The sequence below is a fragment of the Citreicoccus inhibens genome (assembly GCF_019039035.1).
GTDB classification, from domain to species: domain Bacteria; phylum Myxococcota; class Myxococcia; order Myxococcales; family Myxococcaceae; genus Citreicoccus; species Citreicoccus inhibens.
On the sequence record NZ_JAHNZT010000042.1, the window covers coordinates 1 to 56,152 of the forward strand.

54 protein-coding genes and 1 pseudogene (1 of these 55 cut by a window edge) are annotated in these 56,152 nt (G+C 70.2%); 17 read left to right on the forward strand and 38 right to left on the reverse strand.

Annotation, left to right across the window (positions count from 1 at the left end; all coding sequences use genetic code 11):
* The 10 genes and pseudogenes from KRR26_RS31660 to ccmA form a co-directional block, all read right to left on the reverse strand.
* Positions 1-350, reverse strand: a pseudogene (locus tag KRR26_RS31660) (tetratricopeptide repeat protein); the annotation flags it as partial.
* A gap of 3 nt (positions 351-353) precedes the next feature.
* Entirely contained in the window at positions 354-860 is a 507-nt protein-coding gene (locus tag KRR26_RS31665; RefSeq protein ID WP_217081625.1) for a cytochrome c-type biogenesis protein, read from the reverse strand.
* 373 nt (positions 861-1,233) lie between these two features.
* A complete protein-coding gene (locus tag KRR26_RS31670; protein WP_217081626.1) occupies positions 1,234-2,412 on the reverse strand; it encodes a zinc ribbon domain-containing protein in 1,179 nt (392 codons plus the stop codon).
* Between the two features lie 159 nt (positions 2,413-2,571).
* Complete coding sequence (locus KRR26_RS31675) at positions 2,572-3,126, reverse strand: TlpA family protein disulfide reductase (RefSeq protein WP_120210221.1); 555 nt, start codon at positions 3,124-3,126, stop codon at positions 2,572-2,574.
* Complete coding sequence (locus KRR26_RS31680) at positions 3,123-5,147, reverse strand: heme lyase CcmF/NrfE family subunit (RefSeq protein WP_120210222.1); 2,025 nt, start codon at positions 5,145-5,147, stop codon at positions 3,123-3,125. The genes KRR26_RS31675 and KRR26_RS31680 overlap by 4 nt, the downstream gene beginning before the upstream one ends.
* On the reverse strand, positions 5,144-5,629 hold the full coding sequence (locus KRR26_RS31685; protein WP_120210223.1) for a cytochrome c maturation protein CcmE: 486 nt from the start codon (positions 5,627-5,629) through the stop codon (positions 5,144-5,146). Before KRR26_RS31685 ends, KRR26_RS31680 begins: the two co-directional genes overlap by 4 nt.
* A gap of 7 nt (positions 5,630-5,636) precedes the next feature.
* A complete protein-coding gene (locus tag KRR26_RS31690) occupies positions 5,637-5,822 on the reverse strand; it encodes a hypothetical protein (protein ID WP_217081627.1) in 186 nt (61 codons plus the stop codon).
* 1 nt (position 5,823) lies between these two features.
* Positions 5,824-6,543 (reverse strand): cytochrome c biogenesis protein, encoded by a 720-nt coding sequence (locus KRR26_RS31695; protein ID WP_120210225.1) that lies wholly within the window; start codon positions 6,541-6,543, stop codon positions 5,824-5,826.
* A gap of 2 nt (positions 6,544-6,545) precedes the next feature.
* Positions 6,546-7,193 carry a heme exporter protein CcmB gene (locus KRR26_RS31700; protein WP_120210282.1) on the reverse strand — a complete coding sequence of 216 codons (648 nt, stop codon included), beginning with the start codon at positions 7,191-7,193 and terminating at the stop codon, positions 6,546-6,548.
* Between the two features lie 44 nt (positions 7,194-7,237).
* Complete coding sequence (ccmA, locus tag KRR26_RS31705; RefSeq protein WP_217081628.1) at positions 7,238-7,897, reverse strand: heme ABC exporter ATP-binding protein CcmA; 660 nt, start codon at positions 7,895-7,897, stop codon at positions 7,238-7,240.
* Between the two features lie 364 nt (positions 7,898-8,261).
* Here ccmA and KRR26_RS31710 point away from each other — a divergent pair, with 364 nt between their 5' ends.
* From KRR26_RS31710 to exoP, 5 genes are all read left to right on the forward strand, one after another.
* Entirely contained in the window at positions 8,262-9,353 is a 1,092-nt protein-coding gene (locus KRR26_RS31710; protein WP_120210283.1) for a polysaccharide deacetylase family protein, read from the forward strand.
* A complete protein-coding gene (locus KRR26_RS31715) occupies positions 9,350-10,861 on the forward strand; it encodes a lipopolysaccharide biosynthesis protein (protein ID WP_217081629.1) in 1,512 nt (503 codons plus the stop codon). Before KRR26_RS31710 ends, KRR26_RS31715 begins: the two co-directional genes overlap by 4 nt.
* Positions 10,862-10,967: 106 nt before the next feature.
* Entirely contained in the window at positions 10,968-11,486 is a 519-nt protein-coding gene (locus KRR26_RS31720; RefSeq protein ID WP_120210228.1) for a serine O-acetyltransferase, read from the forward strand.
* A gap of 15 nt (positions 11,487-11,501) precedes the next feature.
* A complete protein-coding gene (locus KRR26_RS31725; RefSeq protein WP_120210229.1) occupies positions 11,502-12,563 on the forward strand; it encodes a glycosyltransferase family 4 protein in 1,062 nt (353 codons plus the stop codon).
* 34 nt (positions 12,564-12,597) lie between these two features.
* Entirely contained in the window at positions 12,598-13,800 is a 1,203-nt protein-coding gene (gene exoP / locus KRR26_RS31730; RefSeq protein WP_120210230.1) for a spore coat polysaccharide biosynthesis glycosyltransferase ExoP, read from the forward strand.
* Between the two features lie 4 nt (positions 13,801-13,804).
* Here exoP and KRR26_RS31735 read toward each other — a convergent pair whose 3' ends face one another.
* The 6 genes from KRR26_RS31735 to thiS all read right to left on the reverse strand — a co-directional run bounded on the left by KRR26_RS31735 (position 13,805) and on the right by thiS (position 18,852).
* A complete protein-coding gene (locus tag KRR26_RS31735; protein WP_217081630.1) occupies positions 13,805-14,974 on the reverse strand; it encodes a DUF4350 domain-containing protein in 1,170 nt (389 codons plus the stop codon).
* A gap of 292 nt (positions 14,975-15,266) precedes the next feature.
* The gene (locus KRR26_RS31740; RefSeq protein WP_217081631.1) at positions 15,267-16,154 is read right to left on the reverse strand and encodes a DUF4129 domain-containing protein; all 888 of its coding nucleotides are present in this window, start codon (positions 16,152-16,154) and stop codon (positions 15,267-15,269) included.
* 14 nt (positions 16,155-16,168) lie between these two features.
* The gene (locus tag KRR26_RS31745; RefSeq protein WP_120210233.1) at positions 16,169-17,212 is read right to left on the reverse strand and encodes a hypothetical protein; all 1,044 of its coding nucleotides are present in this window, start codon (positions 17,210-17,212) and stop codon (positions 16,169-16,171) included.
* Between the two features lie 19 nt (positions 17,213-17,231).
* On the reverse strand, positions 17,232-17,849 hold the full coding sequence (locus tag KRR26_RS31750) for a thiamine phosphate synthase (protein ID WP_217081632.1): 618 nt from the start codon (positions 17,847-17,849) through the stop codon (positions 17,232-17,234).
* Entirely contained in the window at positions 17,849-18,622 is a 774-nt protein-coding gene (locus KRR26_RS31755) for a thiazole synthase (RefSeq protein ID WP_407931748.1), read from the reverse strand. The genes KRR26_RS31750 and KRR26_RS31755 overlap by 1 nt, the downstream gene beginning before the upstream one ends.
* Positions 18,623-18,651: 29 nt before the next feature.
* Positions 18,652-18,852 carry a sulfur carrier protein ThiS gene (thiS, locus tag KRR26_RS31760; protein ID WP_120210236.1) on the reverse strand — a complete coding sequence of 67 codons (201 nt, stop codon included), beginning with the start codon at positions 18,850-18,852 and terminating at the stop codon, positions 18,652-18,654.
* A gap of 249 nt (positions 18,853-19,101) precedes the next feature.
* Between thiS and KRR26_RS31765 the strand changes: the two genes are divergently transcribed.
* Genes KRR26_RS31765 through KRR26_RS31775 form a run of 3 tightly spaced genes read left to right on the forward strand, consistent with a single transcriptional unit; the run spans position 19,102 to position 21,651 of the window.
* Positions 19,102-20,202 carry a serine/threonine-protein kinase gene (locus KRR26_RS31765; RefSeq protein ID WP_217081633.1) on the forward strand — a complete coding sequence of 367 codons (1,101 nt, stop codon included), beginning with the start codon at positions 19,102-19,104 and terminating at the stop codon, positions 20,200-20,202.
* Between the two features lie 27 nt (positions 20,203-20,229).
* Entirely contained in the window at positions 20,230-21,234 is a 1,005-nt protein-coding gene (locus tag KRR26_RS31770; RefSeq protein WP_120210238.1) for a dipeptidase, read from the forward strand.
* Between the two features lie 36 nt (positions 21,235-21,270).
* A complete protein-coding gene (locus KRR26_RS31775) occupies positions 21,271-21,651 on the forward strand; it encodes a hypothetical protein (RefSeq protein WP_120210239.1) in 381 nt (126 codons plus the stop codon).
* Between the two features lie 24 nt (positions 21,652-21,675).
* Here KRR26_RS31775 and KRR26_RS31780 read toward each other — a convergent pair whose 3' ends face one another.
* The 3 genes from KRR26_RS31780 to KRR26_RS31790 form a co-directional block, all read right to left on the reverse strand.
* A complete protein-coding gene (locus tag KRR26_RS31780) occupies positions 21,676-22,134 on the reverse strand; it encodes a TfoX/Sxy family protein (protein ID WP_217081634.1) in 459 nt (152 codons plus the stop codon).
* A 71-nt stretch (positions 22,135-22,205) separates the two neighbouring features.
* Positions 22,206-23,135 (reverse strand): bZIP transcription factor, encoded by a 930-nt coding sequence (locus tag KRR26_RS31785; protein ID WP_120210241.1) that lies wholly within the window; start codon positions 23,133-23,135, stop codon positions 22,206-22,208.
* 54 nt (positions 23,136-23,189) lie between these two features.
* Positions 23,190-23,978 (reverse strand): hypothetical protein, encoded by a 789-nt coding sequence (locus KRR26_RS31790; protein WP_217081635.1) that lies wholly within the window; start codon positions 23,976-23,978, stop codon positions 23,190-23,192.
* A gap of 603 nt (positions 23,979-24,581) precedes the next feature.
* On the opposite strand from KRR26_RS31790, the gene KRR26_RS31795 reads away from it, so the two are divergent.
* Positions 24,582-24,962 carry a muconolactone Delta-isomerase family protein gene (locus KRR26_RS31795; protein WP_120210243.1) on the forward strand — a complete coding sequence of 127 codons (381 nt, stop codon included), beginning with the start codon at positions 24,582-24,584 and terminating at the stop codon, positions 24,960-24,962.
* Positions 24,963-24,972: 10 nt separating this feature from the next.
* On the forward strand, positions 24,973-25,695 hold the full coding sequence (locus KRR26_RS31800) for a glutathione S-transferase family protein (RefSeq protein ID WP_120210244.1): 723 nt from the start codon (positions 24,973-24,975) through the stop codon (positions 25,693-25,695).
* Positions 25,696-25,714: 19 nt separating this feature from the next.
* Here KRR26_RS31800 and KRR26_RS31805 read toward each other — a convergent pair whose 3' ends face one another.
* From KRR26_RS31805 to KRR26_RS31855, 11 genes are read right to left on the reverse strand one after another with little or no spacing between them, the layout of a single operon-like run.
* Complete coding sequence (locus KRR26_RS31805) at positions 25,715-26,773, reverse strand: ABC transporter substrate-binding protein (RefSeq protein WP_217081636.1); 1,059 nt, start codon at positions 26,771-26,773, stop codon at positions 25,715-25,717.
* 8 nt (positions 26,774-26,781) lie between these two features.
* Positions 26,782-27,549 carry an ABC transporter permease gene (locus tag KRR26_RS31810; RefSeq protein ID WP_217081637.1) on the reverse strand — a complete coding sequence of 256 codons (768 nt, stop codon included), beginning with the start codon at positions 27,547-27,549 and terminating at the stop codon, positions 26,782-26,784.
* On the reverse strand, positions 27,546-28,340 hold the full coding sequence (locus tag KRR26_RS31815) for an ABC transporter ATP-binding protein (protein ID WP_217081638.1): 795 nt from the start codon (positions 28,338-28,340) through the stop codon (positions 27,546-27,548). Before KRR26_RS31815 ends, KRR26_RS31810 begins: the two co-directional genes overlap by 4 nt.
* Entirely contained in the window at positions 28,337-29,143 is an 807-nt protein-coding gene (locus KRR26_RS31820; protein ID WP_120210248.1) for an ABC transporter permease, read from the reverse strand. Before KRR26_RS31820 ends, KRR26_RS31815 begins: the two co-directional genes overlap by 4 nt.
* Positions 29,103-29,441: a carboxymuconolactone decarboxylase family protein gene (locus KRR26_RS31825; protein ID WP_236069383.1), complete on the reverse strand. Its 339-nt coding sequence runs from the start codon at positions 29,439-29,441 to the stop codon at positions 29,103-29,105. The genes KRR26_RS31820 and KRR26_RS31825 overlap by 41 nt, the downstream gene beginning before the upstream one ends.
* A 33-nt stretch (positions 29,442-29,474) precedes the next feature.
* Positions 29,475-29,744, reverse strand: coding sequence for a carboxymuconolactone decarboxylase family protein (locus KRR26_RS31830; RefSeq protein WP_217081639.1), 270 nt, complete (start codon positions 29,742-29,744; stop codon positions 29,475-29,477).
* Positions 29,745-29,767: 23 nt separating this feature from the next.
* Positions 29,768-30,193, reverse strand: a complete 426-nt coding sequence (locus KRR26_RS31835) for an acyl-CoA thioesterase (RefSeq protein ID WP_120210251.1) — start codon at positions 30,191-30,193, stop codon at positions 29,768-29,770.
* Positions 30,180-35,996: a type I polyketide synthase gene (locus tag KRR26_RS31840; protein WP_217081640.1), complete on the reverse strand. Its 5,817-nt coding sequence runs from the start codon at positions 35,994-35,996 to the stop codon at positions 30,180-30,182. The genes KRR26_RS31835 and KRR26_RS31840 overlap by 14 nt, the downstream gene beginning before the upstream one ends.
* The gene (locus tag KRR26_RS31845) at positions 35,993-36,913 is read right to left on the reverse strand and encodes an RnfABCDGE type electron transport complex subunit D (RefSeq protein ID WP_217081641.1); all 921 of its coding nucleotides are present in this window, start codon (positions 36,911-36,913) and stop codon (positions 35,993-35,995) included. The genes KRR26_RS31840 and KRR26_RS31845 overlap by 4 nt, the downstream gene beginning before the upstream one ends.
* Positions 36,910-38,907 (reverse strand): CRTAC1 family protein, encoded by a 1,998-nt coding sequence (locus tag KRR26_RS31850; protein WP_120210254.1) that lies wholly within the window; start codon positions 38,905-38,907, stop codon positions 36,910-36,912. Before KRR26_RS31850 ends, KRR26_RS31845 begins: the two co-directional genes overlap by 4 nt.
* On the reverse strand, positions 38,904-39,959 hold the full coding sequence (locus KRR26_RS31855) for a DUF1702 family protein (RefSeq protein ID WP_120210255.1): 1,056 nt from the start codon (positions 39,957-39,959) through the stop codon (positions 38,904-38,906). The genes KRR26_RS31850 and KRR26_RS31855 overlap by 4 nt, the downstream gene beginning before the upstream one ends.
* 471 nt (positions 39,960-40,430) lie before the next feature.
* On the opposite strand from KRR26_RS31855, the gene KRR26_RS31860 reads away from it, so the two are divergent.
* Positions 40,431-41,228, forward strand: coding sequence for an SRPBCC family protein (locus KRR26_RS31860; protein ID WP_217081642.1), 798 nt, complete (start codon positions 40,431-40,433; stop codon positions 41,226-41,228).
* A 21-nt stretch (positions 41,229-41,249) separates the two neighbouring features.
* Here KRR26_RS31860 and KRR26_RS31865 read toward each other — a convergent pair whose 3' ends face one another.
* Together KRR26_RS31865 and corA are read right to left on the reverse strand one after the other, a co-directional pair.
* On the reverse strand, positions 41,250-42,038 hold the full coding sequence (locus tag KRR26_RS31865; RefSeq protein WP_217081643.1) for an alpha/beta fold hydrolase: 789 nt from the start codon (positions 42,036-42,038) through the stop codon (positions 41,250-41,252).
* Positions 42,039-42,052: 14 nt separating this feature from the next.
* Positions 42,053-42,994, reverse strand: a complete 942-nt coding sequence (gene corA, locus KRR26_RS31870) for a magnesium/cobalt transporter CorA (protein ID WP_120210258.1) — start codon at positions 42,992-42,994, stop codon at positions 42,053-42,055.
* Between the two features lie 87 nt (positions 42,995-43,081).
* Between corA and KRR26_RS31875 the strand changes: the two genes are divergently transcribed.
* From KRR26_RS31875 to KRR26_RS31885, 3 genes are read left to right on the forward strand one after another with little or no spacing between them, the layout of a single operon-like run.
* A complete protein-coding gene (locus tag KRR26_RS31875) occupies positions 43,082-44,215 on the forward strand; it encodes a hypothetical protein (protein ID WP_217081644.1) in 1,134 nt (377 codons plus the stop codon).
* A 23-nt stretch (positions 44,216-44,238) separates the two neighbouring features.
* On the forward strand, positions 44,239-45,042 hold the full coding sequence (locus KRR26_RS31880; RefSeq protein ID WP_217081645.1) for an HAD-IIB family hydrolase: 804 nt from the start codon (positions 44,239-44,241) through the stop codon (positions 45,040-45,042).
* 4 nt (positions 45,043-45,046) lie between these two features.
* Positions 45,047-46,243, forward strand: a complete 1,197-nt coding sequence (locus tag KRR26_RS31885) for a class I SAM-dependent rRNA methyltransferase (RefSeq protein WP_120210261.1) — start codon at positions 45,047-45,049, stop codon at positions 46,241-46,243.
* Here KRR26_RS31885 and KRR26_RS31890 read toward each other — a convergent pair.
* Genes KRR26_RS31890 through KRR26_RS31900 form a run of 3 tightly spaced genes read right to left on the reverse strand, consistent with a single transcriptional unit; the run spans position 46,240 to position 48,137 of the window.
* Positions 46,240-46,746, reverse strand: coding sequence for a hypothetical protein (locus KRR26_RS31890; protein WP_120210262.1), 507 nt, complete (start codon positions 46,744-46,746; stop codon positions 46,240-46,242). The genes KRR26_RS31885 and KRR26_RS31890 overlap by 4 nt on opposite strands.
* A 2-nt stretch (positions 46,747-46,748) precedes the next feature.
* Entirely contained in the window at positions 46,749-47,183 is a 435-nt protein-coding gene (locus KRR26_RS31895; protein ID WP_120210284.1) for a hypothetical protein, read from the reverse strand.
* Between the two features lie 30 nt (positions 47,184-47,213).
* A complete protein-coding gene (locus KRR26_RS31900) occupies positions 47,214-48,137 on the reverse strand; it encodes a hypothetical protein (protein ID WP_120210263.1) in 924 nt (307 codons plus the stop codon).
* 192 nt (positions 48,138-48,329) lie between these two features.
* Here KRR26_RS31900 and KRR26_RS31905 point away from each other — a divergent pair, with 192 nt between their 5' ends.
* From KRR26_RS31905 to KRR26_RS31915, 3 genes are all read left to right on the forward strand, one after another.
* Entirely contained in the window at positions 48,330-48,962 is a 633-nt protein-coding gene (locus KRR26_RS31905) for a serine aminopeptidase domain-containing protein (protein ID WP_120210264.1), read from the forward strand.
* 162 nt (positions 48,963-49,124) lie between these two features.
* Complete coding sequence (locus KRR26_RS31910) at positions 49,125-50,936, forward strand: S8 family serine peptidase (RefSeq protein ID WP_217081646.1); 1,812 nt, start codon at positions 49,125-49,127, stop codon at positions 50,934-50,936.
* Positions 50,933-51,148 carry a DUF5818 domain-containing protein gene (locus KRR26_RS31915; RefSeq protein ID WP_120210266.1) on the forward strand — a complete coding sequence of 72 codons (216 nt, stop codon included), beginning with the start codon at positions 50,933-50,935 and terminating at the stop codon, positions 51,146-51,148. The genes KRR26_RS31910 and KRR26_RS31915 overlap by 4 nt, the downstream gene beginning before the upstream one ends.
* A 49-nt stretch (positions 51,149-51,197) precedes the next feature.
* Here KRR26_RS31915 and KRR26_RS31920 read toward each other — a convergent pair whose 3' ends face one another.
* From KRR26_RS31920 to argS, 3 genes are all read right to left on the reverse strand, one after another.
* Positions 51,198-52,364, reverse strand: a complete 1,167-nt coding sequence (locus KRR26_RS31920; protein WP_328707242.1) for a type II CAAX endopeptidase family protein — start codon at positions 52,362-52,364, stop codon at positions 51,198-51,200.
* Positions 52,365-52,460: 96 nt separating this feature from the next.
* On the reverse strand, positions 52,461-55,010 hold the full coding sequence (locus tag KRR26_RS31925) for a 1-acyl-sn-glycerol-3-phosphate acyltransferase (protein WP_217081648.1): 2,550 nt from the start codon (positions 55,008-55,010) through the stop codon (positions 52,461-52,463).
* A gap of 14 nt (positions 55,011-55,024) precedes the next feature.
* Positions 55,025-56,152, reverse strand: the 3' portion of a protein-coding gene (gene argS, locus KRR26_RS31930; RefSeq protein WP_120210269.1) for an arginine--tRNA ligase. The gene runs 594 nt beyond the window's last position; 1,128 of the gene's 1,722 nt are visible here — the last part of the coding sequence; its start codon lies off the right edge, out of view; it ends in the stop codon at positions 55,025-55,027.

A 56,152-nucleotide genomic window follows, 5' to 3' on the forward strand; every position in this document is an offset into this window, starting at 1 on the left:
GTGGGGGCAGGCCGGGGGGCGGCGGGGCGCTCGGCGGCGGCGGGCTCCTGGGCGCGGCGCGCGTGCTCGTCGCGGGCGCGCAGGGCGGCGGCGGCCTCCTTCTCCAGCCGGGACTTCTCCGCGGCGTAGCGCTCCTCGCCCAGGTGGTGCTTGTCGGACTCGAGGGCGCGGAGCTGATCGATGAGGGACTGGGCGCGCTGGGACAGGTCATCCTGCACGCCGTCACGCGGGGCGTCCGCGGCGGGCGAGGCGCCGCGCTTGCGCTGCGTCAGCAGCCAGGCGGCCGCGGCCACGAAGGCCACGACGAGGACGATGATTCCGGGCAACCAGTTCGTGGGCTGCGGCTGCATGGGCTAGCGCTCCAGCTCGCGGCGCACGGCCGCGAGGTACGGGTCGACGTCCTCCGTCGCGGGCGCGGGGGCCGGCGTGACGGGGACTTCAGGCGAGGGCTCGGTGGCCGCGGCCACGGCGGGCTCGCGCTTGAGCTGTTTCAGGATGAGGACGAGGCCGCCCGCGACGAGCGCGATGGGCCCCAGCCAGACGAACCAGTTGAACCCCTCCGCGCGGGGCTCGAGCAGGACCCACTCGCCATAGCGGGCGACGAAGTAGTCCATCACCTCGGCGTCACTCTTGCCCTCGGCCACCAGCTCCCGGACCTTGTCGAGCTGGGCGCGGGCCATGGAGGACGGGCTGTCCGCCACCGAGAGGCCCTGGCACACCGCGCAGCGCAGGTGCTTGCCCAGCGTCTGGACGCGGGCCTCGAGCGGCGGAGCGAGCGGGTCGCTCGCGGCCTGCTGCGGGGCGAACTGGCCGGTGGCCAGTCCAAGGGCGAGGGTCAGCGAGAGGAGGGCGGAGGTCATCGTGGCTCCCGGGAGCGCTCCCTACGTACCGCTGTCCGCCGGGTGTTGGACAGCGAAACCTGGGCGGGCCGTGAGGCCAGCCACCCGTCCAGGCGGAAGGCCGGAGGCGGGCGGGGGCGGCGATGGGCACGGGCATTCCCCGCGCGTCGGCGCCGTGCTCGGTCTGTCCATGGGCTTCCCCCTGCCTGGGCCGCACGCCGAGGCGCCGCGGCGTAAGCCGAGGGTAGTGGCGCGTGCGCGAATCCCCAGCCGGGGCCCACGCGGGCGCGGGGACATCTGTTGGTTGGAAGAAGCGGCGGGAACCTGTCAGGTCCCCAGCGGACGCGGAGGGCGCCAGGAAGGGCAGCGAGCCGTCGGCCGCTGAGCGCCGGATTCAGCCTTCCTCGGTGTCCAGCTCGGGAGGCGGAGGGGCCTGCTCTTCGCGACCCAGGGCGAGCCGCAGCGCGAGGAAGCCCACCGCGCCCAGGCCGAACACGAAGGCGATGGGGCCCACCGCGATGCGCATGTTCATGAGCGCCCACAGGAGGCACACGCCCACGGCGCCCGCGGGGACGAAGCGCATCCACGCCGGCCGCGCCACGTCGTCATGCAGCGCGGCGAGGAGCAGCACGGCGAGCAGCGCCAGTTCGGGCACCAGCGAGGCGGGCCGGTCCCAACCCGCGTCCATCGCGTCGTATCCCCCGGCGCTGTACAGCGAGTCGTCCGAGGCGCGCGGCGGCTCCACCACGCGCAGCTCCGGAGGCACCGAGCCCCGTCCCGGCACGGGCGCATTGCTCACCGTGGCGCTGCCGCTCACGCCTCGCGTCCACGGCAGGTACAGCGTGCCCAGGCACAGCGCCACGCCCGCCAGGGCCACCATGGCCGGGAAGCGCACCAGCCGCCGAGGCTCGAAGTAGCGCCCTACGCCATCCGGCTCCGCGTACACCTTGCGGTACTGGTCGTGCACGACGAGCCCCGCCCCTGCGAGCCACAAGAGCGGCGTGAAGCCGAGGCTCAGCGAGCGCAGCGCCAGCGCGGCCAGGAGCAGGGCGTAGCCCGCGGCCACCTCCGAGCGCATCAGCGAGAGCGGCACCCACTCCACCCAGCCCGGGCGCTCTCCCGCGACGCGCAGCTCGCGCGCCACCAGCGCGACGCCCCCGAGCACCGCCAGCGCGCCGCCGGCGAGGCCCACGCTGGAGAAGAACGGGAGGATGCCCAGCACCACCGCGCACGTCACCAGCCCGACGCCCACGATGCTGGGCGAGTGCGCTGGCACGTCGCGCAGCCACCGGGGCCCATCGAAGGGGAGGGGGTTCGCGCCGGGGTTGGTGTCCTCGCCCTCGTCCACGGGGGGCATGCCGGGCCGGGCCGCGCCCGCTTGAGAGGGGCGGGCGTGCTCCTCGGCCTCTTCGATGATCTCCGAGGCGTAGGCCGGCTCCTCGACGGGCCGGGCCGCTCGAATCGCGGTGCGCGTGCGGGTGGGGGCCTGCGTCACCGGCATCTGCGCGCCGCAGTTCTCGCAGTACTTCAACCGCGCGTCCGTCGCGTTCTCGCCGCACTCCGGGCACCGCATGTTGGCCGACCTCGTCGCAAAGGAAGGGGACCGTGGCGGTCGCCCTCGTCGCGGAACGGTTGGCTTACTCGGATTCCGAGCGGGAATCGAGGCGCCTCGCGCACCCCCGCCGGGCCGCGGCCCTGGGTAGGGGCGCGTCGCACCTGGCGCGGGGCGGGGTCAGGGAGACTCTGGGGCCGGCGCGGCGGTGGCCTGGGCCGTCAGTTGCCGCAGCCGCGTCGTGAGCGTCTGTGGATCGATGGGGCCCACGTGCTTGCCGTGGATGATGCCGTTCGGGTCGATGAAGTACGTCTCCGGCACGCCCGCGACGCCGTAGTCCACGGCCATGCGCGAGCGAGGATCCACGAGCTGCGGGAAGCTGGCGCCCATGCGCGAGAGGAACTCGCGCGCGTTGTCCTCGGTGTCCTCGAAGACGACGCCGAGGAACACCGCCTGCGAGCCGAACTCGCGCGCGCCCCACTCCAGCACCGGGTGCTCCTGCTGACAGGGCCCGCACCAGGACGCCCAGAAGTTGAGCACCACGGGGCGGCCCTTGAGTTCCTCCAGGCTGACGCGCTCACCGGTGTCGAGCGCGCGCAGGGTGAAGGCCGGGGCGGGCTTGCCCTTGAGCATGAAGGGCACCTCGTGCGGATCCCGCCCGAAGCCCTTGAACAGGACGAACAGGAGCGCCGCGCACACCGCCACGAAGCCGAGCGTGTACTGCCAGCGCTTCATGCGGCACCCCGCTCGGCGTCACCCGCGACGGGCGGGCCCGCGCCCACCGCCGGCGCGGGACGGGCGGCCACCGCGGCGGAGCGGCGCTGTGGCCACAGGGAGATGAGCGTGCCCACCAGCAAGAGCGGGATGCTGTACCAGATCCACCCCACCAGCGGGAAAACCCACACGTTGAAGCTCGCGGTGCCGGCCTGCTCGCTGAAGGCCATGAGCGACATGTAGAAGTCTTCCTTGACGGACTCGCGCACCGCGGGCGTGCCGATGGGGTCCGTGCTGCGCTCGTAGTAGTTCATCCGAGGCCGCAGCTCCGTCACCGAGCCGTTGGGCGCCGTCACCTCGACGCGCGCCGCCACGAAGGTGCGGTGGGGCTCCTCGCCGCTGGACAGGCCCAGGTACTTCATCTGGTAGCCGCCCAGATTCATCGTCTGGCCCAGCCGGAGCGTGCCGGACGTGTGCTCCACGTACGACGACGAGGCGGCCACCGCGACGATGATGACCACGATGCCCAGGTGCACCACGTAGCCGCCGAAGCGCCGGCGCGCCTTGCTCGCCGCCGTGACGAGCGCCGTGCCAATGCCCTCCTTGCGCTCGCGCATGCGCACCGTCACCGGCAGCGCCAGCTCGCGCAGGGTGATGACGGTCACGAAGCCCGCCAGGCCGAAGGTGAGCAGCGGGTAGACGCCACGCAGCCCCACCGCGAAGCACGCCCCCGTCACCACGAGGCCGACCATCGTGGGGATGATGAACTGCTGGCGCAGCGTGGCCTTGTCCGGCGTGCCCCAGGGCAGCACCGGCCCCACGCCCATGAGGAAGAGCACCGCGATGCCGCCCGGCACCGCCATCTTGTTGAAGTACGGCTCGCCCACGCTCACGCGGATGCCGCGCACCGCCTCGGAGACGAGCGGGTAGAGCGTGCCCAAGAGCACCGTGAAGGTGATGGCCACGAACACCAGGTTGTTCACCAGGATGCTCGCCTCGCGCGACGCCAGGGACGTCAGCCGCCCCTCGGGGATGAGCAGGTGCCCGCGCGCGGCCAGCAGGCCAATGCAGACCACCAGCAGCACCGCGATGAACACCAGGAACGTAGGCCCGATGTCCGACTGGGTGAACGAGTGCACCGAGTTGAAGATGCCCGAGCGCGTCATGAACGTGCCCAGGATGGTGAGCACGAAGCTGGCGAGCGCGAGGCTCAGCGTCCACAGCTTCAGCATCCGCTTGCGCTCCTGCACCATCGTCGAGTGCATGAACGCCGTCGCCGTGAGCCATGGGAGGAAGGACGCGTTCTCCACCGGATCCCACGCCCAGTAGCCGCCCCAGCCCAGCACCGCGTACGCCCACCACGAGCCCAGGATGATGCCCACGGAGAGGAACAACCAGGCGACCATCGTCCAGCGCCGCAGGGGCGCCATCCATGCCTCGCCAATCTCCCCGCGCAACAGGCCCGCCACCGCGACGCCGAAGGGCACCGTCATGCCCACGTAGCCCGAGTACAGCATGGGCGGGTGGATGATCATCAGCACGTGGTTCTGCAGCAGCGCGTTGGGCCCCGGCCCGTCCGCGGGCACCGGCGACATGGCGCCCCAGGGGTTGGCCGGCCCGGCGATGAGGAACGCGAAGAACACGCCCACCGCCAGCATGGTGCCCAGCGCCAGGGACATGTACCGGGCGTGCTCGCGGCGGTGCAGCCACGCGAAGGCGCCCACATAGACCGCCATGATGAAGCCCCAGAAGAGGATGGACCCCTCCAGGGCGCTCCACAGCGACACCACCGTGTACACGAGCGGCGTGGCGCGGCTGCCCACCTGGGCCACGTACTTCACGCTGAAGTCGTGCGTGACGAGCGCGTAGACCATCATGGCGTTCGCGCCCACCATGCAGGCGCAGAAGCCCCAGACGGCGCGCATCACCCAGGGGAAGCCCGCCTCGGTGCGGCGCATGCCGGTGACGAGCCCCACCACCGCGCCGAAGGCCGCGAACGCCAGGCCTCCGAGCACCAGGGCGTTTCCAATCGCGCCGTTCACTTCGCCCCCGTCGCGGCGGCGGTGGTGTTCTCCGACAGCGTCTCCTGCCACTGCCGCGGGGCCTCGCCCTCCTTGGGGGGGCGGTACTCGTTGGAGTGGTTCACCATCAGCCGGTTGGAGCTGAAGACGCCCGAGCGGTCATATGTGCCCTCGACGACGACGCCGATCTTCTCGCGGAACATCTGTGGCGGCGTCTCGGTGGAGCGCACCAGCACGCTCTGCGCCTCGGGCTTGGGTCCATCCGCCACGCGGAACTCCAGCGTGGTGTGCTGGGCGTTCCACTGGATGCTGCCGGGCTGCACCACGCCGCCCAGGCGGATGGTGGCCGAGTAGGCCTTCTCGCCGTTGGACAGGAGCTCCGAGGGGCTCCAGTAATAGACGAGGTTGTCGCCGATGTTGCCGAAGGCCACGAAGGCCAGACCGCTGCCGGCGACCAGCAGGGCCACCACGGCGACGAGTCGGTTGCGAAGGGCGGGCGTCATGGCGTGCTTACTCCTTGGAACCGAACGGGGTGCGCGGACGGCGCATCCACAGCGAGAGCGCGTACAGGGCCAGGGCCGCCCAGGTGATGCCATACGAGGCCCACACGTAGCCCCAGCCGCCCTGGATGCGGCCCGTGCCCACGGGGTTCGCGGCGGCCTGGGCCAGCACCAACAGTGTCGAGAGCGAGGTCATGTCAGGCCACCACCTTGGAGGCACCGCTGCCGCCGCGCGTGGCGGGGTCGTCGGAGGGGAGCGCCTCGGGCAGCGCGACCTCCGCGTTCCGCTCCGCCAGCGCGATGAGGTAGCGGCGCGCGAGGAAGACAATCATCAGCGCGAGGAACGCGAACGCGCTCACCCGCAGGGGCAGCACCATGAGCGGATCCACCGTCTTGGGGCTCGACTGGACCTGATGCAGGCTGCGCCACCAGCGCACGCTGAACCAGACGATGGGCACGTCCACCGCCGCGATGATGCCCACCACCGCGCTCCAGACGGCCCGCTTCTCCGGGTCCTCCACGAAGCGGCGCAGCGCCAGGTAGCCCACGTACGCCACCAGCATGATGGCCGCCGTGGTGATGCGCGGATCCCACGTCCAGTACACGCCCCAGGTCGGCCGGCCCCAGATGCTGCCCAGGAGCACGCCCACCGTGCCGAACAGGAGGCCCACCTCGGCGCTCGCCTCGGCCATGGCGTCCGTCTTCCAGCTCGGCTTGAACAGGTACGTCACCGAGCAGCAGAAGTTCAGCGTCAGCGCCAGCAGCGCCATCCACACCGCCGGGACGTGCACGTACATGATGCGCTGCACGTCGCCCATCTCTCGGTCGGGGGGCGCCCAGAACAATCCCAGGTAGGCGCCCGCCACCAGCAGCACCACGGCCACCCCTGGCAGCACCCTGTGCAGTAGCTTTCCCATGCTCAGTCCTCGATGACCTTCGGGAACAGGAGGAACCCCAGCCCCCAGTAAATCAGATTGAAGCCGCTCAAAAGCCCGAACCATGAGCCCAGCTGATGCATGGGGTCACCCTGGAGTACGAGCGTGGTGGCCTTCGCGGCGGCCAGCAGCGACGGCACGATGAGCGGAAATAGTAGCAGAGGCAGCAGGACGTCCCTTGCCCGGGCGTTGGAGGCGATCGCCGAGTAGACGGTTCCCGGCGCGGACAGGGCCAGACAGCCAAGCACCAGCGTGAGGCCCAGGTCCCCCAGTCCCAGGACGATCTTGACCCCGAACAGGGCCACCATGACGGGGATGAGCAGGACGCCCAGCGCCACGAGCAGGGCCGTGTTGCCCAGGGCCTTGGAGAGGAAGATGGCGCGCGCGTCCGAGGGGGCCAGACGCACCCCGTCCAGACAGGCGTTCTCGGCCTCGACGCGGAAGGACTCGCCCAGGGACAGCACGCTGGCGAAGAGGATGGCCAGCCACAGGTAGCCGCCCGCGTTGCGCTCCAGGAGCCGGGTGTCCGGGCCGAGCGCGAACGAGAAGAGCAGCAATGTGGCCATGGCGAAGAAGACCAGCGCGTTGAGGCGCGCGCGCGTCCGCCACTCAATCAGCAGGTCCTTGCGCATCAGGACGAGCGTGGTCCGCAGGACACCGATGGGACGGGGCGCGCTCACGCGGCCACCGCCCGGCCGTCCTGAAGGTGCAGGCGCTCCTCGCACAGCGTCATCCCCTGCTCGATGAGGTGGGTGGCCAACACCACGGTGACCCCCGCGGCCTTCAGCTCGGCGATGAAGCCTTCCATGTCGCGGATACCGGCGGGATCCAGCTCGCCAAAGGGCTCGTCGAGCAGCGCCAGGGCGGGCTTCTTCATCAGCAGCCGCCCGATGGCCAGGCGCTTGCGCATGCCGGCGCTGAAGTGGCGCACCGGACTGTCCGAGCGGCGGGTCAGCCCGACCTTGGTGAGCAGCGCGTGCGCGGCGTCCTCCGGGGACTCCAGGCCGAGCAGGCGACCGAGCACCACCAGGTTCTGGTGCGCGCTGAGGTCCTCGTAGAGAAAGCTGGCGTGGGAGAGCAGGCCCACCTCGCGACGCACGGCGTCGCGCTCCGTCACGCTGTCACGCCCGAGCACCTGGAGCTGGCCCGCGGTGGGGCTGAGCGCGGTGGCCACCAGGCGCAGGAGCGTCGTCTTGCCGGAGCCATTGTGGCCCGTGAGCAAGAGGGAGCGGCCCGCGGGCAGCGCGTACGTGAGGCGCGCCAGGGCCCAGGTGCGGCCGTAGCGCTTGCTCACGTCGTGGAATGCGAGCGCGGTTCCGAGGGAGGAAGGGGGCATCGGCGGGGGAGTTCGTAGCCTTTTATCGGACCGTCCACCAGTGAAACCCAGGCGGGCGGCCAGGGGGAGGAGCGTCCGGGTTTCTGCCCGCCATCAGCACCGCCCACAGTTGAAAGCTTTTCCCCTCGTGAGGACGTCCGGGGCATGGCGCGGGCAGGTGGGTATCCGTGTGCATCGGAGCGTCGCGCCCCCCGTGAGAGCAGGGAGCGGTGGCACTCGTCATGCACACGGAGCGCGCGCTGGGGCGCGGTTCAGTGGATGGGGCTCTCCGGGAGGGGGCGGGCACATGGGGGGGACGGTGTTGCGGCGAGCGGTGAAGGTGGCTGCCGCCGGGATGATGCACTACAGCGGGATGCGCAGGGCGTTGGCCACCTATCAGCGGATCCGCTCGGGTGGACGGCGCATCCTCATCGTCAGCTATCACCGCGTGGTCAGCGACTTCACCGGCGAGCTGCAGCGCTCGATTCCCGGTCTGCTGATCTCCCAGGAGACCTTCCGCAAACACATGGAGGGTGCCCGCTCCGCCGGCTATGAGCTGGTGGGCATTGGGGACGCGGTGGACGTCATGAGCGGCCGGCGCGCGGCGAAGAAGGACCTGTGCGTGGTCACGTTCGATGACGGCTACCGCGATGTCTACCGGTACGCCTTTCCCATTCTCCAGCAGATGGGCATCCCGGCCATCATCTACCTGCCGACCGCGTTCGTGGGGACGCGGCGGCGCTTCAATCACGACCGCCTCTTCCACCTCCTGCGCCGCGTCCAGCAGCGGCGCTACCGCCCCGTGTTCGACGCGCTCCCGGCGCCTGCATTGGACCTGCTCGGCCCGGTGCATTCGGGGACCAAGTCGGTGTCCGCGGCACTGGATGACTTCATTGGCGAGTACCCCACGCACGTGCTCACCGACATCATCGACTCGCTGGAGAAGCAGCTCGGTGGGGGCCCGGAGCTGTCGCCCGAGCAAGGCGATGTGATGGATTGGGACGAGGTGCGGCGCATGGCGCGCGCGGGCTTCGAGTTCGGCGCGCACACGCAGGGCCACAACGTCCTGACGCTGGAGCCCACCGCCGTCATCGAGCAGGAAGTGCTCGAGTCCAAGCGCGCCATCGAGCGCGAGGTGGGCGGCACGGTGCGGGACTTCGCGTACTGCAATGGCTGGTACTCGGATGAGATCATCCGCGTGCTGGTCGCGAACGGGTTCCGCTCCGGCGTGACGACCGAGGACACCCCCAACCGGATTGGCGGAGACCCGTTCACCCTGCGCCGCAAGGTGATGTGGGAGAACTTCAGCGTGGGCGTGCTGGGGGACTATTCGTCCGCGCTCACGGTGTGCCAGTTGGACGACTGCTTCGGCGCGCTGGGGATGAACCACCCGGTCCCTGGACGGCGCCCGCAGGCCATGGCATCCCTGGCGCAGATCCTCCGGCCAGAGGCGGGCTCATCCGAGGACCTGCCGTGAGTGAGACCGCCGCGCCGGAGGCCTCGTTCCTGGGGCGCGCCGGTCCCCTCGTGCTGGCCCGGTTGTTCACCGCCGGGCTGACACTGTCCATCCCGCTGGTGCTCGCGCGCGTCCTGCCGTTGGACGAGTACGGGACGTACTACCAGCTCTTCCTGGTGGCCACGACGCTCTACTACGTCCTGCCGTTCGGGATGGTGCAGAGCCTGTACTACTTCTTGCCTCGCGCGGAGGAGCGGCGGCCGTACCTGGGGCAGGCGTTGTTGTTCGTCACCGCCACAGGGGTGCTCGGCGCGGGGCTCGTGTGGGGCTTGCTGGGGCGCGTGGCGGAGGCCTTCCACAACCCGGCGTTGCTAGACCATCGCGGGCCGTTGGCCGCCTACACCGCGCTGCTGCTCGGCAGCTACCCGCTGGAGGTCTCGCTGACGAGCCAGGGCCGCACGCGGGCCTCGGCCGTCGTGTACCTGGCCTCGGATGCGGTGCGCGCGCTGGTGATGGTGGTGCCACCGCTGCTGGGGTACGCGCTGCACGGGTTGATGCTGGCGGTGACGGCGTTCGCTGGCGCGCGCTATGTCGCCACGTGGCTGGTGGCGCTGCGTGGCGCGAAGGGGCCGCTGGTCAGCGGGAGCCTGCTGCGCGCGCAGTTGGCGTACTCGGCGCCGTTCGGCGCGGCCATGCTCCTGGCGATTCCACAGCAGAACGCGCACCTGTACGCGGTGGCGGGCGCGGTCGCCCCGGCGCTCTACGCGCTGTACCGCGTGGGCTGCTTCCAGCTGCCGGTGGTGGACTTGCTCTACACGCCGACCAGCGAGGTGTTGATGGTGCGGCTGGGCGAGCTGGAGCATGCGGGCCGGTTGTCCGAGGGCGTGGGGGCGTTCCGCGAGGCGGCGGGAAAGCTGGCCTTCGTGTTCCTGCCCTTCGCCGCGTTCCTGTTCGCCGCGGCGCCGGAGTTCATCGCGGCGATGTTTGGCCAGAAGTTCCTGCCCGCGGTCCCCATCTTCCGGGTGAGCGTGCTGGGCGTGGTGCTGTCGATCCTCCCAATGGATGGGACGCTGCGCGCCCGTGGCATGACGCGCGCCATCTTCGCCTCGTACTTCGTGAAGGCCGCGGTGACGGTGCCGCTCTTGTGGGTGGGCGTGCGGCGCTTTGGAATGCTGGGGGGCATTGGCGCGTGGGCCGTGGCCGAGGTGGTGGGGAAGACCCTGCTGCTGGCGCGAGTGCCGGCGGCCCTGTCCACGGCCGAACACCGGCTGCGCCTGTGGGACGTGATTCCCTGGTCGGAGCTGGGCAAGGCCTCGCTGGCGGCGGGCGCGGCGGGCGCGGGCGTCTTCGTTCTCCGGGCGGGGGTGCACGGAGCCTGGCTGAAGTTGCCGGAGGGCTTCTTCTGGCGGGTGTTGCCGTTGGGGATGGCGGGGGTGTTGTTCCTCGCGGGGTATGTGGCGGTGCTGTACGCCACGGGGGTTCGGCCGCTGAGTGCGTTGGCGGCGTTGCGGACGCGGCGCGCGCAGTGAGCGCCCGCGAGCGGGTGGACTGGGGAGGACTTCCCTCCCCAGGGGTGGGTACCTAGGTTCCCGGCCATGGTGGCGACGGGGTGAGGGTCAGGGCGAGGGAGGCGTGATGGTGTTGCAGGCGATGACGCTGTACAGGGTCGCACGCGCGTTGCGGAATCGTGGAGTGCCACTGTTGCCAGCCGTGGTGCGCAAGCTGAATTACTACCTGCACAGCTCCTACATCCCAGAGCAGGCGGAGCTGGGGGACGGAACGCAACTGGGTTACGGCGGTATCGGCGTCGTCATCCATCGAGCGGCGAAGGTGGGCAAGCACTGCCTCATCTCGCAGCAGGTGACGTTGGGTGGACGCTCGGGGCTCGTGGGCGCGCCCATCATCGGGGATTACGTGCGCATCGGCGCCGGTGCGAAGATTCTGGGGAACATCCGGATCGGCGACTTCGCGGTGATTGGGGCGAACGCCGTGGTGTTGAAGGACGTGCCCGCGGGCGCGGTGGTGGCGGGGGTGCCGGCGAAGGTCATCCGACAGGATCCGGATCCGCTCACCAGCTACCAGCGGGAGATGGGCTTGTTGCCGCCGCGTCCCAAGCTCACGCCCGTGCCGACGCCGCAGGCCTCGGCTCGGTAGGAGAGGGACGCCACCATGCGCGTGCTCCTGGTCGGAGACCATCCGCCACCGTATGGCGGAGTGGCCATCCACGTCCGCCAGCTCTTGCAGTACCTGCGCGGTCGCGAGCTCGAAGTGAAGGTGCTGGACATTGGAAAGGGCGGCCGGCCGGCTCCGGACGTGATTCCGGTGCATGGCCCCGCGCACTTCGGGTTGCGGCTCGCGGGCTTCGTGGCGGGCGGATGGACCCTTCACCTGCACACCAGCGGCAACAACCCGAAGTCATGGGCGCTGGCGGGCATGGTGGGCGGATTGCCAGGAGGGCGCGCGCCCCGCGTCATCACGCTGCATTCAGGGCTCCTGCCGGACTACCTGCGCGGCTCGTCCGCGCGGCGGGTGCTGGCGGGGATGGCGCTCGCGGGGTACGCGCGCGTGGTGGCCGTGTCCGGTGCGGTGCGGGATGCGGTGGTGGCGTGCGGCGTGCCGGCGCACAAGGTGCTGGTGCACCCCGCGTTCTGCGCGTCGCAGGTGACAGCGGGCGCGGTGCCGCCTCGGGTGGAGTCCGCGCGCGCGCGGCGCAGGCCGCTCCTGGTGATGGCGCATCATCCCTCGCCTGTTTACGGGCGGCGGCTCGCGTTCCAGGCGCTGCGGCGGTTGGTGGAGGAGTTGCCGGACGTGGGGCTGGCGGTGTTCGGCCCGGGCACGCGCTCGGAGGAGTTCCGCCGCGATGTGCGCGAGACGCGGGTGGCCGCGTATCTCGAGGACCTGGGCGAATTGGAGCATGACGCCGCGTTGGGGCTGCTGTCCCGAGCGGATGCGTTCTTGCGGCCCACCACGCACGATGGGGATTCCATCTCGGTGCGGGAGGCGCTGGCGCTCGGGGTGCCCTGCGTGGCGAGCGACGTGTGTCCGCGCCCGGTGGGCACGCGCGTGTTCCAAGCGGACAGCGCGCGAGACCTGGCGTTTCGCGTGCGCGAGGCGTTGGCCGCGGGGCCACCGCGCGTCGTGTCACCCGATGCGGGCCCCGTGCTCGAGGCCCTGTACGCCGAGCTTGCGTTGGCTCGGGCCGAGCGGGCTCGGGCGGCGCCCGCCGTGTGAATGGATTTTCCAACAGGACTCGGAGGCGACGACGATGCGACGCGGCGACGACATGGACCTGGCCCGGAGGGCACTCCGGGGGCGAGACCTGGTGGTGTTCTCGAATGACTGGGATGGGGATCCGCTGTCCAAGGTCCACATCATGCGAATCCTCGCGCGCGACAACCGCGTGCTGTGGGTGAACAGCATTGGCAACCGCGCGCCCAAGGCGAACGCGCACGATGTGCGGCGGCTGGCCAAGAAGCTGCGGACGTTCACCGAGGGGCTGCGCGAGGTGGAGCGCCACATCCACGTGCTGTCTCCGTTGGCCGTGCCGTTCTATGGCTCGGAGGCGGTGCGTCTGGCGAATCGCGAGTTGTTGCGCTGGCAGGTGCTGCGGGCCATGCGGCAGCTTCGCTTCCAACGGCCGCTGTCCTGGAGTTTCCTGCCGGCCTCGGCGCCGGTCTCCGGGACGCTGGGCGAGGACTTCGTCGTCTACCACTGCGTGGACGAGTTCTCCGCCTTCAGCGACACCAACGGGCGCCACATCGCGGAGCTGGAGGCCCGGCTGTTGAGGCGGGCGGACCTGTGCATCACCTCGGCGGAGCGCTTGCGAGACAGCAAGGCGCTGCTCAATCCGCGCACGGTGCTGGTGCGCCATGGCGTGGACTACACGCACTTCGTGAAGGCGTGCGACGCGTCCACGCCGGTGCCCGAGGACATCGCGCGGTTGCCTCGGCCCATCATCGGGTTCTTCGGGTTGGTGGCGGAGTGGGTGGACCAGGCCGCGCTCATCGCCACGGCGCGGGCCCATCCAGAGGGCTCGGTGGTGCTCATTGGCAAGACGATGCCGGACTGTGACGTGGGCCCGCTGCGCGCCGTGCCCAACATTCACTTCTTGGGTCGCAAGCCCTACGCGGACCTGCCCGGCTACAGCAAGGCGTTCGATGTGGCCCTCATGCCCTTCAAGGTCAGCGAGCTGACGCTCAACGCCAACCCGCTCAAGGTGCGCGAGTACCTGGCCGCGGGCCTGCCGGTGGTGTCCACGGATCTGCCCGAGGTTCGCAAGGTGGGGTTGTGCCGCATCGCCCGGGACACCGAGGACTTCGTGCGGCACGTGGATGCGTGTCTGGCCGAGGGCGGAGGGCCTCGGCGCGAGCGCGCCGAGCGCATCTTCCACGAGAGCTGGGAGGCGCGGGTGGAGGAGATCCGTCGCCACGTGGGCGCGGCGCTCATCGCGGCGGGCAAGCGACTGTAGGGCGTTACTCGCGGCCCGCCACGGCGCGCTCCAACCGTGCGTATCGTCGGGCCACGCGCGCGTAGTCGCTCGGGCGCACGGGGGCTTGGGCGAGCGTGCGGGCGAGGTCGGCTTTCGCGTCGAGGAACTCGGTCGCGGGGACGCCGCAGGTTGCTTCGAGCAGCCGTGCGGCTTCCGCGTCCGGAAGCGTGAGGGCGATGCCGAGGCGCTCCTGCAGTTGCTGCCGCAGGGCGAGGTCCAGCTCGGGCAGCAGCTCTGCCTCCACGCGGGAGCGGCGCATGAGCCAGCCCAGGCTCGCGACGTATTCCTTCATCGAGCGGTGCTTGCGCGTGAGCAAGGGACGGGGAGCGCCCATCCGCGTGCCTCGCGAGACGACGTACAAGAGTCCCGCCGCGAGTCCCTGCGCGAGGAACACCCAGATGCCTCGCGAGATGGGGGGGCGTGCCTCCGCGTGATGATGGAACTCGTCGAAGACGAGGGGACCGCGCGCGGCGACGGCATCCCACCAGCGTCGGTTGTCGAGCAGCTCCAGTCGGCGATTCTCCGCGAGGTCCGCCCCTGCGAGGACGTAGACCTCGCCTTGGCCCAACGGCCAGCGCCAGAGGATCGCGCCGTCGCCAAGGCCCGCGAGGGGGAGGGCTTCCGGATGTCTCACTCGCACGGCGCGATCTCGCGAGACGCGCAGATGGGTGAGCCCTCGCGCGAGCCCTCCCGAGAGCCATACCTCCGCCGTGGTGCCACCGGGATCCGTCCATTCGGAGGGCATGCCTTGGTGGTTCGCGCCCAGCAGCGGACCCGTGTCCAGGGCGAGCCATGCATCCAGGGCTGGCTGGCTCGTGGTCGTCTCGCGTGGAACGAGATAGAGGAGGGTGCCGCCCGCTTCGACGAAGCGCGACAGGGCGTTCACTTCGGACTCGGAGACGACGCGGGCCTGCGGTGCCGCGAGCACGACGGTGCGCGTCCCGGTGGGCAGTGATTCCAGCGAGGACGCGTGCGCCGCGACGGTTTGTCCTCCCTCGCGCAGGTAGAACCACAGCGCGCGCAGTCCAACGGGGCCCGGGTTCTCGGTCGAGGGGACCGGGGAGTCCACCGCGGGTGCACTCCCCGCGGCGAGCCCCAGGGCCAGCGCGAGCACCACCAGGAGCCCGAGGACCCAGAACGCTCGACTGTTCACGGGACGCTCCTTGACCAAGGAGCGCCTGCGCCACGCACCGGCCACGCCCCAAGACAATCGCTGCCTGCGACGTGGGTCGCCGTCCGCAGTGGGTCGCGCGCGCTCACACACGAATCGATGGCCGTGGGGTCCTCATGCGCGCAACGCAGCGCTCGCGCTGTGCGTCCGCGAATCACCGCGCCGTCATCAAGTGAAGCCCCGCGCGCGCTGAGGCTCATGGACCGTGCGCCCGTGCCAACGACAGAGGCCACCATTCGCGTGGAGGCTCGTGGTCGTGCTCCAGACCTGGGGCTCATGGCGTCCCCTGGCTCAGCGTGCCGCGCAGGCGTTCGATGTCATCCACGAAGCGCGTGGCCTCTTTCGCGGTCACCGGTGCCAATGAGTAGAAGGCCCGATCGTACCAACCGAGGAGTTGCTCGACCTCGCGCGTGAGCCCGACGGAGGCGCCTCGTCCGGGGAGTTCCGCGGCCAGCTCGCGGTTCGTCTTCACTCGGTCGGGCCGGGCCCAGCCTCGCTGCTCCAGCGCGGACAGCAGGCAGAACAGGGCCTCGCGGATCGCCTCGCGTCCGTCGCCTCGTGCGAGCGCAGCGCGGGCTCGTCCGAGGTGCTCGGGCGGCGGGTCCAGCTTGCCTGGCGCATCATCGCCCCAGGCGTCCGTGTTCACGGCCCGGTTGCGGGGGCCGAGCCGCCGCCAGCGCAGCAGTCCGAACAGGACCACCGCGAGCGCGATGCCGAGCATCACCGCTCGGGTCGCGACCGCGAAGCCTTGGGCGCTGCGCGACTCGAAGAGGTTCTCCAGCCACGCTTGGAGTTCACGCAGCAACCGCTTCAGCACGTCACCATTGCGCTCGCGGGCGCGGGCGAACTCAGGGCGGTTCAGGATGTCCTGGAGCCGCTCGGCGCCGCTGGTGTTCGCGTTGGAGACCGTGGGCTCGGGCGCTGCTTGGAGCGCACAGGCCTGCTCCAGATAGCTCGCCACTTGTCGTGCTCGGGCTGTCGGCGCCGCGCCGGGATCTGGTGGTGGCGCTGGGAGACCTCCCCATTGTCGGGCGAGCGCCTCCACCGCGGCGGGAAGTTGCTCGGGCTGCCGCAGGGCCGTCTCTTCCAGCCGCCGCGCGAGGCCCTCTCGCTCGGCGCAGGGCAGCGCGGTCAGCAGGGCGAGGAGGGACAGGCTCGGCACGGAAGGCCTCGCGCTCAGGCCACGACCGACGAGGAGGGCTCCGAGGTCGCGGGCTCGCTCAGGCGACGCTCCAGGTCGAGGCCCTCTCGGCGCACGCGCATGTCCAGATAGAAGAACGCGGACACCACGATGCCGAGCGGCGTGAAGACAGTCTGCGCCACCACCTGGAACAGCTCGGCGGGGACGAGCAGCGTCTGCGGGATGGCCGCCATGGCCGCGGGGTCGAAGATGTTGCCACCGGCCATCAGGCGGACAATCCAGACCGGCAGGCCGGCGACGGTGCTCACCGCGATGAGCATCGCGCCCACGACCGTGGACAGCACCATGGCTCGGACGGTGCCGCGCCCCATGAAGCCCGGCTCGATGCGACCTGAGAGCAACTCGCCCGAGCGACGGAAGGAGCCCCAGGCCCCGAGGTTCTCCAGGGCCACCACCGGGGGGAGCAGCATGAAGCGCAGGAAGTACCAGAGCGTGGACGCGAGGAATGCCAGGGCCAAGAGGAGCCCGCTCCCCACCAGCAGCGCGATGCTCGCCGCGTTGGACAGGCCCGTGTGCGTGCCACTCACGGCGGCGGCGAACCCCAGCCCGCCCAAGGCGAGGCCCGGCAAGCACAGCACGAGCGTTGCGCCCATCGACCATCCAATCGAGATGACGTACGCCCCCGTCAGCGTCCCCACGCGCGCGAAGGTCCGACGGAAGCCATCCGCGGGCGTGGTGGGCTCGCCCAGGCGAGTGGGCACGGCGTACCGGGCGACCGTTGCCGTGGCGAGCCAATAGCTCCAGATGATGAGCGCCCACGCGGCGACACTGACGCCCATGAAGCGCCCCATCTCGCGCAGGACAGTGAGCGGATCTCCGGTCCCCCGGGTGTCGAGCATCGCGACCATTTGGGGGAGCATCAGGGCGGTGACCTTGGCCGCGATGTAGTTCAGGAGATCGAACCCGAGGCACAAGGTGAACAGCGCCTTGAGGTGGGCGCGCCAGAACATCGCGGCGCGATCGATCAACTCACCGAGGGCCAGGGGCCGCAGGTCCGAGGAGGCGTTTGGAGGACTCACCGGAGCACACCATAGCGCCTCAGGTGGAGGGTGGACATGCATCCCCCAGGGCTCGCGCCGCCAGGGTGGGGTCGGCCGCGGCGAGCACCGCGGAGATGACCGCGACGCCCGCGGCGCCACGCACGGCCCGCGCCCGCTCGGGGGTCATCCCTCCGAGCGCCAGCGCGGGGCACGGCAGCAGCCGCGCGAGCGCCGCGAAGCCCTCGGGTCCGAGGGGCGGACGCGTGTCGTTCGGCTTGGAGCCCGGCGAGAACACCGGGCTCACCAGCGCGAGGTCCGCTCCATGCGCGTGCCGGGCCTCCGCCGCGTCATGCACAGCCGCGCTCACCCACCGCTCGGGCGGAAGGGCGGGGCGCACGACGTGCGGCGCGGGGCCTGAGGCCGGCAGGTGCAGGTGCGCGCCGACCTCCAGCGCCACGTCCAATCGCCCGTTCACGAAGAGCGCGCGGCCCCGCGCGTGGCACAGCTGGGCGAGCAGCCGCGCTTCCTCCAGGAAGAGGGGCGCGGGTGCCTCGGGGTGGCGGTGCTGCACGGCGACGTCGGGCCCCGCGTCCAGCGCTCGCGCCAGCGCCGTGAGCAGCTGCTCTCGCGGCAGGCGCCAGTCGGTGATGACGAGGACGCGGGGCAGGGGCGGCACTACTCGACGAGCCCTTCGATGGGGCTGGACGCGGAGCCGTAGGCCTTGCGCGGGATGCGCCCGGCGAGGAACGCGTCGCGGCCCGCCTCCACCGCCTTCTTCATCGCCACCGCCATGCGCACCGGATCCTTCGCGCCGGCGATCGCCGTATTCATGAGCAGCGCGTCCACGCCCAGCTCCATGGCGATGGCCGCGTCGGAGGCCGTGCCCACGCCCGCGTCCACGATGACGGGCACCTTCACCGTCTCGCGAATGAGGCGGATGTTGTGCGGGTTGCGGATGCCCAGGCCACTTCCGATGGGCGCCGCCAGGGGCATCACGGCCGCACATCCCGCATCCTCCAGCTTGCGCGCGGTGATGGGGTCGTCGCTCGTGTAGGGCAGGACGGTGAAGCCCTCCTTCACCAGGATGCGGGCCGCCTTCACCGTCTCCTCGACGTCCGGGTAGAGCGTCTTCTCGTCGCCGAGCACCTCGAGCTTGACCCACTTGCTCATGCCCAGCTCCTCGGCGAGCCGGCAGGTGCGCACCGCGTCGTCCGCCGTGTAGCAGAGCGCCGTGTTGGGCAAGAGGCGCAGGCGGTTGCGATCGATCCAATTCATCAGCGACGCCTCGCCCGTGGCCTTCAGGTCCAGGCGCCGCACGGCCACGGTCACCATCTCCGTGCCGGACAGCTCATGACAGCGCTTCATGATGTCGTGACTGGGGTACTTCCCCGTCCCGAGGATGAGGCGAGAGCTGAAGGTCACACCCGCGAGGGTGAAAGGCTTGTCCACGATGCCGCTCATTGCGTCCCTCCTCCTGGCTACCCGCCACCGACGAAGGTGACAATCTCCACGCGATCTCCCTCTCGCAGGGAGTGCTCGGCGTGGCGAGCCCGGCGCACGACCTCCGCGTTCACCTCCACGGCCACCCCCGGACCGCCGATCCGCAGCGACTCCAGCAGCGACGACAGGAGCGTGCCCTCGGGGACCTCGCGCGCTTCGCCATTCACCCACACCGTCACGTCGTCACGACTCCTTGGGACGGGAATGCGCTGGCACTACAAGGGGGACTCCGCGCTGTCAACGCGCACGCCCGTGCGTCCGTCCGCCGCGCGCATTGGCCACGCGGGGGGCACCTCATGGGTGCCAGCAGGCCGGACGCTTCCTGCGCGGACATGAGCGCGCCGCGCCGCATCCGTTGGGACGGGAAGGGGATGTCTGACCCGGGTGGTAGGGATGGACGGGCCTGCTTCCAGGAGGAATCACCCGCGATGCCCATCCCGCCACCCACTCGGTCTCCCGCCCGAACCAGCATCCTGTTCTCCGTCGGGGCCACATCCTACGAACTCATCCGTCACCTGGGCGCTCGCGGGGCGGGGGAGGTGTTGCTCGCGCGGCGGCACTACGCGGAGGTGCCTGGGGGACTCGTCCTGATCAAGCGCATGCGCGACCCGGGCCACGAGCACGGACGCGAGCAGCTTCGCGAGGAGACGCGGCTGCTCATGCGCCTGAGTCACCCGGCCATTCCCCAGGTGTATCTGGCGCGCGTCCACGCGGGCGCGCTCCACCTCGTCACCGAGTACGTGGAGGGGCACTCGCTGGAGACGCTGTGCAGCTTCGCGGCGCTGCGCGGCCAACCCTTGTCGGAGGCGTTCGTCGCGTACGTGGGCGCGGAGGTGGCGGACGCGCTCCAGCATGTCCATGGCCTGGAGGACGAGGTGGGACGCCCCCTGGGGGCCGTGCACCGGGATGTCAGCCCGCGCACCCTCCGCGTGGACTCGCACGGCCGGGTGCGGGTGTCCGACTTCGCGCTGGCCTGGACACGTCTGGCGCCGCATTCGCTCGAGGCGCAGGGGCCTCGGTGCGGTGACGTGGCGTATGCGGCGCCGGAGGCCTTGGCCCACCGGCCGGTGGATGGGCGCGCGGACCTCTACTCGCTGGGCGTGGTGTTGCTGGAGCTGCTCACGGGACTCCACCTCCTGGACCTGGAGGACGTGGAGCGCGCGGCTCGGACGGCGCCGCCTTCGCTGGAGCAGGCGCCTCCGCGCGCGGCGGACCCGAGCTGGTTGCCGGCCTCGGAGATGGCCCTTCGCATGGCGTGTCTCACGGAGGCGCATGTGGTGGGCGCCACGCGCGGGCTGTCCTCGCCCATGGCCACGGTGCTGCGCCGGGTGCTGCGGCGCGAGCCGGAGGCGCGGTTCCAGTCGGGCGCGCAGCTGCGGGACGCGCTCTGCGACGTGTTGGAGGGACTCGGGAGGCCTTATGGCCACCGAGAGGCGTCGCGCGAGGTGTCGTGGCTGCGCCGGGCGTTGGGGCCCGCGGAGCGGTGGGCCGCGGAGCTGGTGGAGCAAGGCCACGGGCCTTGTGCCTGAGTGCGGGGACAGCGAAGACTGCCGCCCATGGTCGACGTGAACGAGCTTCACCGGCGCTGGTGCATCGCGGATGGACACGCGGACTCCCTCCTCTGGAATCGCGACCTCAGCGTCCGTTCCGAGGAGGGCCATGTGGACTTCCCCCGCTTGCGCGAGGCGGGGGTGAAGCTCCAGTGCTTCACGATCGTCACGCGCGGCTTCCCGTTCGTCGGAGGCTTCCCGGTGTTCGCCGCGTGGCGCGGCTGGCCCCGCGCTGCGCGCGCCAGCGAGTGGTCCCGTGCGCTGTGGCAGGTCTCCCGCTTGGAGGAGGCCGCGGCGCGCTCGGACGACACGGTGCGCATCACCACCACGGGCGCCGCCTTGGAGGACAACCTGGCGCACGGGCGGCTGTCCGCGGTGCTGGGCGTGGAGGGCGGCCATGCCATCGAGGGGCAGGTGGAGCGCCTGGCCCAGCTGCACGCGCGGGGGGTGCGCTTCATGGGCCTGACGCACCTGTCCAACAACGAGCTGGGCGGCTCCTCGTTTCCGATGATGGGCAACCGGGGCCTGACGCCGCTGGGCCACGAGGTGATGTCGGAGATGGCGCGGCTGGGGCTGAGCGTGGATGTGGCGCACGCCGCGGAGCGCACGCTGGAGGACTTGTTCGCGCACCCCACGGTGCGCTTCTTCTGCTCTCACACGGGCGTGCGCGCCGCGGGCGGGGGCTGGCGCAATCTCACCGATGCGTCCCTGCGGCGCATCGCGGAGCGCGGCGGCGTGGTGGGCATCATCTTCGCGCCTGTCTACTTGGGGGGCGACTCCGTCGACGACGTGGTCCGCCACATCGAGCACGCGGTGGATGTCATGGGCGAGCAAGGGGTCGGGCTCGGCTCGGACCATGACGGCATGGTGCCGCTGCCCCGTGGCATGCGGGACGTGACGGACCTGCACCTCATCACCGAGGCGCTGCTGCGGCGCCACCCGGAGGCGTGGGTAGAACGGGTCATGGGTGAGAACTTCCGCCGCTACTTTCGCGAAACGCTCGGCGGTTGACCGGGGGGGAGCGCTCGGAAATAGTCGCCGCCGCCCATGAAAGTCCTCCGCCTCGCGTGTGCGTCCTTCGTCGGTCTCCTGCTGCTCGCGGGCTGCGGTAGCCCGGATGCGGGAGACGGTTGCAACGGAAGCGACTACATCTGCCTGGACGTGGCGCGCGCCCTGGAGTGTCGCGGCGGTTCCTGGCGGGAGTTGCAGTGCCGCGGCACGCTGGGTTGCCGCGAGCTGAAGGACAGCGTGCGCTGCGACACCTCCGGCAACGTCGCGGGCGACAACTGCGCCAGCTCCGCCGAGGGGCACGCGATGTGCCGCTCGGACGGAAAGGCCCTGCTGGAGTGCCGCGAGGGCCTCCTCGTGCAGACGCTGGCCTGCTCGGCCTGCGCGACCGAGGACTCCCGAGTCCAGTGCACGCCCTGACGCGGGGCGTTCCCCGCGAGGGCCTCACGCCTTGCCGGGCGAGGGGGCGCGCCGAGCGCCTCCGCTGACTCGACCGCGCGTCGTCGCCTTCTTCGCCGCGGGTCGAGCCTCCTTCTTCGCCGTCTTCTTCCGCGCGGGCGTCTTGGGCGCTCCGGCGTTGGCGAGGGCGAGCGCGTGGGCCCGCCGCACCCACCGGGTAAGCTCCTCCGTTTCGTCGTGGAAGGACTCTGGGACGAGGACCCAGTGGGACATCGTCTTCGGTCCCGCCATCCACGGGTCCGAGCCCGGGCGGCCCATCAGCTCCTCGAAGGCCGTGGCCTCCGGGAACCTCAAGCCGATGCGCCCCGTCTTCCAGACCAGGGCGTAGATGGTGTCGTTCGCGAACAGCGCGTCACAGCCGAACATGCGGCGCCGCGAGACCGCCGGCAGCCGCTGCGAGGCCTCTTCGAGCAGTTCGGTCAGGTGGGGATAGGTCGCGACCATGGCGTCTCGGGAGGGTGAGGGGTGCGGGCCGGCATCTTGCGCTACCCGAGACGTCCTGGCCGCCCGCGACGTCAGCGATTGTTCGCCAGTGGTTTGATGCCCTGCTCGATCATGTGCTCGATGAGGTTGAAGGACTCGCCGCCCGTCAGCTGCATGGGCGTGTCGATGGGGTGCGACAGCGAGATGATGCGCGCGAAGGGCTCCACCTTGCCGGCCGTGCGGCTCTTGGCGTTGCGCACGTCACCCACCTCCTCGAGCGGAATGCACTCGCAGATGCTGACGGGCGTGCCCACCGGAGGGAAGGCCGTGACGCGGCCATAGGCCAGGGTGCCGTGGATGGCGCGGAAGGCCCCGAAGGGCGTCTCCACGATGGCGTAGGGGTTGAAGAAGAGCCGCGCGGGGAAGCCCTTGGCGCCCAGCGACTGCGCGATGCCGAGCGATGGCCGGAACAGGTCGGGGTACTCCCGCTTGAGCGTCTCGCCCAGGATGATGCGCATGGGGCCCCACTCGGTCTCCATGCGCGAGTCCAGGTTGAGGATCTGCATCCAGACCGTCTCCTGGCCCGGCGTGAAGTACTCCGCGGGATGGGCGATGAAGTCGGACTCGCAGATGCTGTTCGCCAACGTACAGTTGGCGGGCAGCTCCAGCATCACCTGATGGTTGGCCTGGGGCCCCTTGTAGATGAACGGCGCGCCGCGCGACACCGTCTGCGTGGCGGGGGGCATGGCCAGGGAGATGACCCGGCCGGCCATCTCTCCCTTCAGGAACTGAATCTGGATGATGAAGTGGCTGAGGAAGCCATCCACGCCCATGGCGGGGAATGGGGAGATGTGGTTGCCCATCTGCCGGATGAGCTCGTCATGGCGCTCGGTGAGCTGCTGGTTCTTGCGCGACAGGGCGTCGAGCTGTTGTTCCAGTCGCGCCACGCGCTCGTCACCCGATGCCCCGGACACCGTCGCCGCGGGGAGGTCCGAGACATTGATGGTCAGATTGATGGTCATCGTGGGTCTACTCCTGAGGTTGGATGTCTTGTGATGCGCGCCACAGGGGGGGCACTAGGGCATGCCGAAGGCGGCCCTGTCCTCGGGAGTCGGCGGCTCGCCATAGGTCTGCTGAAAGGCCGCCTCCCAATCCGTGCCAAAGAGCTTGAGCCTCACGCCCACGGGGTTGGCCACCGGGGTGAGGGTCTTGAGGTAGTCCGCCAGCGCCAGGGCGTCCACGTCCGCCATGTCTTTGTAGAACTGCCACATCATGACGTGGGCAATGGGGCGGGGCCGCCCGTACTCGTCCTCGCGCACGTCGATGCCCTGGCGGATGGCGCGCACGATGCGCTCGGTGGGGACGCGCTCCAGCGCGCCTCCGTGCCCGAGCACCGTCAGGTTGCTGCCGTATAGGACCGCGAACCCGGGATAGGGGAACGCGGCGAAGCCCTTCTCCAACTGGCGCAGCGGCAGGTCCGGCCCCAGTCGGAACGAGCCCTGGAACGGGTCCGAGGGACTCCCCCCCGCGAACTCCACCAGCGTGCCGTTCTCGTGATGGGAGTGGCACTCGCGGCAGCCCACCAGCGCGCCCATCAAGTAGGTGGCCCGCTCCCGGGTGCGACCCTGCGGGGCGCGCGCCGGGCCATCCGCCACCATGGGTTGTGGCTCGAACGGCAAGGTTCTAGGTTGGATGGGGTTGCGGATGGGGGGCAGACTCTTCAGGTAGCGCGCCAGGGAACGGGCATCCTCCAACGCCATGTGGTTGTAGAAGCTGTGCGGGGGGAAGGTGAACAGGACGCGGCCATCCTTGCGCCTGGCTGTCCTGAGCACCTCGACAATCTCATCCTCTGTCCAACTCCCCAATCCTGTTTCGACGTCTGGGGTCAGGTTGGGCGTCACGACCAGGCCATGGGTGGTGCCCGACAAACGGAGGATGAACGGGACGCCCCCCGCCAGTTGTCTTTGCGGGTCGAGATACCTGACCCAGTCTGGATCCATCCGGAACAAACGCTCACGATCCGGATCCCCTCCGCCGGGGACCGCGGGGACCGCGGGTGGCGTATGACAGGCTTCACAGACGCCAATGGTGGCAAGGTATTTCCCGCGACGGATGCTGGCGGCGTCTGGGGCCTTGTCCTTCTCCGCGGGAGGGCCGGCCCAGGCGAGGCCCCATGCGGACAGACAGAGGGCGAGGACCTGAAAGGGATATCGAACCCGCTTCGAGGGCATGGGATCACCTGGGGCGTTTTGCTTTGAATGGGATGCTAGGAATTGCGGGAGTGAGCCGTCAAGACGTGCGCCCGTCTTGTATGTGAAAACAGTCATTGTGTTGCGTGACGGACGTTGTTCGCGACCCTGGGGCGCTGGCGCGCGACGGGGGTTGGTCCCAGGCTGGCCCCCGCTCAGGACTCGTGGGGTAGGGGATGTGTCGGGTTGGGCGGGTTGAGAGTCTGCGGAGGTCTGTCCATGGTGGAGTCGCGTTCCGCAACACAAGACATGCTCTATCTCGTGACGTGGGAGTTCATCGAGTCCGCGGCGCCGGCCTCCGCTGAGAAGGCCATGCGAATGCTCCGGGATTCAGTGCTGCCGGGCCTGCGCAAGTGCGCGGAGTGGGAACAGCAAGGGCGAATCCTGGGCGGCGGCTCCGTGGTGGGCGAGAAAGCCTCGGTGGTCGTCATGCGCGCGGCGTCCAACGAGGAGTTGAGCCGGATGCTGCGCAGTCTTCCCTTCTGGGGCCTCATGCGAATGAAGGTGACGCCCCTGGAAGGGTTCGCGGAGCGGGCCGCGCAGGAGGAGAAGTCCGTGGCGCGGCTCGAGGAGTTACACAAACAAGGCTTGCTGACCTGAGGAGCGAACGATGCTCACTGTCCATGCGTCACCGGGAGCCTGGGGGCTCACCAGCATCAGTCCATTCTGTATCAAGCTGGAGGCCTACCTGAAGATGGTGGGTCTCCCCTATCGCGTCGTCCCGGCGGACCCTCGCACGGCGCCCAAGGGGAAGATTCCCTTCATCGTGGAGGGGGGCGTGCGGTTGGGGGACTCGCAATTCATCATCGAGTACCTGAAACAGAATCATGGGGATCCGCTCGACGCGAAGCTGGGGACCGCTGAGCGTGCGCTGGGACACGCGGTGCGGCGCATGCTGGAGGAGGGGACCTACTTTCATTCCCTCCACGAGCGTTGGTTGGATGACGAGGGCTGGCGTGTCTTCAATCCCGTGTTCAGGGGGCTCTTTCCTCCCTTCTTGCGTCCCTTTGGGTTCGCCATCGCGGGCTCGGTGAGACGGCAGGTGCGGCGGACCTTGTATGGGCAAGGCACCAGTCGCCACAGCCGGGAGGAGATTCAAGCCATGGCGCGCGATGACCTCGCGGCGGTGGCGACCTTGTTGGGCAATAAGCCCTTCCTGCTGGGAGACGCGCCCACGTCCTTCGACGCCACCGTGTACGCCTTCGTGGCGAGCGTGGCCGCGTTCCCGTTGGACTCGTCGCCTCGCCGCTACGTCCTCGCGCAGGACAACCTGGTGAAGTACCAGGAGCGATTCCAGCAGCGCTTCTTCCATCCCACGCGTCTGGCGGCATAGCGCTCGTCATTCCCGCTCCTCAGTTCAGCTCGTCATCCCAGGGCTCGAAGGTCCAGGCCGTGGCGTCATGGGTGGCCTCCGCGAAGCGCGTGTCTACGATGTCTTCGAAGGGCAGCTGCTGGGGGATGAGTCCGTCGCGGTGCATCAGCCGTTGCACCAGCTCGAAGTCCGCTCGCCGCGGCGACAGGGGCGTGTACATGACGCGGCCGAGCGGCTGGGTGAGGGCCCAGCGCAACAGCGCTGGGGGCTGATTGAAGTAATAGCGGCCCACGAAGTCCGCGGCGTAGAGGCGCTCGCGGGTGCCCTGGTCGAGCCACAGGCCCGAGCGCGCAATGCCATCCACCAGAACCTGGACCGCCTCCGGGTGCCGGTCGATGACGTCTTGCCGCACCACCAGCACGCAGGAGATGTAGTCCGGCCAGTATTCGCGCGCGTGGAAGAGGACGCGCCCATAGCCGCCCAGCTCCGCCTGAGAGGGATAGGGCTCGCCCATCACGTAGCCGTCGATGGCGCCCACCTCCAGCGCGGCGCCCACGTCGGGGGGCGCCATCTCCACAGCCTTCACCTCGCGCGAGGGCACACCCGCGCGCTCCAGGGCCTGGAGCAACATGAGCCGCTCGTCAGAGAACCGGCTGGGCACGGCGACGGTGCGGCCCCGCAGGTCCGCCACGGTCTTCACCGGCCCTTGCTTGCGCACCACGGCGGCGCTGCCGTAGCGATGGCCCAGATAGACAATCTTGATGGGGACGCCTTGCGCGCGGAGCGCGATGGCCATGGGCGCCACCAAGAAGCCCGCTTGGATGCGATTGGCGATCAATGCCTCTTTTATCTCCGGGAACCCCTGGAACATCTTCAGGAGATAGGAGGTCCTCCCCATCGAGCGACGGGAGATGTAGTCCGCCACGGGGCACGCGAGGTGGCACGTGACGGGGACATAGGCGACGGTCAGCTTGCGCTCATTCTCGGGCAAGCGCGCGTTGAGCACGGCGGCCCAGTCCACGTTGAGCCACAAGTGAAGGCCCGTGAGGCTTCCCAGCCACAGCACGGCCGCGAGCACCACGCGTTGGCGGAGGTCCATGGTCGTCCTCACTGCTCGGGAAAGCCCCAGCGGACGGGGCGAAGTCTCTCCAGCCGGCGCACCCCCGCGTCGATGGCCCACCCCACACAGCCAATGAGCAGCATCCCCGCCACCACGAGGTCGTAGCGCTTGCCGGCGTTGCGCGCGTCGATAATGAGGTAGCCCAGGCCCGAGTCGACCGCGAGCATCTCCGCGGCCACCACCACCAGCCACGCGATGCCCAGGGTGATCCGAAGCGCGACCAGGAGGTCCGGAATCGAGGCGGGCAACAGGACACGCAGCCACAGCGCGCCCGGGCCCAGCCCGAAGTTGCGGCCCGCGCGCAGGTGGACTTCGGGAATGGCCTGCACCGCGCTCGTGGCCGCCGTGGTGAGGGGGAAGATCGCGGCGAGGAAGATGAGGAACACCGTGGCAGGCTCCCCCACGCCCCAGAGCACGATGGCCAGGGGGCTCCAGGCCAGCGGGCTGATGGGCCGCAGCCATTGCACGACCGGGTCCATCGCGAGCGCGGCCTCGCGCCGTAGGCCCATCCAACTCCCCAGCGGCACGCCGAGCAGCACCGCGAGCCCCGTTCCCAGGGCCACGCGTCGCAGCGAGTCCAGCAGGTACGTCCCCAGGACTCCGCGGCGCAACAGCTCGCCCAGCCCGCGCACCACCGCGGCCGGTGAGGGAAAGACCTTGGTGCCGGTCTGGACGACCGCGAGGTGCCAGAGTGACACCAGCACCGCGCTGGCGAGGAGCGGCAGGCCCCAGTGCTCCAGGCGACGGCGCGTCATGCGCGCTCCTGTCGCGGCGGGGTGATGGCGCGAACGCCATGGGCCAGGCCCAGCTCCGCCATGAGCGTGTCGCGCAAGGCCAGGTAGCGCGGCGCGCTCAGGTCTCGCGGTCGGGGCAGGTCGATGTCCACCACGCGCCGGATGCGGCCAGGGCGCGCCGACATCACCGCGACGCGATCCGCGAGCTGCACGGACTCGTCGATGTCGTGGGTGACGAAGAGGACGGTCTTGCGCGCCTCGGACCAGATGCGCAGCAGCTCCGCGCGCATCTCCAGGCGGGTGATGGAGTCCAAGGCTCCAAAGGGCTCGTCCATGTAGAGCACGTCGGGATCCACCGCCAAGGCCCGGGCTACCTCCACGCGCTGCTTCATTCCTCCGGAGAGTTCGTGGGGATAGGCGTGCTCGAAGCCTGTCAGGCCCACGCGGGCCACGGCGCGTGCCACGCGTTCGCGGCGCTCCGGGCCGGGACGCCTCGCGAGGCCGAAGCCGATGTTTCCTTCCACGGTCAGCCAGGGAAAGGTGCCTCGCTCCTGGAAGACGAAGATGCGCCGTGGATCCGGTCCGGTGACGGGCTGCCCGTCCACGAGCACCTCACCCGCCGCGGGGGCGAGGAATCCACCGACGATGTTGAGCAGCGTCGACTTGCCACAGCCCGAGGGACCCAACAGGCACACGAACTCGCCGGTCTCGACCTCCAGGTTCACGTCCTCGAGGACGGACCGCTCCCCCTGAGAGGAAAGGAAGCGCGCGTGGAGTCCGCGCAGCCGCAGCTTGGGAATCGGGCGCGTCATCGCGTGCTCCCGTCCATCGCGCGCTGAAGCCAGCGCATGAATGCGTCCAGTCCCACGCCAATGCCCCCAATGAGCACCAGGGTCGCCATCACCAGGTCGTAGCGATTGCCCGCGTTGCGCGCGTCGAGGATGAGGAAGCCGAGGCCCGAATCGACCCCGAGCATCTCGGCGGCCACGACCACAAGCCACGCCACGCCCAGCGTGAGGCGCATCCCCACGAAGATGCGCGGGAGCGCGGCTGGGAGCACCACGCGCCAGAGGAGGGCCGCGGGAGTGAGTCCGAAGTTGCGGCCCGCGCGCAGGTGCACCTCGGGGACGCCGCGCACGGCGCTGGCCACCGTGGTCACCAGCGGGAAGAACGAGGCGAGGAAGAGGATGAAGATGGCCGAGACATCTCCCACGCCGAACCAGAGGATGGAGATGGGAATCCAGGCGAGCGGGGAGATGGGCCGCAGCACCTGGAGGAGCGGCGAGAGCGCCAGCTCGCCTCGGCGAAACCACCCGAGCATCAAGCCGAGTGGCAACGCCACGCCGAGCGCCGCGAGATATCCCCACGTCACGCGAAACAGCGAGGCCACCGTGTGCCGGAAGATGACCTGTCGCTGGACCAGCTCCCAGATCCCCTCGGCCACGCGGCGCGGTGAGGGAACGGGTGTCGCGCCCGCCAGCGCCACCGCGAGCGCCCAGGCGAGCACGAGGCCCACGAGCCCCACGAACCGGAGCCCGAGCGGACGCGGGCCCGCGAGGCCCCTTCCCGACACGTCATGGGTCGGAGGAATCGGGAGGGTCTTCAGGTGGCGCATAGCCGAACTCCGCCAGCCGCCGCCCGGAGGCCTGGTAGTGCGGCGTGCTCATGTCCTGGACGCCGGAGCCGTCGATCCACCGGTTGTAGAAGTTGAAGAGGGCGCAGACCGTGATGGCGTCGTAGATGGCCTCGTCCGTCCAGCCCACGGCGCGCAGCGCGTCCACGTCCGATCGACCCAGCGCGCTGGAGCGCAGGTTGAGCGTGTCGATGAAGGCGAACAGCGCCTTCTCCGCGTCCGGGATGGGCGCGGTCGACGCGTCTCGCAGGACCGCATGGACCTTGTCGGGGGATTGCAACAGTTCCGCCGCGACCGCGGCGTGAGAGCCCGTTCAGAACGCGCATTCGTTTCCTCGGGACGTGTACGCGGCGATGAGCTCGCGCATCCCCGGTGACAGCGGCGAGGGGCCGCGCATCACCTCTTGCGTGAAGCGTGACAGGGCCGCGCCTCGCGAGGGCTTGAAGGCGAACAGGTGCCAGATTTGCGGCGGAGGAAAGCCCGCCGCGCGCGCCTCGCGAATGAGCGCTCCGTAGTGGCACGACGACTCATGGGACTCGACATCGGGCAGGTGCATGCGGCGGTCGGGACTCTTGGGGGCCATCGGTGTCCTCGCGAGGGAAGCGGTCAACGAACGACGAACGCATCGAGCGCGGCGCGAAGCTCGGCGGGAAAGGGCGTGGGTTCGTTGCGCCCGCCCTGGCGCGACATGCAGGCAATCTCTTGCTCGCCCCTCGCCACCGGCTCGCGCTGGCCATGGACCAGCCGCAGGTAGTCGAAGCGCATCGTCACGCGATTGGGCGAGAGTCCTCCCAGCCGCATCAGGATGAGCAACTCATCGAAGGCCCGGACTTCATCGAGGTAGTCGCAGGCCACGCGGGTCGTCACCAAGGCGAGCCCCAGACCGAGCTGAGAGAGCGTGGAGGGCGCGTGCTCGCGCAGGAAGAACTCACGGCAACGGCCCTGCCAGCGCAGGTGGTTCACGAAGTACACGTTGCCCACCAGGTTGGTCTCCTCGAAGCCCACGGTGTGCCGGTACTCAAACGCGCGCATCGTTGCCTCCACTCAGCGCCGCGAGGACCAGCGGGCCGCTGTGTTCGCGCAAGTGGGTGCGCAGCGTGGCCACGCGCCGCGCGCCCGCGCCGAACAGAATCCATCCATCCGGCTCCGCTCCGGTGACGGCCAGCCGCGTGGCCGCGGGCAGCCCTGCTTTCTTCAGGCACTCGATGGCGGTCCACACGCGCGTGGCGGCGCTCGCCAGGTCCTCCCCATGCTCACGCGCCACCCGCTCCGCGAGGGCCGAGCGCTCCGGTCCGAGCAGCTCGCGCCACACCGGCGCGGTGCGCGCCTCCACGGGCTCCATGTCGCAGCCGACGCTGCCCGGCCCGGTCACCGCCATGGTGAGGGGGCCCGCGTGCGAGGCGGATGCGCCCACTCCGCTCGTGGGAACGGGCTTGCCATCCGGACGACGGAAGACGGCGCCAGTCGCGCCCATGACGGAGCGCAGGACGCGGTCCGTGCGGCCGGGTCGTACCTCGTCGGGCCGGGCGTCCAGGGCGACGTGCAACGTGGCCCCAGGGAGCAGCTCCCCGATACGTCGCTCCATGTACGGCGCGAGCAGGGATGCGGGCCACGCAGTGGGCTCGGGAGTCGACTCGATTCGCTTCAAGCGCAGACCTTCCCAGCGCTCCACGACGTCGCCCCGCGCGTCGCACAGCTCCACGTCGTAGGTGAAGTGCTGGCCGTCGCTCGACAGCTCGCGCGCGATGACGTGCCGAGGCTCCTCGCCCGTGGCGGCGCGGCGGATGGCGTTGACTCCCACGGGCAAGAGCTGCCCGTGTGGGATGCACGCCTGGATGGCATGCAGGGCCGCGTCTCGCGTGGAGGGCTCGCCGAGCACGAGCCGCGCGGGCAGGTAGCGCGCGAACCACGGTGCATCGGGTGTGGCGGTCAGCTCCGCCACGCACTCGGTGGCGCGCAGCCGGAGGTAGCGCGCGATCCGTTGGAAGCGCCCGGTGTGGAAGAACAGCCGGCCGTACAAGTCTCGCTCTGGATCAAGTCCCTGGTGCACTCGCTCTTCATCTCGGGGCACGGGCCAGCGCTCCGAGCACGTGGACGTGAGGCTTTGGGCTGGCCAGCGACACGTGGCGCGAAAGTGGTCGACCTGGAAGCTCGTCTCCTCGGAGCGCACCACCACCTCGACTGAATCCGTGGCGGTGGCCAGCGCGGCGATGCGCAGGGTGCGGCGCGTGCCTGAGGGCACCACCACGGGCCGCTCGAAGCGCACCTGCTCGAAGTCGGGGGCTCGCTCCTGGCCCATCAACGCCGTGGCGACCTGGGCCATCGCCTCCAGGCCGAGCACCGCGGGCCACAGCCGCTCGCCTCGGAAGACATGCTCGTCCAATGACAGGTCCGTGCCGTCGGACAGCTCGATGTCCACCACCAGCTCCACTCCGGGCTGATGCACGCGCACCTGCTCGACGAACCGCAGGAAGGGCAGGGCGCCTGAGGCCGCGGGGAGCATCGGCTGCGCGCCCATTCGTGCGGTCACCATCACCGCCACGGGCGACGTAGGCGTCGCGAGGAGCGCGCGCAGCATCGCCACGCCTTGCTCCGGAGGAATGGCCTGGATGCCTCGCTGGGCGAGTGCTTCCACGCGTCCCAGTCGCTCGCCCATGCCCAGTCCGGACCAGACGGACCACTCCACGCAGAGACACCGGCACGCGGGCCGCTGCGCACCCCAGCGCTCCACCTCTCGCGTGAGCCACGCATTGGCGAGTGCGTAGTCGGCCTGTCCCTCCATTCCCAGCCGACCGATGACCGAGCCAAACCCGATGAGCAGTCGAACGGAGTCGGAGGACACCGCCGCGAGCACATTGCGCAGGCCCTCGACCTTGGGAGCCAGGGTGGCGCGCAGCGAGGATTCATCGAGGCGCGAGAGTGGACGAGGCTCGTTCAGGCCCGCGCCATGCAGCACGGCGGTGATGGGGCCCTCGAGCGCGGCTTCCAACTCGCGCACTGCTCGGTGAGCACCTGTTGGCGCCGAGATGTCCACGGCGACGTAGCTCGCGCGAATGCCCGCCGCCTGGAGCCGATGGAGATTCGTGGCGAGCACCGCGTCCTCGTCCGGGCGAGCGCGACCGATCAATCCGAGCCGCGCCCCGCTGCTCCGCGCCAACGCCAAAGCACACTCGTACGTGATGCCCTTTCCTCCTCCCGTGACGAGCAGGATGTCGTTCTCGCCCAGTCCAGGAATGACTGTCTTGGCGAGGAACAGTGGGCGCAGGTCAGGCTCTTCGCGCACGCCCTCGCGCGTGTACCGGCATTCGCGCACGCCGGGGCTCAGGGCACGGGCTTCGGCCAACACCCACTCCAGGGCCTGCGGATGGTCCTCGGGGACATCCACCACGCCCACCGCGACATCGGGCGCTTCGAGGTGGAGCGAGCGTGCAAAGGCCGCGCACCCGCCCTCGTGCTGGATGACCAGGAAGCGCCTGGGCCCGCGGCTCTCCAGCGCGGCATGCGCGGCCCGGAGGAGCATCCGGGCATCGGTCTCGGTCGTCGCGGCGGAGACGCGCACCGCGATGCCTGGGCCTGGACAAAGCGCGTTGAGTCGCGCGCTCAGCTCCGTCGCGTGAGCCTCCGCCGCGGAGGAGAAGACAGTCCACGTCCCGACAGGCCATGCCTGCGGCCCGACGGGCGGGAGCGGGCGTGCAGTCCACGCGACGGTGAAGGCGCGTACCCAGGCATCGACTCCGTCAGGGAGGGAGGCCGCCGGACCGCGCGCGTGCGAGCCTTCTCGCCGCAAATCCTCCAGCGCCTGGGCCAGCGTGCGCACCTGCGCGCGTGCGAACTCCAACGGCGCGAGGAGCGGAGGAAGACCGAGCACCCGAGCGGCCTCGGTGGCGATTCGCGACACGCTGATGGAGTTGAGATGCAGGTCTCCGAGGAGGCGGTCGTCATCGCCGATGGCCTGCTCAGGCAGCTCGGCGCGAGCGGCCACGAGACGTCGGACGACGTCCAGCGCGGAGGCTTGGGGCTGTGGCTCGGGTGAGTGTTCTTCGCTCCTGGGCGCTGTCGGGAGAGGAGAGGCCGGTCGAGCTTCGCGCGGTGAAGCACTGTCCGGGACGGGGGCGCTCTCGCAAGGGTTCTCCAGGAACAAACGCTTGCGAGAGGGATCGAACGGTCGAGCAAAGCGGCCATCGAACAGCGCGGAGGGGACGCAGGGGGCTCCCATCGCGAACGCGGCACCGACCGCGCGCAGCAGTCCACGCAGGGAGGATCCGCCGACATCGAGCGCCACCACGGGGGTGGAGACATTGTCCGCTCCCAGGCCGGTGAGGACCTGGCCCGGTCCGACCTCCAGCCAGAGGTCCACGGCGCCCGCGGCCTCCAGCGCGGAGGTGAAGCGAACGGGCGCGGTGAGCTGTTCCACCAACAGCGCGCGGAGATCCTCGTTCGCGCCGAGCAGTCGACCGTTCACCGTGGATGCAACCGCACGCCGCGGTGGAGGGAACGCGAGGTTCGCGAGAGACGCGCGCAGCGACTCCGCGACCGGCGCCATGAGCGGCGAATGAAACGCATGCGACACCGCGAGCCGCGAGGCCGCGAGCCCCTGCTCCCGCGCACGCGTCATGGCGATGTCCACGGCTCGTGCCTCCCCCGACACCACGGTCTGCCGAGGCGAGTTGCAGGAGGCCACGCTGACGGGGAGTCCGGCGAGCAACGGCTCCACGCGCGCCCGATCCGCGGCGATTCCCGCCATGGCTCCGGAGGGCACCCCCAGCGCGGCCATGGCCTGCCCCCGAGTCCGCGCGAGCGCTCGCAGCGAGGCTTCATCCATCGCGCCCGCCCACCCCAGCGCCGTCAGCTCTCCGAGGCTGTGGCCCACCGCGACCTCGGCGACGACTCCGGCCTCCCCGAGTACGCGCAGCCCCGCCAGTGACGCCGCGACGATGGCCGGCTGAACCACCGCGGTGTCCACGGTGCCGTCGGGTCCCTCCTCGGGCACGTGGGGCTCCAGCAAGTCGCGGACGGAGGCGAAGCGCCGCCGCCAGCTTCCGCCGCCGAGATGCGCGGGTGAGCCCTGGCCGGGAAACAGGAATCCGATGCGAGGGGCTCGCGCGCCTTCGCCCAAGAACACGCCCGCTTCCACATCGCATCGGGAGGTCACACCCTCCGCCAACTCTCGAGCGAGGCGGTCGAGCCGCGTCGCGAGTTCTCCCGGCGTCGCCGCGACGAGCGCGGCGCGGAACCGCGAACCTCCCGCCCTGCGTTGCAGCTCGAAGGCCAGGTCCACCAACTCCGCGCGCGACAGGTGAGTGACCAATCCACGCAGCGCGCTGACGCGCGCCACCAGCGCATCGAGGCTGGCTTCGCCCAGCAGGAACAGCTCCGCGTCCTGTGCGGACGCGGCCAGCCGGCGTTCACGGAGCCCCAGCGGTGCGCGCCGCGTCGATGGGGGCGCCTCCAGAACGACATGTGTATTGATGCCGCCGAAGCCCATCGCGCTGACGGCCGCGCGGAGCGGACCGAAGTCAGGCCACTCCTCCACGTCATGCAGGACGCGCAGCACCGGAGACTCGCCACGCAGCAGCGCATGCGGCCGCCCTGCTCCCGGCATGGGCGGAAGAGCGCGGGCTTCGAGTGCTTGGATGGCTTTGATCAGTCCCGCGAGCCCCGCGGCGGCCTTGGTGTGCCCGATGTTCGCCTTCACCGATCCGAGCGCGGCCACGACAGACCGCGGCGCCCCTGCTTCGCGCAGTGCGGCCGAGAGGGCTTTCAGCTCGGTGGCATCGCCCACCGCGGTGCCAGTGCCGTGGCCCTCGAAGTAGCCCACCGTGTCGATGCCGAAGCCCGCGCGGTGGTAGGCGCGACGCAACGCCAGCCGCTGCCCTTCGACCTCCGGGCGCGTGAGTCCGCCGTGCCCATCCGACGACACGCCCCAGCCCCGAACCAAGGCGCGCACACGCAGCCCTCGCGCCACCGCGTCGTCATGGCGCATCAGCACCGCGAAGCCGCAGCCTTCGCCGGGCCAGAAGCCAGCGGCGCGCTCGTCGTAGACACGCATGTCCTCGGTGGCCAGGGCGCCGGCCTTGGCGAAGCCCACCAACTCGAACGGATCGAGGCTCAGGTCCACGCCGCCCGCGAGCACCACATCCAGGTCCCCGGCCACCAACGCGCCACAGGCCTGCGTCACCGCGAGCAGCGACGACGCGCACGCGCCATCCACCGTGAAGCCGCCGCCCCTCAAGTCGAAGTGATTGCAGATGCGGCCCGCGATCGTGTTGGACAGGCCTCCTGCCAGCGTCTCTTCGCCTACAGGCGAGAACGGTGACTTGAAGCGATCCTCCAACCCCGCGAGGAAGAGCGCGAGCCGCTCGGGCTCCCACTGCTCACGGCCCAGGGCGTCCTCCACCCACCGACGGACATACGGCCAGCGCAGCCGCAGTCCTTGCGCTCGGGAGAACTCGCCCGTCAGCGTGTTGCCCACGATGACACCGGTGGTCTCGCGTGGAAGCTCGCGCCCCTCATCCAGCCCCGCGTCGCGCAGTGCGTCCGCCGCTACCTCCAACGCCAGCCAATGCGTCATGTCCGCTGAGCGGAAGCTGCTACCCGCGACGCGGAAGCGCAGGCGGTCGAAGACATAGCCCTCCAACACCGCGACCTCGCGCGCGGGAGTCCGGTCGGCGGCGTGGGGATCCGCGGAGAAGTAGTCCTCCATCCGGAGGCGCGCGGCGGGCATGGGACGAAAGGCCCGCCGCTGGGCGACGACCGTTTCCCAAAGCTCCGCGGGCGAGCTCGCGTCCGGATACCGACACGCGAGCCCGACGACGGCGAGCGGAATCTCTTTCATGACCGGGGCTCACCCCCCGCCGAAGTTGCGAGGACCGTGGGCGGGGCGTCACGGCGGGGGAGCAGGGCGCGCGCATACAGCAACGCGCCGCGTGCCACACACACCACCGTCAGGGAGAAGAAGAGGTCGAAGACGATGTGCCGGCCCACCAGCAGGCAATAGGCGGCGGCCACGCTGGCGCCGAACATCACCTGGGCCACGGGCTGGCGGGGCGTCGTCCCTGGGTCCGTCACCATGTAGAAGGTGTAGAGGACGAAGGCCACGCCCGTCATGGGCATGAGCGGTGGCATGACGGCTCCCCCCATCAGCCACGCGCGGAGCAGGGCCTGCAACGCGAAGCCTCCGACCCAGCCGAGGATGAGCGGCAAGCGCTGCGTGAAGCGCGCGTTGAGGAACGTCCCCGTGCACACGATGATGGCGGGCAGCACCCAGTCCCCCACGCCGTACAGGTTCTCCGTGAACTGGTAGGGGGGGGCGATCCCCACCGAAGGGAACGCCAGCAGCGTCACGCTGATGCCGAAGTTGGAGGGATTGAGGAAGTGGCGCCACGTGCCCTCGACGGGCGCGCGAAACAAGGCCTTGGATGCGATGGCCACCGCCGAGGCGAAGGCCACGGGCGCCAGCCGCGCATTGGCATACAGCAGCATGGCCACGGCCAACCCGGTGATGTGCGCGGGGAGGAGGAAGTCGACGAAAGACCCCACTCCTCCCATGAACCGCGGAGCGCGTCCCTGTGCGCGCGCCTCCAGCCATTCGAGGAGCAGCTCCATCGCGTATGCCGTGCCCAGCGCGACCAGCGGGTGGGCCCAGGCCATCTCGAACCCCAGCACCGAGTGCCCCAGGAGATTGAGGACGGTGATGGCGACGGCGAAGCGGCGAAGGCCCGCGATGCGAAGCGAGCCGGTCCAGGTCTTCATGGCGTGACCTCCCCGCTCGCGCGCCCCAGCAGCAGGGTGTGCCAGCCAGGCGTGAGCGAAAGCTGTTGGTGTTGGAGTGTTCCGGAGGTGCTGCGCCACGACACGCGCACCGTGATGGGCGTGTCGATGGGAAGCGAACCGAGGCCAAAGTGAAGCTCCGGGCTGCGCTTGCCGGAGTGTCCGTTGCCTCCGTCGACCTGACCCACGAGGTGCCGCCCATCGGGAAGGAGCACCTCCGCGGCGGCGCCAATCACGGGAGTGGCTTTGCCTCCTTCGGGGGGAAGTCCGGGCACCACCGTCACCGTGCCGCCCGCGTCGCCTCCCACCGGGCGCAGCAGCCTCAGGCCCAAGAAGGCGCCGGGCGCGGGCGCGCGGTTGTGCACGAGGTACGAAGGCGCCCACTGATTGGCGACGGCGAGGTCGAGCGCTCCATCGCCATCGACATCCGCGGTGGCGATGCCGCGCGTGACGTCGGTCGCCTCCAGGCCCACGTCCGTCGCCAGGTCCTGATATCGCCCCGCCGCGTCGCGCACGTAGAAGGGGTTGTGCTGATGCCCGCTCAAGTCATCGCCGGCCTGGAAGCGGGGCCAGCTCTCCGGGTGCCGCAGTCGCGAGTCATTCGCCGTGGCCAGCTCCTGCAACTCGGGCCAGCGATCGACGGTGCCCGAGAGGAAGCCCGTGGCCTGGGTCGCTTCGAGGACGCCGTCGTTGTCGAAGTCCCCGAAGCGCGTGTCCCAGCCCCAGCCGCTGCGCGCCACGCCGCGCTCCTCGCTGGTGTCCACGTAGGGCGCTACACCCTCGCGCATCCGCGACAGCTCGCCCGTGCTCTCGAACAGGAAGTGGCTTTCGAACAGCGAGAACTCGGCGGAGATGTTGCTCACGAAGAGGTCCAGCAGCCCGTCGCCGTTGGTGTCCCCGAAGTCCACGCCCATGCCCTTGAACGAGTCCCGGCCGAGCACCTTGGAGTTGGGCGTCCCCAGACTCTTGCGGCCTTCGAGCAGGGCGAAGTGGAACTTGCCGGGCTGCGAGCGGTTGTGCAGCAAGCGGTCCGGCCCGAAGTCGTTGGCGATGTACAGCTCGGGCAGCCCGTCACCGTCCAGGTCCGCCGCCCCGAGCGCCAGCGTCCACCCGTGGGAGACGAGCGACTCCACCTCGGGATCATCGAGCAGCCCCGTCACCTCCGTGAACGTGACGGAGGGCGTCTCTCCGGAGGTCGCGCTCACCCAGCGCAGCCAGTGGTCACTGCCGCCGTTGAAGGCGCGCGTCATCGAGTCCTGCATCTCGTCGGGCTCGGTCGCGTGCACATCGAGGAGCTGGGCTCCGTCCGGGAAGTAGTTGCCCAGGATCAGCTCCGGGTGTCCGTCGCCGTCCATGTCCGCGAACGTCGCGGCGTTGGTGAAGAAGCGCGCGCCGCCGGGGACCAACTCCTGTCGCACGAAGCGCTCCGCGGACAGGACCGAGGGCCTGCCGGGCTCGCCCGGACGCTGAAGGAAGGCCAGCGGTGTGCGCCCCCAGTAGTAGACGACCACATCCGCCCAACCGTCCTCGTTGAGGTCGGCGGGCAAGCAGCCCATGGGCGCCATCGTCCTGCCGTTCCAGGCGAGCGGCGCCGCGTCGAGCGTGAAGGGCACATAGCGCGCGGGTGTGCCGGGCGCGGGCGCGACGATGACCTGATCCGTTCGCGTGTCGACGTAGCACACGTCGTTGGACAGCCCATCCGCGTCCAGGTCATGCAGCGCCACGGCGGCGCCGACCGCGGAGATCCAGCCCTGGATGCGTTGAAGCGAGGGATTGACCTCTCGGATGAAGCGCTCGGGCGGGCGCGGTGTCGCGACAGGCAAGGGCTCGCGCACGAAATGGAAGCGCGCGACGGCGGCGGCCCGCTCCGGTGCGTCCTGCGCGGGGAGGCGCGCGAAGCCATACAGGATGAACACGGCGGCCAGGGCCCCGAGGCGCGCCGCGTGCCGGGTCAGGAGGGTGCCGGGCGTGCTCATGCGGACCTCGCGGTGGAAGTGACGGCCCGTTGGATGTCCTGGCGCCATCGCTCGAAGCGCGGTGCGTCCTCACTGTCCTCGGGGCCACACGACGCCAGGGCGGTCTCGGCGATGCTCGCGGTCTCGCTGAGTCCGCGACCGCAGAGCACCTCGCAGGCCCAGGCGACGTGGGGCACGGGATTGCCCGCCCGCTCGCGCGCCCGCGCCGCGAAGACGACGCCCTGGCGCAAGGCGGGCAGGTGGTCGTCCGCGGCGTCTCGCAGCACGCCCAGCGCCTCGCGCTCCACGCCTCCCGCGTAGGTGCACGCCAGGCCCACGCCGGCCCATAGGTCCGCGCGCCGCGACGTGGGGAAGCTCCAGATTCGTGACACCACGCGCTCCACGTGCGCGCCCTCCACGAACCAGAGGCTGCGCCCCAATCCCTGGTCGAACGCGCGGTCCGCGTAGCCACCCAGCCCGGGGCGCGCGCGTCGCTCGATGTACTGCTGCGGATGGAAGTAGCCCTGGTGGAAGCCGTAGCCATCCACCCCCAGCCAGCCGAGCAGTGGATCCATCGCCGCGCGCGCACGGCGCACGTTGCGGCGCAGGCGCGCCCAGGCCCATCCGGCGCCGACGTTCACCATGTAGACATGAGCCTGCGCGCCGCCCTCCAGGAAGGCGCTCACGCGCGATGCGCCCCATGGCGTGAGCGTGTCCAGCAAGGCCAGCGCCATGGCCGCGCCCTCGAACGCGAAACCCCGCATGCCGAGGTCGATGTCCTGGAGTCGTGGCACGAGCCCATCCGCGCGAGGCGTCTCCAGCGCCGTGTTGTAGCCGAGGATGAACGTGCGCCCGATGTTCTCCAGGTGGGCCTGCGTGGCCCCGCCCGCGCCACGAAAGCCGCGCCGCGCGAAGGACGCCTCGGAGTCCGCGAGCCCGAAGGCGCCACGCCGTGCGGCGGCGGTGAGCCGTGGCAGCCAGGACGTTCGGATGTCACCGAGGGGCGCGGGCCCGGAGGGGGGCGTGTCTGGAGAAGATTCCTTCACATCGTCGCGAAGCGGCGTTGCGGGCATGGGGGACCCCGGGCCTGCGTGAAGACAAGGCTGTGAGGACTTGCGGCCGGCCGGAAGGGAGCCGTGCCGCGAGGGCAATCGCTTGCTTTGGAATGGAAGGCTTATACATCGCCCGTTCTCTGTCTCGTCAAGGCGCGCGGCCCGGTGTCATGGATTGCGTTTGAGAGGGAGAAAGGGGCGAGTGTTTGGGTTTTGACAGGCTCTGCTACCTGCGGGCAGGGTGGTCTGGATGGCATTGGGCCGTGCTCGAAAGTGGCTGGTTTTGTTGGGCCTCCCGGTGGCTCCTTCCGAGGGAAACGCAGACATCGCCCTCCTCGCCGGGTCGACAATATTGTTATCGCCGTGCTACCTCGGGGGGCGGGCCGTGCAATGGCAGACGGGGGATTCGGCCCTCCGCGTCGTGGCACCCCAACGGAGTCTTCCCCGGTCGCCCTGGACGGATCATCGGCGGCCCACCGCCCGGAGCGCGTCATGCATGTCGTCACCCTGCGAGCCCCCATCTCGCATCCCCCCGAGGACGTGTGGAGGGATCTCACCGAGGGGGCTCGGCTGTCGCGCTGGTTCGCGGACTCGGGCGACCTGGGCCCAGAGGGCTCGTTCTGCTTCGACTTCGGAGATGGAGACTGCTTTCTGGGTCAGGTGACTCGCTGGGTCCCCGAGCGCTTCTTGGGCTGGGAATGGCGCTTCATGGGCCTCGGGCCCGTCTTCCACATTCAGTTCGAGCTGGTGCCTGAGGTAGACGGGACACTGGTGGGGGTCAGCGATAGGGGCGCGCGCACCTCGGCTGAAGCAGACAGCCTGCGCGCGGGCTGGGTGGACTTCCTGTCGCGCCTGGAGCGCTTCGCCACCACGGGCCGCACGTCTCGCTATGAATGGAGCCAGACCATCGGCACGGCGGCCCTGACGCGTGAGCCGCCCCGCAGCGTGTTGGGGACGCTGAGTGATCCGCGCTGGTGGCGCAGCGGCTTCGAGGGCGCGGATGTGGCCCTGCACTCGCCCGGGCCGAACCAGGTGGTGGCGGACTTCCACCGCGCGGACTGGGGCAGCGCGGAGACGCGGGCCGTCATCACGGTGGAGGCGTCACGGGGCGGTGCCTACGTCGGCATCACCCACGAGGGATGGACGGCGCTGCCGCCCGCGCTCCAGCTCCCGGAGCGACGGCGCTTCGCCGCCCTGTGGGCCCGGCTGCTCGCGGGACTGGAGGGCCACTCCTGGGGACAGGCCGCGCTGCTGGTCGCCCTGCTAGGGCCATGGCTGGCGACGCACTGATGCCGGACGCCCACGGGGCGCTCACCGCAGCGAGTCGAGGAAGCTCCCCAGCACCGCGTTGAACTCCTCGGGCCGCTCCTGATTGGACAGGTGCGCCGCGCCGCGGATGACTTCCAGTCGCGCGCCCGACACCAGCCCCGCCATCTGCTGGGCCTTCTCCACGGGCGTGATGGCGTCATGCTCGCCCACCACCACGAGGGCCGGCCCCGCGTAGCGCGCGAGCATGTCCTTGCTATCGGGACGCATTCCCATCCCGCGCTGGGCGGCGGCGAGTCCCAGCGGCGAAGCCTCTCGCATCTGCGCCGCCACCCGTCGCCCCACGGGAGAGTCAGGGCCCTCGGCCACCAGCTTGGGCAGCAGGCCCGTCACGACCGCTTCCGGCCCGTGCTCCAGCGCCTCGCGCGCGGTGACCTCGCGCCGCGCGCGGCCCGCGTCGTCGTCCGCGGTGGCCTGGGTGTCCACCAGCACGAGTCCACGCACCCGACCTGCGTCCTCGCGCAAGAGCGCCATGGCCGCGTAGCCCCCCATGGACACGCCGCCCACCACCGCGGAATCCACCTGGAGCGCGTCGAGCAGGGCCAGCGCATCGCGCGCGATGCGGCTCATCTCGGTGGGCCCCTCTCCGGGCGGGGTCTGCCCGAAGCCACGGTGGTCCGGGAGGATGAACCGGTAGCGCGACGACAGCGCCGCGACCTGCTCATCGAACGATGCGCCGGTGAGCGGAAAGGCATGCAGCAGCAGCACCGCCGGGCCCTGGCCCACGTCGCGGTAGTGCAGGGAATGTCCATCTTCGGTGGGGATGTATGGCATGGGACCCTCGCGGCTCAGAGCCACTGCTTGTATTTGAACCAGGCGATGAGTCCCAGCGGGAACCCGACAATCATCACCCACATGGCGGTGTAGTGCTGAGGTGTCGAAAGGGCGTCGAAGTTCTGCCCGAAGAACCCCACGATGAAGGACAGGGGCAGGAACAACGTGGCGAAGATGGTGAGCTGCTTGGTGATGTCGTTCGTCTTGTTCGCCACCATGGAGAGGTAGCCATCCATGGCGTTGCCCACGATGTCGCGGCCCGCGTCGATCTGCTCGTACAGCCGCACCAGGTGGTCATACACATCGCGGAAGTACAGCGTCGTGCGCTCGTGGATGAACGGCACGCCTCGGCGTGACAGCAGGCTCACCACGTCTCGCTGAGGGGACAGCACGCGCCGCAGCGTCACCAGCATCCGCTTTAGCTCGAAGATGCGCTGGAGTTGAGTGCGCTCCGGCCGCTCGAAGATGGCCACCTCCAGGTCCTCCAGCTCCTCGCTGAAGTCGTCGAGGATGGGGAACTGCGCGTCCACCAGCGCGTCCGCGAGCATGTACAAGATGAAGTCCGTGCCGCGCTCCTGGAGCGCCCGCGGATCGTCCTTCACCCGCTTGGCCACCGACTCGAACCCCGGGAAGTTCAGCGAGTGCACGCTGATGAGCCAGTCTTCGGAGAGGAAGAAGTGGTGCTCGTGCAGCGTGAGCTGACACACGTCCGCACCCCGCGTGAAGCCCTGGAGGACGATGAACTGGTGGCCCGGGTATTCCTCCAGCTTGGGCCGTTGATCCAGGTGGAGCGTGTCCTCCACCGCGAGTCGGTGCAGCCCGAAGCGCGTGGCCAGACGACCCATGACTTCCTCGGTCGGTTCGCTCACGTCGATCCACTTGCGGCCGGCCCGGTCGAGCAACTCCTCGCCGCCCGTGAGAATCCTGCCGTCCTCCAGCAGACAGACCTGAATCATCCCGTAGCGCTCCTGGACTGGTTCCTCGGCTCCCGGGCGGTGCTAGAACTCCCCGCGCCGGAAGTCGAGCGTTAGAGTAGGAATCCCGTGTCTGCTGCTGCCGAAAACAACCCCCAGGCCTCGCTCACGCCGAGGCTCGACGAAATCCTCCAGGGACTCGCGGACCGTGACGTCGCCGAGCGGCTGCGAAAAGTGTATCTCGCCGCCGCCCACGCCATCGCCCGACTGAGCGACCTGGACCTGGTGAAGTACGAGTCCCCCGTCGTGGACTCCAGCCCTGACCTGTCGCTGTGGGAGGAGATGGCGCCCGTCATCCGCGACACGGTGATGGACGTCAACGCGCTGCTCAATGTCATTCGCGAGCAGTTCCCCACCGCCCCCCCCCACAGCGCCACCTCCCGCGACGCCGCTGGGCTCCTTCAGGACGCCATGGCGATGCTCGCCCAGGGCGTCACCCAGTTGGGCGAGGCCATGCGCAACCCCTCCGTGGTGAGCGATCGCTGGGTGCTCCTCGCGGAGATCCAGCGCACCCGCGCGCGCTTCCGCGAGCAGATGAGCAGCCTGGTGTTCGAGTCCGTCAGCACCTTCGGCGACGTGACGCGCGCCCAGGTCGTCCCCGGTCATGAGGCCGAGGTGAAGGCGGCCGTCACCGTGCGCGCCATCACCGCGGACCTGGCGCGCATCGTCTCCGCGCGGCTCGCCAAGGTGCGCGAGGCCGAGCCCGAGGACGTGCAGTGGAACGCGCAGCAGCTCCAGACGGAGCTGGATGCCTTTGGTCGCACCGCCGCGTATCGGAACCTGCGCGCGCAGGACAAGCGCCGCATCGTCGAGATGCGCGCGGGAGTAGGGCAGCTCGCCATCCGCGCCAATCCCACGCGCGAGGAACTCCTGGTGTTGATGGAGGAGCTGGACGCGTTCGTGCGCGGCCTCTCCGGCGTCAACCAGCGCCAGCTCCTCATCATCCACGACCGTGAAGTCTGGGCGTCGTGTGGGGTGCGCCTGGAGCGCGCGCTGTCCCTCGTGCCCACCGACGCGGTCGGCGCGGCGCGGACACTCGCCGAGGCGGCGGCGGCGGGGCAGGCGCTCTACGGCCGGGACGCCGCTCTGGATGCCTTCCTGCGCAAGGCCCGCAAGCTCGCCTTCGCACAGCTCTCCCTCGAGGACCTGCGCGCCACCATCGCGTCGTTCCAGGGGCTCCTGGCCCAATTGGACGTGATGTGAGCCGCGCTCGTGAGCAACGCCCCATGCCCCGGCCGCTCCGGGAGGCGGACCTGTCCGCGGTGCGCGGCGTCTTCACGGACGTGGACGGCACGCTGACCACGGGCCACAAGCTGCGCAGCCAGACGCTCCAGGCGTTGGAGCGCTTGTCGGCCTCGGGCCTTCGCGTCGTGCTGGTGAGCGGTCGGCCGGCGGGGTGGGGTGAGGCCTGGGCCCGCCAGCTCCCCGTGGACGGCGTCATCGTGGAGAACGGCGGCCTCTTCTTCACGCGCAACGCCCGAGGGGCGCTGCGCAAGGTGTACGCCGAGCCGCCCGCCGAGCGCGCGGCCAATCGCAAGCGCCTGACGACCGAGGTCCGGCGCGTGCTCGCCCGAGTGCCCGGAGCGCGGCTGTCCGTGGACAGCGCGTACACCGAGGTGGACCTCGCGGTGGACTACAACGAGGAGGCTCGCCTGGGGGACGCGGGCGCCGCGCGCATCGAGTCGTTGCTGCGCGAGCGAGGCGTCACGGCGGTGCGCTCGTCGGTGCACGTCAACTGCTGGCTCGGTCGGTTCGACAAACTGAGCGCGACGCGCCTGTTCGCCCGGCGCGTCTGGGGGGAGCGCCTGGACCCCACCGATTCCCGCTATGTGTACGCGGGGGATTCTTTCAACGACGCCCCGATGTTCCAGGCCTTTGCCCTGGGCGTGGGCGTGGCCAACGTGCGCGCGGTGCTGGACCGCATCGACGCGCCGCCGGCTTTCATCACCCGGGCACCCGAGGGGCGGGGCTTCGAGGAGCTGGCGAAAGCCATCCTCGCCCGCCGCGGGCGGCCGGGACGCGAGGAGTGACACCGTGGATTTCGTGAAGTTGGAGCTGGCCCGCGGCCTGGGACGCCACCTGCGCGCCGGACACCCCTGGGTCTTCCGCAAGGCGCTGGAGCATGTGCCCCGCATCCCCGCGGGCTGCGTGGTGGACCTGACGGAGAATGGGAAGTTCGTGGCGCGCGGCTACTACGATCCGCACTCGGCCATCGCCGTGCGGGTGCTGACGCGGGATCCGCGCCAGCCCGTGGACGCGGCCTTCATCACCCAGCGGGTGGTGCGAGCGCTCACCGCGCGCCGGGAGCTGATCGACCTTGCGGACACGGACAGCTACCGGCTTGTCCACGGCGAGGGAGATGGGCTGCCGGGCGTGGTGGTGGACCTGTACGCGGGCTGGGCGGTGATGAAGCTCTACTCCGCGGGCCTCACGCCGTACCGGCCGCTCATCGTCGAGGCGCTCAAGGCGGGTGTTCCCGGCCTCAAGGGCGTGCTCGGCCGTGACGAAGTGGGCCGCGATGACGTGGACGAGGACGACGGTCGGGGCTCGGGGCGCATGCTCTGGGGCACCGAGGCGCCGGAGCTCATCCCCATCCGCGAGCGCGGCGTGACGTTCCTGGTGGACGCGTGGCGCGGCCAGAAGACGGGGTTCTTCCTGGATCAGCGCGAGAACCGCCACCTCATCCGCCGGCTGTCGCAGGGCCGTGACGTGCTCAACTGCTTCAGCTTCAGCGGCGGCTTCTCCGTGAACGCGGCGATGGGCGGCGCGCGCAGCGTCTTCTCCGTGGATCAGGACCCGGACGCCATCGCGCTGGCCCGCGAGAACTTCACGCGCAACGGGCTGCCCGCGGAGAAGCACGACTTCCTCGCCGCGGACGTGTTCAAGCTCATCCAGTCGTTCAAGGACGAGGGCCGCACGTTCGACCTCATCGTCCTGGATCCGCCCGCCTTCGCGAAGAGCCAGCGCGCGGTGGAGGCCGCCGTGGACGGCTACGCCTCGCTCAACCGGCAGGCGCTGGCCATCCTGCGCCCGGGTGGGCTGCTGGCCACCGCGTCGTGCTCGGCGCGCGTGAGCCCGGACATGTTCATGGGCGCGGTGCGCGAGGCGGGCTTCAAGACCGGCGTCGACCTGGCGCTCGTCGAGGAGCGCTACCAGCCGCCGGATCACCCCGTGCGGCTGCAGTTCCCGGAAGGGAAGTACCTCAAGTTCTACGTGCTCCAGGCCGTCTAGGTGCCGAACACGCGGTGCGCGACGCGGTCCAGCACGTCGCGCCCCCACACGAGGCTGGCCTTCATGAGCCGGTCCATGTCCCGCGAGAACTCGGCGCCCGTGGGGACCTGCGTGTACGTGTGGCGCAGGTAGAGGCAGCGGGAGTCGGCCTCATAGGCCACCTCGCCGCCGCCCGCGTCGGTGCCCTCAGTGGCCTCGGCGCGGAAGCCGTCGACGACGCCGGGCTTGGGCTCCTCGCGGAAGCGGTAGATGAGCGCGCTGCACTCCAGCGCCTGCTTCGCCTCCAGGTGCTCGAAGTAGAGCTGCGCCTCGCTCAGCATGGCGCCGCCCCGGCCCTCCGCGTCGAGCCCCTCGGTGCTGGTGGCGCCCTTGCCCTGGAGGTACCAGCGCACCAGGGCGCGCGCTGACTCCCGGGTGAGCGGGCCGCCCGCGACCGGCGGCGGCTGCATCAACCCGATGGAGGACAGCAACCAATGCACGCCCGTGGGGAGGGCCCAGGCCATGGCTACTTCGCTGTCTTCGCGGGGAAGACCCGCGAGGCCACGCGCTCGAACACGTCGCCGCCCCAATCGAGGCTGGCCTTCATCAGCCGCGCGAGGTCATCCGCGAACGCCTTGTCGGCGGGGATGGCCGCGTAGGTGCGGCTGAGGAAGAGGCTCTTGCTCTCCGGCTCGAAGTCCACCGTGCCGCCACCGGTGTCCGTGCCCGCCTTCTCCTCGTCGCGGAAGCCGTCGAGGACACCGGGGCGGGGGGACTCGCGGAAGCGGTAGATGAGGCCGCTGCACTTGAGGCCGCCCGTCTGCGAGCTGTGCTCGAAGTAGAGCTGGGCCTCGCCCACGGTCACTCCCCCCACGCCACTCGGACTGAGCCCCGGGCTCAGGTGAATGCCCTGGGCCCGCAGGTAGGTCTGCACCAAGCGCTGCGCTTCGTCACGGGTCATGGCCACCTGCATAGCACGACGATGGAGGCGTCAGAACTGCCCGGCTCGCGCCTGATCGAACGGGACGCGGTGCTTCAGGTACGTGGCCTCCAGCGCGTGCGCGCCGGTGAACATCGTCTTCTCCGAGAAGCGCTCCACCTGCGCGCCCTTGCCCGGGTGACGCAAGAGCGCCAGCGGATCCAGGCTCCCGCCCAGGCCCAGCACGCTGGGGACCAGGTCGCGGTTGTTGACGTAGTGCACGTACTGCGGGCCGTCCGGGTACGTGGCGCCCGCCGAGCCGAACGTCTCCACCTTCACGTGGCTCAGCGCCTTCTCCACGTCCGCCTGGGACATCCCATCTTCGATGCGCATCCGGCGCGCCACATCGTTCAGCGCGCGCGAGGTGATGAGTCCCCCCTGGCTGTGCGCCATCACGTGCACATCCCGGCCCGCCTTCAGCTCCGAGTAGACGGTGTCCGCCAGCGTGTCCACCGCCGGGTTCTTGCCCTTGTCGAGCTTGTCCTTCACGCACTGGAGCACGTCAGACACCATGCCCTCGGTGGCGTTGTGGATGCCGATGGTGCGCATGCCCGTGCTGTCCGCCAGCGCCTGCAGCGAGCCGGCCTGCGCGTCCTTCGTCGTCGAGATGCCGTTGATGTAGATGGCCGTCTCGGTGGCGTTGGGGTTGTTGCGCGGCGTGAACGGCGGCACCTGGCTCAGCGGCGTGCTCGCGTCGAACGTCTGTCCGCCCGCGCCCACCAACTTGCCGTCATAGACGCGGTCCGGAGCGCCCGCCGCCGCGGTGAACACCGCGGCCACCGCCTGGGTCGGCTTGGACTCGAAGCCATCCGCCACCCTCTGCGGCTTCTTCGCCTCCACCGGCTTGGCGCTCGCCGCGCGGCTCAGCTCGGCGGTGGGCTGGGTGCTCGTGCCAAGCGGCTTGAGGGCGTTGCGACCGCGCTCGATGGTGGTCATGGATGAAAGCTCCTGCGCAGGGAAAGTGGGGGAGACCTTTCCATTGTCACCCGAATGCGTCACCAGTTGCGTGGGATTGGACAATTATCGATTGACGCATTGCGTAGATTGTGCGGTGCGGCAATTCCTGGGCGCGTGCGTCATGGCGCGTCACGCCGGTGTGAGGGCCGCGTCGCGACGGTAAGGTGAGGCATGGTCCAGAAAGGTCAGTTCCTGGAGCGACCCACGCTGGTGCCGGTGGGCGACGAGGTGATGGACGCCACGGCGCACCGAGGCACGCGCGCGCCGCCATTGCTGGTGTTGCCGCCGCGGCCGGAGGAGGGCGGAGGCATGGATCATCTCCTCGCCGCGGAGCTCGTCTGGGCCGCCGCTCACGCGGGCTTCCCCACCCTGCGCTTCAACCATCGAGGCGTGGGCGCCAGCCAGGGCGAGCGCGGCACGGGCGAGTCCCTCGTGGAGGACGCCGAGGCCGCCATGCGCGTGCTGTTGGAGAACGCTGGAACGACCGCCCTCGCGGTGGCGTCGCTGTACGGCGGGGCGCGGGTCGCGCTGGACCTCCAAGCCCGTCACCCGTGCGTGGGTGGGGTGTGTCTGGTGGCGCCGCTGGATGTGGATGTCGTCGCGCTGGCGCGGCTGCCGTGTCCGCTGCTCGTCATCGTGGGGGAGGAGGACCGGCGCATGTCTCGCGCCGCGCTGGCCTCCGCTGTCGCCGAGGCGGGCGGGCTCTTAGAGGTGATCGACGATGCGGGACCCACGTTCCATCGCAACCTGCCCCAGGTGGGGCGCGCGGTGTCCGGCTGGTTGGGTCGTCTCTCGGGCGGGTGAGCGGGAGGGCGTGCAACCCTCCAGACGCTGTCATGTTTCTTCACGCTCGCCGCCTTGCATGCGCGAGTGGGGGACATACAGACTGCCCCGGCAGACCCAATCGTTTCGTGGTTCGTTCGTAGAGTCCTCGACGCGACGTGTTTCCGGCTGAAGGAGTGTGCGATGCGGATGATGCGAAGGACCGTGTTTCCCGCGGCGCTGGTGTTGATGGCCGCGGCATGTGCGTCCCCCGCGCGTGAGCCGCAGGCGCCCACCGCGTCCGGCACCGCGCCCGCGGCCCGCGCCGCCGCCGAGGTGGACCCCGCCCAGATTGTTCCCGGCGCCATCGTGGTGGACTTCAAGGACGGCACCACGAAGGCCCAGTTCGATGCCTGGGAGAAGGAGTGGGGCGTCGACCTGGAGTTCAACTCCATCGAGGGCGCTGACGACGGCGTCACCCTGGCGGTGGGCGTGGATGACGTGGATGCGGCGCTGGAGAAGATTCGCCAGAACCCGGCGGTCGAGTCCGCCGAGCCGCTGCTGGAGATTCACGCCAGCTACACCCCGAATGATCCGCAGTACGCGCAGCAGTGGAACCTGCGGATGATCGACATGCCGCGGGCCTGGGAGCGCTCGCGCGGCAAGGGTGTGGTGGTCGCTGTCATCGACACGGGCATCGCCTACGAGGACTACGACGACTTCAAGCAGGTGCCAGACCTGAAGGGCGTGAAGTTCGTGAAGGGCTACGACTTCGTCAACGACGACGAGCACGCCAACGACGACCACGGCCACGGCACGCACGTGGCGGGCACCATCGCCCAGGCCACGGACAACGGGCAGGGCGTGGCGGGCGTGGCCTTCGAGGCGACGCTGATGCCGGTGAAGGTGCTCAACCACTTCGGCAGCGGCACCACGGCGGACATCGCGGATGCCATCCGCTTCGCGGCGGACCACGGCGCTCGGGTCATCAACCTGTCGCTGGGGGGTGGCGGCTACGCGCAGGTCATGGCCAGCGCGGTCGAGTACGCGCGCAAGAAGGGCGTCACCGTGGTGGCCGCCGCCGGCAACGGGGGCCGAGGCAAGGTGGAGTATCCGGCCGCCTATCCCGGCGCCATCGCGGTGTCCGCGGTGGGCCCGGATGGCACGCTGGCCCCGTACTCCTCGTTCGGTAGGGAACTCGACATCGCCGCGCCGGGCGGGGACAAGCGCCAGGGCGACGCGGGCGGCATCATCCAGAACACCATCGACCCGCGCGACCCCTCGCGCTCCGTCTACGCCTCCTACCAGGGCACGAGCATGGCCACGCCGCACGTGGCCGCCGTCGCCGCGATGCTCTACGCCGCGGGCGCCAAGAGCCCGGACGAGGTCGAGCAGGCGCTCTACGCGGGCGCGAAGCCCGTGGGCAACGTCGCCTGGTCCGAGCAGTACGGCCATGGCGTGCTCAACGCCGAGGCCTCGCTCAAGCACTTCCGCGGCGAGTCGGAGACGGCGTGGTCCCCGCTGTACTGGGCCCTGGGGTTGATGGCCCTCGTGCTGCTCTCGCTGCGCGGTCGTGAGCGCCCGGGCTTCCTCAACATCCTGGTGCGGCCCGCCTTCTTCGCGCCGCTCTTGCTCGCCACGGTGGGCGTGTTCTTCGCGCGCTCGTGGTTTGGTGGCGCCTCGGGGCTGGGCTCGGACGCGGTGGACCTGGCCTCGCTGCCCATCCCGGATTGGCAGCGCATCATCTTCGGTCGAGGGCGCACGGTGAACCCGTTGTTCTACAGCGCGCTCATCCCTCTGGGGCTGTCGTTGCCGGCCATCGCGTGGAAGGGGATGCGCCCCGCGGTGGGGGGCCTGGCGCTGGGCTTCGCGGGCTTCCTTGCCTACGCGGCGTGGACCGGGGCGCCGTCGCTGGCGTGGATGCCCTTCACCTTCATCGCGCGCCCGTGGCTCGTGTTCCACACGGTGATGTGCCTCGTCATCGGCCGCGCGATGCTCAAGCGGGAGGAGGCGTGAAGCTCTCCGGCCGGGTCATGTACCGAGACCTCGGGCCCGGTGTCTGGGTGCTCGAGGGCGACGATGGCACCACGTACCAACTGGCGGGCGGGGACCGGAAGCTGAAGAAGGACGGTCACCGCGTGGAGGCCGAAGGGCACGTGGACCGCGCCGCGCTCACCAGCGCCATGGTGGGGCCGGTGTTCCACGTCGCGTCGTATCGCTTCGTCTGAGGTGAGGCGAGGGCGCGCCTCCCGCTCGTGGCGGTGGGGCGCGCCGCGCTCAGTGCTTGAGCTCGGCCTTCGGCTTGTAGGCCTCGGACTGCCGGCGCCGCTCTTCCTCGTAGGCCTCCATGGGGATGCTGCCCCGGCGCGCCGCTGCCCGGGCCTGCTTCAACGCCGCGCGCTCCGCCACCAGCCCCGGCGCCGCGTCCTTCTGGAGCTTGGGAAGCGGGTACACCACGTCGAACAAGCTCAAGGCCACGCCGCGCTTGTCCACGGCGCCTAGGCCCACCAGCGACACGGTGGAGGCCACCACCCAGGGCAGCACCAGGCGCGGCAGCGAGGGCGTCCCCCCCGGCGCGCGCGCCTCCTCGAGCGGCGCGTCCCCGCCGCGTCCCCAGACGGACGGAGAGAAGCGCGCCACGGACTTGAGGGCGAGCAGCCCCAGCGCGCCCACCAGTGCGAGTCCAAGCACCGCGCGCGGGTCCGTCGTCTCCGCTTCCGCCTGGCCCGCCGCGGCGGTGCGCGAGGCGATGAGGTAGAGCACGGTGGACACCAGGTTGTTCGCCGCGTGCGCGGCCATGCCGGGCCACAGCGAGCCCGTGCGCAGGTAGAGCCACCCGAAGAGCAGGCCCAGCTCCACGCGCGCCAGGAAGCCCACGGGGTCCAGGTGGAACGCGCTGAAGATGACGGCCGTGATGACGAGCGCCCGCGTGGCCGAGGCCGGGGCAGGAGGGGTGAGGCCCTTCTGGAGGATGCCGCGGAAGAAGAACTCCTCACACAGCGGCGCTCCAATCGTCACGCCTCCCAGGATGAGCGCCATCTCCACGCTCGACTGGCTGTCGAACAGGTGCGAGGCGTCGAACATCTCCCGCATCCACGGCGGCACCAGCTGCTGGGCCGCGTACTGGATGGGCACCACGAGCGCGAAGAAGTTGGCCACGCCCACCGCGAAGCCGAACAACGTGGGCGCCGAGCGCAGGGGCAGAAGCCCCGTGTAGACCGCGGGCCGGAAGCCCTTGGCCCGCAGGAACACCCAACCCAGTCCCAGGAAGATGAACACCTCGGTGAACCACACCCCGAACGCCGCGTTGGCGAGCTGGGCCGCGCCGCCCACGACGATGAACAACGCCAGGGCGATGACGGTGGGGATGGCCGGCGCCAGGGGCTCGAGCGGGGCGGGGGACTCGGGAAGCGGTGCGGCGCTTGAAGGGGTCTCTTCCACCAGGCGGCTCCTGCCAGAGAAGGGCCCCAAGGGCCCGACCCCGCGTATCTACCCTGTCCCCATCGCGACGTCCCGCTTCCTGGCGCGCGAGAGGGGGGATCAGCCGCGCCGCAGGTACTGGCGGATGTCCTCGGCCAGCGGGTTGCGCGTGGCGAGGTCCGTGGCCGCCGGTCCGGGTTTGAGCTTCTTGTCCTCCTCGAGCAGGATCTTCTGATCCAGCAGGTACTCGACCGCGTTCTCCAGCGTCGTCTTGGCCAGGGACTCGGCGGCGGTGATGCGGCCCGCGTGGTACTCCGCGCGGCCCGTCTCCATCGCCAGCTTCACGAACGCCTTGCGGTCCATGGGCTGCCCTTCGGCCACATCGCGCAGCGTCATCGCGGCGAGCAGATAGGCCTCCAGGTAATCGCGCAGCAGGTCGGCGAGGAACTCCAGCTCGGGACGCGCGTGGGCCTCGGGCGCCTCCTTGAGCACGTCGCCCTCGTGAATCACCAGCCCCATGCGCACCAGCCGCTCCACCGTCTCCGCGAAGATGGTGTCGAAGCTCGCGCCCACCCGGTAGATGAACTCCACCTTGAACAAGCGGGAGAGGAACAGCGCGCGCCCCTTCACGGTGTCGTAGGGCGCGGGCGAGCCGCCCAGGAGCGCGTTGGCCACGAGGCTGCGCGCGACCACCCGGTTCATCAGGGTGTTCTTGTAGAAGGCCATCTCCGGGCGGCGCGAGTCCTCCACCTGGTAGATGACCTCTCCGCGCGCCTCCTGCGTGCGGATGATTTCATCCGACACGAACTCGCGCACCGCGTCCTGGATGGGGCCGAGCGTCTCGGGGTTGCTGGGCGCGTTGCTCAGCTCGCGAGACAAGGGCGCGCCTTCTTCATCCGCGATGCGGCGCAGGTGGCTGATGCGGTCCGTCAGCTCGCGCTGGGTGAGGCCGCGCCGGCGGTGGGCGAGCAGCGACGCGCTCACCAGCGCATGCGGCGTCACGGTGGACACCTTGCTGATGCCGTACATGACGCGGTTGCCCAGCGCGCGCACCAGGCCCTTCTTCTGCTCGTCGTTGACCTCGGTGTCCGGGGACAGCCCGCGCGCCTTCATGAAGTCCACGAGCGACAAGGGCTCGTCGAAGGTGAGGTGGATGCGGCCGTAGCGCGCCGCCAGCACCTTGGGCGCCGTCAACAGCGCCTTGATGTCCTCGGGCTTCTTCTCGCCGCCCGCCAGCTCCTTCGAGTACGAGCCGGACTCGACCACCTTCTCGTAGTCGATGGACACGGGCACGAAGACGAGGTCGTTGCGGGCGCCCTCCAGCACGGCCTCCACCTGCCACGTGAACATGCCCAGCTTGGGCGTCAGCAGCTTGCCGGTGCGGGAGCGGCCTCCCTCGGGGAAGAACTCCTGGTGGATGCCGTCATGCACCAGCTTCTTCACGTACGCCTTGAACGACGCGGCGTAGACCTTGTCGCCCTTGAACGAGCGCCGGAGGAAGAAGGCCCCGCAGCGCCGGAACATGGGCCCCAGCGGCCAGAAGGACAGGTTGGCGCCCGCGGCCACCAGCGGCACCGCGTAGCCGCGGCTCCACAGCACCCAGCTGAGCACCAGGTAGTCCACGTGGCTCTTGTGGCTGGGGCACAGCACCACGGGCGCGCGGCCCGCGGCCTTCAGCGCGCGGTGCAGGCCCGCCTCGTCCACCACGATGCCGTCGTAGATGCGGTTGAACACCCACTCCAGCATGGGCGCGATGAACGCCAGCGTGGTGGGGCTCGGCTTCGCCGCGATGGCCTCCAGGTTGCGCTGGGCCTCGCGCAGCACGCTCTCGGGCTTGCGGCCCGTGGCGGCCGCGTGCTCGTCCACCACCTTGCGCAGGCCGCGGTCGCGCAGCGTCTCGTCAATGAGGCGGTCCGCGGGCTTCACCGGCGGGCCGAACACCGCGCGCGTCTCGCGGGCGAGGTGCACGTGCAGCGCGCCGCGCACCTTGCGGCCCAGCACGTCATCCGAGTCGTTCGGGTTCTGCTCCAGGAAGCGCCGCAGGTCGATGGGCTCGCCCACCCGGAACTGCGCGCGCTTGTAGTTGCGGAAGAAGGCCAGCATCGAGTGCAGGAAGCCCGGCGCCTCCGGACTGCCGAACACGATGTCCACCCAGCTCGGCTTGAGCCGCGCGTTGCGCTTCTCCCAGACGAACAGCTCTGGTACCAGATACACGGGCCGGTCGCCCGTGCGCGCCAACCGCACCAGGGCGGGGAAGGGGTCCTCGCGCGTCTCCTTGCCGGACGGGGCCAGGAGCGCGGTGCGGCGCAGGAAGACGAGCCCGCTGCCCCCTTGCTGCGAGGCGAAGCGGAAGCGCTCGTAGACATCCCCGCGCTGCGCCGTCTGGCGCCAGGGGCGCGTGAACCAGGGGCGCAGGTTCACCACCGCCCGGATGGGCGGCAGCGAGCGGCGCACCATGGCCCACGCCAGGTACAGGAAGTTGATCCACGCCGTGGTGCGCATGACGTGCACCACGTAGCCCTTGGCATGGAGCGAGCGCAGCTCGTCCTCGGCCTCGGGTGGGAAGTGCACCCCATCGAAGTAACGTGCCCCCAGCATGCGGGACACGGGACCGAACTCGTCCTTCAAGGTCTCGAACCGATTCTCAGGTTGCACGAGCGCAGTATCCACGGCGAGCCCCCAGGTTACATGTTCTCCGGCGTCGGGATTCCGAGCAGCGTCAGCCCGGCCGCCAGCGTCACGCGCACCGCGTCCGTCAGCGCCAGTCGCGCCGCGCGCATGGGCTCATTGCCTTCCACGAGGATTCGCTTCTCCCGATCCTGATTGCCCAGCGTGTAGTAGCGGCTGTACGCGGCGGCCACGTCCAGCAGCAGGCGCGCCACCAGGCTCGGCTCGTACTGCTCGGCCGCGTCCTTCACCACCTCGGGCAGCCGCATCAGCTCGCGCAACAGCGCCTGCTCCTCGGGCAGCGTCAGCAGCGCGGCGTCATACGTCGCCGGAGCCCCGCCCCCCTTGCGCAGCACGGTGACCGCGCGCGCATGGGCGTACTGGAGATACGGGCCGGTGTGGCCCTCGGGGCTGACCACCTCGTCCCAGTCGAACGTGTAGTCGCTGGCGCGCTTGTGCTTCAGGTCGCCGAACACGACGGCGCCCAGGCCGATCTGCTCGGACAGCCCATCCGGGTCGTCCGTCTTCAGCAGCCCCTCGGCCATGTTCTGCTTCACGCGCTCGAGCACCCGCTCGTGCGCCTCGTCGAGCACCTGGTTGATCTCCACCACCTGGCCCTTGCGCGTGCTCATGCCGTGGATGCGGCCGAACGGCACGTGCACGCAGCGGTCGGCCCACGGCTGATCCATCTCCTTCAGGGTGCGGAACACCTGCCGGAAGTGGAGCGCCTGGTCCTGCGCCACGACGTACAGCGACTTCTCGAAGTGGAAGCGCTCGTATCGGTCCTCCGCCGCCGCCAGGTCTCGCGTGGCGTAGAGGGTGCTGCCGTCGTTCTTCTTGAGGAGGACGGGCGGCTCGTTGTCCGCGTAGGGCATGTCGACGATGAGCGCGCCCTGCGAGTCCTTCACGCCGGGCTTGCGGGCGATCTGCTCGATGACCGCGTCCATCTTGCCCTGGTAGCGGCTCTCGCCCTCGATGTGCTCGAACTCGATGCCCATGCGCGCGTAGACCTGCTTGAAGCCGCGCACGCTCGTCTCACGGAACTGGTTCCAGAGCTTCGTCGCCTCGGCGTCACCCGCCTCCATGCGCCGGAAGAAGTCGCGGGCCTTCTCGTCGAAGGCGGGGTCGCTCTCGGCGCGCTGGTT

Coding starts and splice junctions, on each gene's coding strand:
- KRR26_RS31665 (WP_217081625.1), bottom strand. CDS start 860: ATGACCTCCGCCCTCCTCTCGCTGACCCTCGCCCTTGGACTGGCCACC.
- KRR26_RS31670 (WP_217081626.1), bottom strand. CDS start 2,412: ATGCGGTGCCCGGAGTGCGGCGAGAACGCGACGGACGCGCGGTTGAAG.
- KRR26_RS31675 (WP_120210221.1), bottom strand. CDS start 3,126: ATGAAGCGCTGGCAGTACACGCTCGGCTTCGTGGCGGTGTGCGCGGCG.
- KRR26_RS31685 (WP_120210223.1), bottom strand. CDS start 5,629: ATGACGCCCGCCCTTCGCAACCGACTCGTCGCCGTGGTGGCCCTGCTG.
- KRR26_RS31690 (WP_217081627.1), bottom strand. CDS start 5,822: ATGACCTCGCTCTCGACACTGTTGGTGCTGGCCCAGGCCGCCGCGAAC.
- KRR26_RS31695 (WP_120210225.1), bottom strand. CDS start 6,543: ATGGGAAAGCTACTGCACAGGGTGCTGCCAGGGGTGGCCGTGGTGCTG.
- KRR26_RS31700 (WP_120210282.1), bottom strand. CDS start 7,193: ATGCGCAAGGACCTGCTGATTGAGTGGCGGACGCGCGCGCGCCTCAAC.
- ccmA (WP_217081628.1), bottom strand. CDS start 7,897: ATGCCCCCTTCCTCCCTCGGAACCGCGCTCGCATTCCACGACGTGAGC.
- KRR26_RS31720 (WP_120210228.1), top strand. CDS start 10,968: ATGGTGTTGCAGGCGATGACGCTGTACAGGGTCGCACGCGCGTTGCGG.
- KRR26_RS31725 (WP_120210229.1), top strand. CDS start 11,502: ATGCGCGTGCTCCTGGTCGGAGACCATCCGCCACCGTATGGCGGAGTG.
- exoP (WP_120210230.1), top strand. CDS start 12,598: ATGCGACGCGGCGACGACATGGACCTGGCCCGGAGGGCACTCCGGGGG.
- KRR26_RS31765 (WP_217081633.1), top strand. CDS start 19,102: ATGCCCATCCCGCCACCCACTCGGTCTCCCGCCCGAACCAGCATCCTG.
- KRR26_RS31770 (WP_120210238.1), top strand. CDS start 20,230: ATGGTCGACGTGAACGAGCTTCACCGGCGCTGGTGCATCGCGGATGGA.
- KRR26_RS31775 (WP_120210239.1), top strand. CDS start 21,271: ATGAAAGTCCTCCGCCTCGCGTGTGCGTCCTTCGTCGGTCTCCTGCTG.
- KRR26_RS31780 (WP_217081634.1), bottom strand. CDS start 22,134: ATGGTCGCGACCTATCCCCACCTGACCGAACTGCTCGAAGAGGCCTCG.
- KRR26_RS31785 (WP_120210241.1), bottom strand. CDS start 23,135: ATGACCATCAATCTGACCATCAATGTCTCGGACCTCCCCGCGGCGACG.
- KRR26_RS31795 (WP_120210243.1), top strand. CDS start 24,582: ATGGTGGAGTCGCGTTCCGCAACACAAGACATGCTCTATCTCGTGACG.
- KRR26_RS31800 (WP_120210244.1), top strand. CDS start 24,973: ATGCTCACTGTCCATGCGTCACCGGGAGCCTGGGGGCTCACCAGCATC.
- KRR26_RS31805 (WP_217081636.1), bottom strand. CDS start 26,773: ATGGACCTCCGCCAACGCGTGGTGCTCGCGGCCGTGCTGTGGCTGGGA.
- KRR26_RS31810 (WP_217081637.1), bottom strand. CDS start 27,549: ATGACGCGCCGTCGCCTGGAGCACTGGGGCCTGCCGCTCCTCGCCAGC.
- KRR26_RS31815 (WP_217081638.1), bottom strand. CDS start 28,340: ATGACGCGCCCGATTCCCAAGCTGCGGCTGCGCGGACTCCACGCGCGC.
- KRR26_RS31820 (WP_120210248.1), bottom strand. CDS start 29,143: ATGCGCCACCTGAAGACCCTCCCGATTCCTCCGACCCATGACGTGTCG.
- KRR26_RS31830 (WP_217081639.1), bottom strand. CDS start 29,744: ATGGCCCCCAAGAGTCCCGACCGCCGCATGCACCTGCCCGATGTCGAG.
- KRR26_RS31835 (WP_120210251.1), bottom strand. CDS start 30,193: ATGCGCGCGTTTGAGTACCGGCACACCGTGGGCTTCGAGGAGACCAAC.
- KRR26_RS31840 (WP_217081640.1), bottom strand. CDS start 35,996: ATGAAAGAGATTCCGCTCGCCGTCGTCGGGCTCGCGTGTCGGTATCCG.
- KRR26_RS31845 (WP_217081641.1), bottom strand. CDS start 36,913: ATGAAGACCTGGACCGGCTCGCTTCGCATCGCGGGCCTTCGCCGCTTC.
- KRR26_RS31850 (WP_120210254.1), bottom strand. CDS start 38,907: ATGAGCACGCCCGGCACCCTCCTGACCCGGCACGCGGCGCGCCTCGGG.
- KRR26_RS31855 (WP_120210255.1), bottom strand. CDS start 39,959: ATGCCCGCAACGCCGCTTCGCGACGATGTGAAGGAATCTTCTCCAGAC.
- KRR26_RS31860 (WP_217081642.1), top strand. CDS start 40,431: ATGCATGTCGTCACCCTGCGAGCCCCCATCTCGCATCCCCCCGAGGAC.
- KRR26_RS31865 (WP_217081643.1), bottom strand. CDS start 42,038: ATGCCATACATCCCCACCGAAGATGGACATTCCCTGCACTACCGCGAC.
- corA (WP_120210258.1), bottom strand. CDS start 42,994: ATGATTCAGGTCTGTCTGCTGGAGGACGGCAGGATTCTCACGGGCGGC.
- KRR26_RS31880 (WP_217081645.1), top strand. CDS start 44,239: ATGCCCCGGCCGCTCCGGGAGGCGGACCTGTCCGCGGTGCGCGGCGTC.
- KRR26_RS31890 (WP_120210262.1), bottom strand. CDS start 46,746: ATGGCCTGGGCCCTCCCCACGGGCGTGCATTGGTTGCTGTCCTCCATC.
- KRR26_RS31895 (WP_120210284.1), bottom strand. CDS start 47,183: ATGACCCGTGACGAAGCGCAGCGCTTGGTGCAGACCTACCTGCGGGCC.
- KRR26_RS31900 (WP_120210263.1), bottom strand. CDS start 48,137: ATGACCACCATCGAGCGCGGTCGCAACGCCCTCAAGCCGCTTGGCACG.
- KRR26_RS31905 (WP_120210264.1), top strand. CDS start 48,330: ATGGTCCAGAAAGGTCAGTTCCTGGAGCGACCCACGCTGGTGCCGGTG.
- KRR26_RS31910 (WP_217081646.1), top strand. CDS start 49,125: ATGCGGATGATGCGAAGGACCGTGTTTCCCGCGGCGCTGGTGTTGATG.